General features: G+C 61.4%; 56 protein-coding genes and 1 pseudogene (1 of these 57 cut by a window edge). 20 read left to right on the top strand and 37 right to left on the bottom strand.

From position 1 onward, the window contains the following. Positions 1–1131: the 3' portion of a signal recognition particle-docking protein FtsY gene (gene ftsY / locus P7F28_RS32740; RefSeq protein WP_277189436.1), read on the top strand. The gene continues 78 nt to the left of window position 1, outside the view; only the last 1131 of its 1209 coding nucleotides appear in the window; its start codon lies beyond the left edge, outside the window; its stop codon occupies positions 1129–1131. Positions 1132–1249: 118 nt separating this feature from the next. Here ftsY and P7F28_RS32735 read toward each other — a convergent pair whose 3' ends face one another. The 5 genes from P7F28_RS32735 to P7F28_RS32715 all read right to left on the bottom strand — a co-directional run bounded on the left by P7F28_RS32735 (position 1250) and on the right by P7F28_RS32715 (position 7298). Continuing rightward, complete coding sequence (locus P7F28_RS32735) at positions 1250–3397, bottom strand: filamentous hemagglutinin N-terminal domain-containing protein (protein ID WP_277189435.1); 2148 nt, start codon at positions 3395–3397, stop codon at positions 1250–1252. Between the two features lie 54 nt (positions 3398–3451). Beyond that, the gene (locus P7F28_RS32730; protein ID WP_277189434.1) at positions 3452–5188 is read right to left on the bottom strand and encodes a ShlB/FhaC/HecB family hemolysin secretion/activation protein; all 1737 of its coding nucleotides are present in this window, start codon (positions 5186–5188) and stop codon (positions 3452–3454) included. A gap of 153 nt (positions 5189–5341) precedes the next feature. After that, on the bottom strand, positions 5342–5959 hold the full coding sequence (locus tag P7F28_RS32725; RefSeq protein ID WP_277189433.1) for a LysE/ArgO family amino acid transporter: 618 nt from the start codon (positions 5957–5959) through the stop codon (positions 5342–5344). Then, entirely contained in the window at positions 5956–6600 is a 645-nt protein-coding gene (maiA, locus tag P7F28_RS32720) for a maleylacetoacetate isomerase (protein ID WP_277189432.1), read from the bottom strand. The genes P7F28_RS32725 and maiA overlap by 4 nt, the downstream gene beginning before the upstream one ends. Then, positions 6600–7298: a fumarylacetoacetate hydrolase family protein gene (locus tag P7F28_RS32715; RefSeq protein ID WP_277189431.1), complete on the bottom strand. Its 699-nt coding sequence runs from the start codon at positions 7296–7298 to the stop codon at positions 6600–6602. The genes maiA and P7F28_RS32715 overlap by 1 nt, the downstream gene beginning before the upstream one ends. Before the next feature lie 276 nt (positions 7299–7574). Here P7F28_RS32715 and ybiB point away from each other — a divergent pair, with 276 nt between their 5' ends. Further along, positions 7575–8564: a DNA-binding protein YbiB gene (gene ybiB, locus P7F28_RS32710; RefSeq protein WP_277189430.1), complete on the top strand. Its 990-nt coding sequence runs from the start codon at positions 7575–7577 to the stop codon at positions 8562–8564. 412 nt (positions 8565–8976) lie between these two features. Beyond that, complete coding sequence (gene leuA, locus P7F28_RS32705) at positions 8977–10629, top strand: 2-isopropylmalate synthase (RefSeq protein WP_277189429.1); 1653 nt, start codon at positions 8977–8979, stop codon at positions 10627–10629. A 28-nt stretch (positions 10630–10657) separates the two neighbouring features. Here the strand turns inward: leuA and P7F28_RS32700 are convergent, their stop codons facing one another. Together P7F28_RS32700 and P7F28_RS32695 are read right to left on the bottom strand one after the other, a co-directional pair. Continuing rightward, the gene (locus P7F28_RS32700) at positions 10658–11044 is read right to left on the bottom strand and encodes a nuclear transport factor 2 family protein (protein WP_277189428.1); all 387 of its coding nucleotides are present in this window, start codon (positions 11042–11044) and stop codon (positions 10658–10660) included. 45 nt (positions 11045–11089) lie between these two features. Beyond that, the gene (locus P7F28_RS32695; protein WP_277189427.1) at positions 11090–11656 is read right to left on the bottom strand and encodes an acyloxyacyl hydrolase; all 567 of its coding nucleotides are present in this window, start codon (positions 11654–11656) and stop codon (positions 11090–11092) included. Positions 11657–12010: 354 nt separating this feature from the next. Between P7F28_RS32695 and rpoH the strand changes: the two genes are divergently transcribed. From rpoH to P7F28_RS32665, 6 genes are all read left to right on the top strand, one after another. Then, entirely contained in the window at positions 12011–12943 is a 933-nt protein-coding gene (gene rpoH, locus P7F28_RS32690; RefSeq protein WP_277189530.1) for an RNA polymerase sigma factor RpoH, read from the top strand. 201 nt (positions 12944–13144) lie between these two features. Beyond that, on the top strand, positions 13145–13981 hold the full coding sequence (locus tag P7F28_RS32685) for an AraC family transcriptional regulator (protein ID WP_277189426.1): 837 nt from the start codon (positions 13145–13147) through the stop codon (positions 13979–13981). A 385-nt stretch (positions 13982–14366) separates the two neighbouring features. Continuing rightward, positions 14367–15845, top strand: a complete 1479-nt coding sequence (locus tag P7F28_RS32680) for a radical SAM/SPASM domain-containing protein (RefSeq protein ID WP_277189425.1) — start codon at positions 14367–14369, stop codon at positions 15843–15845. A 21-nt stretch (positions 15846–15866) separates the two neighbouring features. Beyond that, positions 15867–16619, top strand: coding sequence for a 2OG-Fe dioxygenase family protein (locus P7F28_RS32675; RefSeq protein ID WP_277189424.1), 753 nt, complete (start codon positions 15867–15869; stop codon positions 16617–16619). Beyond that, positions 16616–17332: an AzlC family ABC transporter permease gene (locus P7F28_RS32670; RefSeq protein ID WP_277189423.1), complete on the top strand. Its 717-nt coding sequence runs from the start codon at positions 16616–16618 to the stop codon at positions 17330–17332. Before P7F28_RS32675 ends, P7F28_RS32670 begins: the two co-directional genes overlap by 4 nt. Beyond that, complete coding sequence (locus tag P7F28_RS32665) at positions 17329–17646, top strand: hypothetical protein (RefSeq protein WP_277189422.1); 318 nt, start codon at positions 17329–17331, stop codon at positions 17644–17646. Before P7F28_RS32670 ends, P7F28_RS32665 begins: the two co-directional genes overlap by 4 nt. 88 nt (positions 17647–17734) lie before the next feature. Here P7F28_RS32665 and nagE read toward each other — a convergent pair whose 3' ends face one another. From nagE to P7F28_RS32640, 5 genes are all read right to left on the bottom strand, one after another. Further along, complete coding sequence (gene nagE, locus P7F28_RS32660; protein WP_277189421.1) at positions 17735–19525, bottom strand: N-acetylglucosamine-specific PTS transporter subunit IIBC; 1791 nt, start codon at positions 19523–19525, stop codon at positions 17735–17737. A gap of 50 nt (positions 19526–19575) precedes the next feature. Further along, a complete protein-coding gene (gene ptsP / locus P7F28_RS32655) occupies positions 19576–22164 on the bottom strand; it encodes a phosphoenolpyruvate--protein phosphotransferase (RefSeq protein WP_277189420.1) in 2589 nt (862 codons plus the stop codon). 11 nt (positions 22165–22175) lie between these two features. Further along, positions 22176–23183 carry an SIS domain-containing protein gene (locus tag P7F28_RS32650; RefSeq protein WP_277189528.1) on the bottom strand — a complete coding sequence of 336 codons (1008 nt, stop codon included), beginning with the start codon at positions 23181–23183 and terminating at the stop codon, positions 22176–22178. Next, complete coding sequence (gene nagA, locus P7F28_RS32645) at positions 23176–24279, bottom strand: N-acetylglucosamine-6-phosphate deacetylase (protein ID WP_277189419.1); 1104 nt, start codon at positions 24277–24279, stop codon at positions 23176–23178. Before nagA ends, P7F28_RS32650 begins: the two co-directional genes overlap by 8 nt. Positions 24280–24470: 191 nt before the next feature. Further along, positions 24471–25205 carry a GntR family transcriptional regulator gene (locus tag P7F28_RS32640; protein WP_277189418.1) on the bottom strand — a complete coding sequence of 245 codons (735 nt, stop codon included), beginning with the start codon at positions 25203–25205 and terminating at the stop codon, positions 24471–24473. A gap of 325 nt (positions 25206–25530) precedes the next feature. On the opposite strand from P7F28_RS32640, the pseudogene P7F28_RS32635 reads away from it, so the two are divergent. Further along, positions 25531–25776, top strand: a pseudogene (locus tag P7F28_RS32635) (MarR family transcriptional regulator); the annotation flags it as partial. 84 nt (positions 25777–25860) lie between these two features. Continuing rightward, positions 25861–26466 carry a GNAT family N-acetyltransferase gene (locus P7F28_RS32630; RefSeq protein WP_277189527.1) on the top strand — a complete coding sequence of 202 codons (606 nt, stop codon included), beginning with the start codon at positions 25861–25863 and terminating at the stop codon, positions 26464–26466. A 78-nt stretch (positions 26467–26544) separates the two neighbouring features. On the opposite strand, the gene P7F28_RS32625 is transcribed toward P7F28_RS32630, so the two are convergent. Beyond that, entirely contained in the window at positions 26545–27354 is an 810-nt protein-coding gene (locus P7F28_RS32625) for a MetQ/NlpA family ABC transporter substrate-binding protein (protein WP_277189417.1), read from the bottom strand. Between the two features lie 158 nt (positions 27355–27512). On the opposite strand from P7F28_RS32625, the gene P7F28_RS32620 reads away from it, so the two are divergent. Further along, positions 27513–27803: a YciI family protein gene (locus P7F28_RS32620; RefSeq protein WP_277189416.1), complete on the top strand. Its 291-nt coding sequence runs from the start codon at positions 27513–27515 to the stop codon at positions 27801–27803. A gap of 34 nt (positions 27804–27837) precedes the next feature. Here P7F28_RS32620 and P7F28_RS32615 read toward each other — a convergent pair whose 3' ends face one another. The 5 genes from P7F28_RS32615 to P7F28_RS32595 are packed head-to-tail and all read right to left on the bottom strand — an operon-like array spanning position 27838 to position 31864. Further along, a complete protein-coding gene (locus P7F28_RS32615) occupies positions 27838–28428 on the bottom strand; it encodes an SCO family protein (RefSeq protein ID WP_277189415.1) in 591 nt (196 codons plus the stop codon). After that, positions 28425–29330, bottom strand: coding sequence for a heme o synthase (gene cyoE / locus P7F28_RS32610; protein WP_277189414.1), 906 nt, complete (start codon positions 29328–29330; stop codon positions 28425–28427). The genes P7F28_RS32615 and cyoE overlap by 4 nt, the downstream gene beginning before the upstream one ends. Before the next feature lie 12 nt (positions 29331–29342). Further along, positions 29343–30452: a heme A synthase gene (locus P7F28_RS32605; protein WP_277189413.1), complete on the bottom strand. Its 1110-nt coding sequence runs from the start codon at positions 30450–30452 to the stop codon at positions 29343–29345. Positions 30453–30477: 25 nt separating this feature from the next. Beyond that, positions 30478–31119, bottom strand: coding sequence for a cytochrome C oxidase subunit I (locus P7F28_RS32600; protein ID WP_277189412.1), 642 nt, complete (start codon positions 31117–31119; stop codon positions 30478–30480). Positions 31120–31144: 25 nt separating this feature from the next. Then, the gene (locus P7F28_RS32595) at positions 31145–31864 is read right to left on the bottom strand and encodes an SURF1 family protein (protein WP_277189411.1); all 720 of its coding nucleotides are present in this window, start codon (positions 31862–31864) and stop codon (positions 31145–31147) included. Positions 31865–31965: 101 nt separating this feature from the next. Between P7F28_RS32595 and P7F28_RS32590 the strand changes: the two genes are divergently transcribed. Next, on the top strand, positions 31966–32175 hold the full coding sequence (locus P7F28_RS32590; RefSeq protein ID WP_277189410.1) for a twin transmembrane helix small protein: 210 nt from the start codon (positions 31966–31968) through the stop codon (positions 32173–32175). Between the two features lie 144 nt (positions 32176–32319). On the opposite strand, the gene P7F28_RS32585 is transcribed toward P7F28_RS32590, so the two are convergent. The 8 genes from P7F28_RS32585 to P7F28_RS32550 all read right to left on the bottom strand — a co-directional run bounded on the left by P7F28_RS32585 (position 32320) and on the right by P7F28_RS32550 (position 39307). After that, a complete protein-coding gene (locus tag P7F28_RS32585) occupies positions 32320–33177 on the bottom strand; it encodes a cytochrome c oxidase subunit 3 (protein WP_277189409.1) in 858 nt (285 codons plus the stop codon). A gap of 74 nt (positions 33178–33251) precedes the next feature. After that, positions 33252–33455 (bottom strand): DUF2970 domain-containing protein, encoded by a 204-nt coding sequence (locus P7F28_RS32580; protein ID WP_277189525.1) that lies wholly within the window; start codon positions 33453–33455, stop codon positions 33252–33254. 23 nt (positions 33456–33478) lie between these two features. Beyond that, positions 33479–34051, bottom strand: coding sequence for a cytochrome c oxidase assembly protein (locus P7F28_RS32575; RefSeq protein ID WP_277189408.1), 573 nt, complete (start codon positions 34049–34051; stop codon positions 33479–33481). A gap of 2 nt (positions 34052–34053) precedes the next feature. Next, a complete protein-coding gene (locus P7F28_RS32570; protein ID WP_277189407.1) occupies positions 34054–34194 on the bottom strand; it encodes a cytochrome oxidase small assembly protein in 141 nt (46 codons plus the stop codon). 57 nt (positions 34195–34251) lie between these two features. Beyond that, positions 34252–35865 (bottom strand): cytochrome c oxidase subunit I, encoded by a 1614-nt coding sequence (ctaD, locus tag P7F28_RS32565; RefSeq protein ID WP_277189406.1) that lies wholly within the window; start codon positions 35863–35865, stop codon positions 34252–34254. 98 nt (positions 35866–35963) lie between these two features. Further along, positions 35964–37571, bottom strand: coding sequence for a cytochrome c oxidase subunit II (coxB, locus tag P7F28_RS32560; RefSeq protein WP_277189405.1), 1608 nt, complete (start codon positions 37569–37571; stop codon positions 35964–35966). A gap of 46 nt (positions 37572–37617) precedes the next feature. Further along, entirely contained in the window at positions 37618–38091 is a 474-nt protein-coding gene (locus tag P7F28_RS32555) for a DUF2244 domain-containing protein (protein WP_277189403.1), read from the bottom strand. A 235-nt stretch (positions 38092–38326) separates the two neighbouring features. Beyond that, positions 38327–39307, bottom strand: coding sequence for a methyltransferase domain-containing protein (locus P7F28_RS32550; RefSeq protein ID WP_277189402.1), 981 nt, complete (start codon positions 39305–39307; stop codon positions 38327–38329). 152 nt (positions 39308–39459) lie between these two features. Between P7F28_RS32550 and P7F28_RS32545 the strand changes: the two genes are divergently transcribed. Further along, entirely contained in the window at positions 39460–40233 is a 774-nt protein-coding gene (locus tag P7F28_RS32545; protein ID WP_370467453.1) for a phosphoribosyltransferase family protein, read from the top strand. A gap of 19 nt (positions 40234–40252) precedes the next feature. Next, entirely contained in the window at positions 40253–40723 is a 471-nt protein-coding gene (trmL, locus tag P7F28_RS32540) for a tRNA (uridine(34)/cytosine(34)/5-carboxymethylaminomethyluridine(34)-2'-O)-methyltransferase TrmL (protein ID WP_277189401.1), read from the top strand. A 4-nt stretch (positions 40724–40727) separates the two neighbouring features. Here the strand turns inward: trmL and P7F28_RS32535 are convergent, their stop codons facing one another. From P7F28_RS32535 to P7F28_RS32520, 4 genes are read right to left on the bottom strand one after another with little or no spacing between them, the layout of a single operon-like run. Then, positions 40728–41726: an NAD(P)H-dependent glycerol-3-phosphate dehydrogenase gene (locus P7F28_RS32535; protein WP_277189400.1), complete on the bottom strand. Its 999-nt coding sequence runs from the start codon at positions 41724–41726 to the stop codon at positions 40728–40730. Between the two features lie 40 nt (positions 41727–41766). Continuing rightward, positions 41767–42237, bottom strand: coding sequence for a protein-export chaperone SecB (secB, locus tag P7F28_RS32530; RefSeq protein WP_277189399.1), 471 nt, complete (start codon positions 42235–42237; stop codon positions 41767–41769). A gap of 60 nt (positions 42238–42297) precedes the next feature. Continuing rightward, entirely contained in the window at positions 42298–42558 is a 261-nt protein-coding gene (grxC, locus tag P7F28_RS32525) for a glutaredoxin 3 (protein WP_277189398.1), read from the bottom strand. Next, the gene (locus P7F28_RS32520; protein WP_277189397.1) at positions 42555–42983 is read right to left on the bottom strand and encodes a rhodanese-like domain-containing protein; all 429 of its coding nucleotides are present in this window, start codon (positions 42981–42983) and stop codon (positions 42555–42557) included. Before P7F28_RS32520 ends, grxC begins: the two co-directional genes overlap by 4 nt. Before the next feature lie 186 nt (positions 42984–43169). Here P7F28_RS32520 and gpmA point away from each other — a divergent pair, with 186 nt between their 5' ends. From gpmA to P7F28_RS32505, 3 genes are all read left to right on the top strand, one after another. Beyond that, the gene (gpmA, locus tag P7F28_RS32515) at positions 43170–43916 is read left to right on the top strand and encodes a 2,3-diphosphoglycerate-dependent phosphoglycerate mutase (protein ID WP_277189395.1); all 747 of its coding nucleotides are present in this window, start codon (positions 43170–43172) and stop codon (positions 43914–43916) included. A 219-nt stretch (positions 43917–44135) separates the two neighbouring features. After that, positions 44136–45716: a S41 family peptidase gene (locus tag P7F28_RS32510; RefSeq protein WP_277189394.1), complete on the top strand. Its 1581-nt coding sequence runs from the start codon at positions 44136–44138 to the stop codon at positions 45714–45716. Between the two features lie 80 nt (positions 45717–45796). After that, complete coding sequence (locus P7F28_RS32505; protein WP_277189393.1) at positions 45797–46552, top strand: molybdopterin-synthase adenylyltransferase MoeB; 756 nt, start codon at positions 45797–45799, stop codon at positions 46550–46552. On the opposite strand, the gene ptsP (P7F28_RS32500) is transcribed toward P7F28_RS32505, so the two are convergent. The 7 genes from ptsP (P7F28_RS32500) to P7F28_RS32470 form a co-directional block, all read right to left on the bottom strand. Then, positions 46538–48298 (bottom strand): phosphoenolpyruvate--protein phosphotransferase, encoded by a 1761-nt coding sequence (gene ptsP / locus P7F28_RS32500; RefSeq protein ID WP_277189392.1) that lies wholly within the window; start codon positions 48296–48298, stop codon positions 46538–46540. The genes P7F28_RS32505 and ptsP (P7F28_RS32500) overlap by 15 nt on opposite strands. A gap of 172 nt (positions 48299–48470) precedes the next feature. After that, positions 48471–48740: an HPr family phosphocarrier protein gene (locus P7F28_RS32495; RefSeq protein WP_277189390.1), complete on the bottom strand. Its 270-nt coding sequence runs from the start codon at positions 48738–48740 to the stop codon at positions 48471–48473. Positions 48741–48776: 36 nt separating this feature from the next. Continuing rightward, positions 48777–49271 (bottom strand): PTS sugar transporter subunit IIA, encoded by a 495-nt coding sequence (locus tag P7F28_RS32490; protein WP_277189389.1) that lies wholly within the window; start codon positions 49269–49271, stop codon positions 48777–48779. 258 nt (positions 49272–49529) lie between these two features. After that, positions 49530–50492, bottom strand: a complete 963-nt coding sequence (gshB, locus tag P7F28_RS32485; RefSeq protein WP_277189388.1) for a glutathione synthase — start codon at positions 50490–50492, stop codon at positions 49530–49532. A gap of 51 nt (positions 50493–50543) precedes the next feature. Continuing rightward, on the bottom strand, positions 50544–51833 hold the full coding sequence (gene gshA, locus P7F28_RS32480; protein WP_277189387.1) for a glutamate--cysteine ligase: 1290 nt from the start codon (positions 51831–51833) through the stop codon (positions 50544–50546). Positions 51834–52091: 258 nt separating this feature from the next. After that, positions 52092–53567, bottom strand: coding sequence for an ammonium transporter (locus P7F28_RS32475; RefSeq protein ID WP_277189386.1), 1476 nt, complete (start codon positions 53565–53567; stop codon positions 52092–52094). Between the two features lie 48 nt (positions 53568–53615). Then, positions 53616–53954: a P-II family nitrogen regulator gene (locus P7F28_RS32470; protein ID WP_014190273.1), complete on the bottom strand. Its 339-nt coding sequence runs from the start codon at positions 53952–53954 to the stop codon at positions 53616–53618. A 406-nt stretch (positions 53955–54360) separates the two neighbouring features. On the opposite strand from P7F28_RS32470, the gene P7F28_RS32465 reads away from it, so the two are divergent. After that, on the top strand, positions 54361–54633 hold the full coding sequence (locus P7F28_RS32465) for an accessory factor UbiK family protein (RefSeq protein ID WP_277189382.1): 273 nt from the start codon (positions 54361–54363) through the stop codon (positions 54631–54633). Positions 54634–54737: 104 nt separating this feature from the next. Then, the gene (locus tag P7F28_RS32460) at positions 54738–56282 is read left to right on the top strand and encodes a YifB family Mg chelatase-like AAA ATPase (RefSeq protein WP_277189381.1); all 1545 of its coding nucleotides are present in this window, start codon (positions 54738–54740) and stop codon (positions 56280–56282) included. The last annotated feature ends 256 nt before the right edge of the window (positions 56283–56538 follow it).

The raw sequence follows: 56538 nt of genomic DNA, 5'->3' as shown, positions 1-56538 counted from the left end.
GCCGAGGACGAAGAAGCGTCCGCTTTGTCCGATGAAATCGACGAGCCAGGACTCGAACGCGAGCCGGCTATCGATGCCGCGATTCCTCAGGAGCCTGAGTCTGAGCCTGCCCCGGTTCCCGATGCGCCAAAGCCTTATTGGCAAGGCCGCACGGCATCGCAATGGACGCGCGTGCCCGAAACCGATGAGGCCAGCGAAGAAGTGCTGCCGCCGCCGGAACCCGATCCTGTCGCGAAGAAATCGTGGTTGTCGCGGCTGCGGAATGGGTTATCGAAGACGAGTTCGAATCTGACGGGCATTTTCGTCAGCGCGAAGATCGACGAGGATCTTTATGAAGAACTCGAGACCGCGCTGCTGATGTCCGACGCCGGTGTCGATGCGACCGAATTCCTGCTCGAATCCTTGCGCGAGAAAGTGCGCGCGGAACGCCTGACGGAAGCATCGCAGGTAAAGGATGCGCTGCGCGAACTGCTGGTCGATCTGCTGCGTCCGCTCGAAAAAACGCTGATGCTCGGCCGCGCGCAGCCGCTGGTGATGATGATCGCGGGCGTGAACGGCGTCGGCAAGACGACGAGCATCGGCAAGCTGGCGAAGCATTTGCAGCGCTTCAACCAGTCGGTGCTGCTCGCAGCGGGCGACACCTTCCGCGCCGCCGCGCGCGAACAGCTCACGGTCTGGGGCGAGCGCAACAACGTGACGGTGATCGCGCAGGAAAGCGGCGACGCAGCCGCCGTGATTTTCGATGCCGTCGGCGCGGCGCGCGCACGCAAGATCGACGTGATGATGGCCGACACCGCCGGACGCCTGCCGACGCAATTGCATCTGATGGAAGAGTTGCGCAAGGTGCGCCGCGTGATCGCCAAAGCAATGCCCGATGCGCCGCACGAAGTGCTGCTGGTGATCGACGGCAACACCGGACAGAACGCGCTCGCGCAAGTCAAAGCGTTCGACGACGCGCTCGGTCTAACCGGCCTCATCATCACGAAACTGGATGGCACGGCGAAGGGCGGCATTATCGCGGCGATCGCGCGTCAGCGGCCGATTCCGGTGTATTTCATCGGCGTGGGCGAGAAGGTCGAAGATTTGCAGCCGTTCAGCGCCGAGGAATTTGCCGACGCGTTGCTCGGCTGAGTTCACGCACCGCACTGCATCGCTCTCACGCACCAAACGAAACAGCCTTCGGCCGAAACCGAAGGCTGTTTTTTTATCGACACTCAACGCCTGACTGCAACGTCAGGCGTTTTGCGTTTTAGCGCACCAACGGATTACCAGCCTGGTCAAGACCGACCAGACTCAGCAATGCGCGCGGCACGTAACGGTTGTCACCGACGTAGACCAGATCCGAGCCGGCGTACTGGCTCAGTTCGCCGCGGCGAATGAACGAGTCACCGGTCGGCGTGACCAGCGTTACGCGCTCGTCCATCGACGGATCGACCGGACGCTCGACCGGGTAGCCTGGCACGATCGGGTTGCCGTTCTGATCGCGGCCCATCGACGCCAGCAGCGCGCGCGGTGCGAACGTGTCGTTGCCGATATAGACCAGATCGCGGTCCGCCAGATGCTCCAGATCGCCACGCGGAACGGAGATGCTGGTGTTCGCGCCGGTCATCAAGGTAATGAAATCGACCGGAGCCGTGCCGTGATCGGGCGTGACCGGAGCCTGCCCCTGATCGGGCATGACCGGGCCGGCGTGAAGCGGCTTGCCGTTTTCGTCGAAGCCCATGCTTGCGAGCAGATTGCGCGGCACGTACGTGTCGTTGCCGATCGACACCAGATCGCGGCCGGCGAACTGATCCAGTTCACGACGGCGGAGCGTCACCGCGCCGCCATCGGACAACACCGTGACCATTTCCTCGCCGGCCGGATCGACCGGTTTCGGGTTCTGGCCTGCGTCGGTCTGGTCACCGCCCTGCTCCGGCGTGGTCGGTTCGACGCTCGCTGCGCCGTCCTTCGCGCCGTGGATCACGCCGCCTTCGTTAAGCACGGTCGCGGCGTTCACCGTGACGGTATCGTCCGATGTCATGCTGCCGTTGGTGTTGTCGACGCGGTTCGCATCGACATTCATCGTGCTGCCGGACTTCAGCGTGCCGCCACGGTTCGACAGCGTGCCGCCCGCCGATGCGTACAGCGCGCCGCCAGCAGTCGCGCTGCCGCCGTCGAGGTTCACGTCGCGCGCGCCGATCAGGAACAGGCCGTTGCTCGCGTTCAGCGTGCCGCTGCTGGTGATCGAGCCGTTCGAATTCACGATGACATTGCGGCCTTCCATCGCGCCGCTGTTCGTCGCCGAACGCGTGGCATCGACACGCACGGTGTCGGCTGCGAGCTTGCCATCGTTGACGACGTTCGCGCCGCTCAGCGTCACCGCGCTGTCGGCTGCGATCGAGGCAGGCGCGCCGATCGTGATATCGCCGTTCGACGACACCGCGACATCGCCCGTCAGCGAACTGATCTTGCCGTTGTCGCGCACGCCCACGCCCGCACCGGTCGAGACGAGGCGCACCGCGCCGTCACCGTACATGCTGCCGAGCGCCTGCACATCGATCGACACATCCGGTCCCGGCCCGACGTTCAGCACGGTCGCGGTCTTGCGCGCGTAATCGACGGTGTTCGAACCGCCGATCGCGTCGATCGTCTTGGCACGGACCGCGCCGTTGATCGTCATCACGCGGGAAATGAGATCGACGCCGCTATCCTTCGCGCTCAGCCCCTTGCCTTCGATCGCGATATCGCCGCCCTTCACCAGCAGCGCCGCCATCGCGCCGTTCTGGTCGAGCACCGACGTGCCGGTCGTCAGCGTGACGCGCGGCGCGTTCAGGAAATCGCAACCCGAACACGTGATGCCTGCCGGATTGGCGAGCACCAGATTCGCGCCCTTACCGGCGATTTCGGTCGCGCCGAGCAGTTGCGACGGCGAGCCACCGTTGACCTGCAAGAGGACCAGATTCGCCGGGCCTTGCGTCAGAGCCGCGTTGCCCTGAACCGTGCCGCCGATCGCGGTTTGCGCGGCCGTCTGGCTGTTGTTCAGAATCACGCCCGCCGTGCCGACGTTGTACTGATTGAACATATTGTTCGATACACCCGCCTGATTCGGCGCGGCGATATTGACCACCGAAGTGCCGTTCGACGATTTGCCGAGCGTGGTGCCCGCGCCTTGAGCCGAGATCGGCAGATTGGCCTGAGCGCTTGCGACCATCGGCTGCATGCCGAACGTGCAGAGCGACGCGAACGCCAGCGCGCGCGCCGCGAACCAAACGTGATTGGACGATGTCTGCGCTGCCGCAGGTTGCGAAGCGCTCGCTGTTTGCAAGCCACCCGCGCTCGAACGCGCGTGCTCATCGGCGACGACGCGTTCGCCCTGGCGAGCATTGAAGATCACTCGAAAAATACCTTTGTTCATGATTATTTTTAAGAAAGCTGCGGCTTGTGGCCGCAATTGAGAAAGTGGGGCCGCTCAGATGCGTATGCTCATCTGCACGAGCACAGTCGGCGACTTATTCGGATACGCCTTGGGCTTGTAAAGCGGCCAACCCAGCGATACGTCGAAATCGACGCCACCGACGAACCGGTTCGCCGGAGCCAAAGTGCCTCTGACACCGACCACTGCCCCCACCAGCGTGTCACCCGCCAGAAACGGCGCCGTCGGCCCACGCACGCGTCCAACGTCGGCGCCGACGTACACGGACTGCGTGCCGATGCGCGTAGGCGCGTACCAGTCGAGTTCGTTGGATACGGCCCAGCCGCTTTCGGCGGACAGCGTCGATTGCTGGTCGAAGCCGCGCACCGAATAACGTGTGCCGATCGTGAAGTAATCCTGAGCATTGACAGGCGTACGCGCGTTCTGGGCCGCCCATCCGAATCGATAAGAAAACGGCTGTTTGCCGATCCGAAATGGCGCGAGCACGCTCAGATTCGCCGTTTCGATTTGCTCGCGGCCGCTGAAGCCGGGTCCGACCGCATATCCCGGATTCCTCGACAGCCCCGGCAGCGTTTCCCGCCAGCCAAGCGACGCGTTGATCTGCGCGCGCCCGACATAGCGCCGGTGCGATGCGCCGAGTTCGTAGCCGTAGACATCGCGGTTCTGGATGTCGGTAGGCTGAGCGTTGATCGCGTTCGCGGCCATCGAGCGAAACGCGCGTACGCGCAGTTCCGTGCGTGAATGCGCGTTGCGCTGCACGACCGCGGACAACTTCGCGCCGAAGTTCTTTTGGTCGCCGGTGTATTGCACCGGGCCGACACTCGCGCGCACGGTTTGCTCATAACTTGCGCGGCTCGCGTCGAGGCTCAACATGCCGTAACCAAACGGCACGCTATAGCCGGCCGCCACCTGATCCGTGCCGTGTCCGGACGCGCCGCGATCGGCATTGGTCAGGCCGAAAAGCTGAAGCTGGTCGTAAAGATGAAACGGCGAATCGACGACGAGCGCGGCGAAAACTTCGTTCTTGCCCGTCGCCTTTTGGCCGGCGTTGTCGTAACCAACCACGCCTTGCCAGCGCTTGCCCGTGTCCGGCGTCAGCACGATGTCGGAATCACCCGCTTCGCTGCCGGGCATGATGGCGAACCGCGCACCGGACTGCGACGACAAGCGGCGGATATTCTCGAGCGCCTGATCCACATCGCGTTGATTGAGCAGCGCGCCTTGGTGACTGGGTAGCGCCGCGCCGAGCGTGCCGATGCCATCGCCTTCGGTGCGGATATCGGCAACTTTCCCCGGCGCGATATTCAGCGTCAACACGCCCGACGCAAGCGATTGCTCCGGCAGCGTCACGCGCGAGGTGATGTAGCCACGATCGATCAGCTCATTGCCCAACTCGCGCAAAACGAGCTTCAAACCTTGCGTGCCAATGCACTGGCCTGCGGCCTTTTGCGCTTTCGCATCGAGCCAGTCGAAGGGCGAATCGACAAGCCTGACTTCGCTGATCGGAAAGCACGGCGATTCCGCGGGCAAATGCCCGATATCGAAGGTTTGTTTGAGATCGCCGCCGGGCGTCAGCGTATTGGCGAGTTCGCCGGAATTTGTTTCGGCATCCAAACGTTGCTGTTGCAGTTGCTGCGTTTGGGACGCGCGCGCCAGATCGTTGATGGCTGGCGCTTCGGAGGCGATGGGCGCCGCGGCCTGTGCGTTGAGTGTGAGGCCGAAAAGCGCCAGCGAAGTGGCAGTCGCAGTCAGCGATGGAGTTCGATGAGACACGGGAAAGCCAATGATTAGCAACCCGAAATCTTAGATATGAACGACTGAAATGATAATGAAACTAATCCGAATTAAATCGTAATTATGATGTTAATTGTTGCAGTCGGTCGCTAATCGGTGATTTGCCAGTGAAGGCAAATCTATTCGTTATTTTTATCGCGCGAAGACTAACGACGCCGCAATCCACCACATCACGCAGCCGACGATCACATCGAGCACGCGCCACGACACGTCTTTCTCGAACCACGGTTCGAGCAGGCGCGCGCCGTAGCCAAGCGCCGTGAACCACACGATCGACGAGCACATCGCGCCGGCGGCGAACCACGCGTTGCCCGGATACGCATGCCGCGCGCCGATGCCGCCGAGCAGCACCACGGTATCGAGATAAACGTGCGGATTGAGCAGCGACAACGCGATCACCGTAGTCGCTGCGCTCATCGCGGTTTGCGATTCCTGCGCCGCCGCGTTCAGATGCCCCGGCCCGCGCCACGCCGCCAGAAACGCGCGCAAGCCGTAGAGAAACACGAAGGCCGCGCCGGCCCAGCGAATCACATCGAGCAAAACGGGCGCGCGTTGAATCAACGCGCCCATTCCGCCGATACCCAAGCCGATCAGCAGCACATCGATCAACGCGCAAATCGACACGACGATACCGACGTGCCTGCGCTTCAGCCCTTGCCGCAACACGAACGCGTTCTGCGCCCCGATCGCGACGATCAGACTCGCGCCCAGCCCCGCGCCCGAAAATAACGCCGCCCAATCGCCCGTCATTCGGCGTCCGGCTGCTGCGCGGGCGCGGCTTTGGCGAAGGCATCGAGTTGATTGGCGGCCTCGGCGATACGCGCAATCGTCGGATAAGGCGTCAGGTCGATATTGAAGCGCTGCGCATTGAACACCTGCGGCACGATGCACAAGTCCGCGATGGTCGGCGTATCGCCAAAAGTCAGCGAGCCGACGCGCTTGTCGCGCGCCAGGCGCTTTTCCAGCGCAGCGAAGCCCGAATCGATCCAATGCCTGTACCAGGCGTCCTTCACGTCATCGGCCACTTTCAGTTCGTGCTTCAGATACTTCAGCACGCGCAGATTGTCGACCGGATGAATCTCGCACGCGACCTGCAACGCCACCGAACGCACGAACGCGCGATCGATCGGATCGCGCGGCAACAGCGCCGGCTCGGGATGCGTCTCTTCCAGATACTCGATGATCGCAAGCGACTGCGTGAGCACGTCGTCACCATCGACGAGCGTCGGCACGATGCCGTCCGCATTCAGTTCGCGATACTCCGGCTTCAACTGCTGCCCGCCATCGCGCAACAGATGCACGGGCGCGTACTCGTAGTCGAGTCCCTTCAGATTCAGCGCAATCCGCACGCGATACGCCGCCGAGCTTCGAAAATAGCTATAGAGCTTCATCAGACCACGCGCACGGTAAATTCGCCGATACCTTCGACGCCGCCCTTCATCACATCGCCCTGCACGACTGCGCCGACGCCTTCCGGCGTGCCGGTGAAAATGAGATCGCCGGGGAAGAGTTCGAACAGCGTGGACAGATAAGCGATCGTCTCGCCGACCGACCAGATCAGTTGCGAGATATCAGAGCGCTGCTTTTCTTCACCGTTGACCGTCAGCCAGATCGCGCTTTTTTCCAGATGGCCGACTTTCGACACCGGATGAATCGGGCCGATGGGCGCGGAATGATCGAAGCCCTTCGCCGTATCCCACGGACGGCCGAGCTTTTTCGCATCGGCTTGCAGATCGCGGCGCGTCATGTCGAGGCCGAGCGCGTAGCCGTACACGTAGTCGAGCGCTGTATCGGCGGAAATGTTTTTGCCCTGCTTGCCGATGGCCGCGACCAGTTCCATCTCGTAGTGCAGGTTTTTCGTGAGCGTGGGATACGGAAACTCGCCCGTTGCGCCCGGCGCGACGTAAAGCACGGCATCGGCGGGTTTGCTGAAGAAGAACGGCGGCTCGCGGTCGGGATCGTGGCCCATTTCGCGCGCGTGCGCTTCGTAATTTCGTCCGACGCAATAAATGCGGCGCACCGGAAACTGTTGATCCGAACCATCGACGGGCACCGTTGCAGCCGGCGCCGGAGAAAACACGTAACTCATCCCGCTCTCCTGGTTTTTGATATGCAGCACGATCGAGGAGTGTAACGCGCACGCGGAAATCGTGACGGCGCTTGTCCGGCGCGGCTTTCAGGAGCTTTCGACTCGCCTTCGGCAACGTCATGAAATCGCCATGAGCGAGTCGTATCGATTGGAACGCAATCGGAACGCACCTTGTCAGCGCCTGCTAAATGCGATACTGAATATCTTCCTGCACACCAACTTCGCGACGGCATCGCTCAGACCACGAATTGAGCGCCCGATCCGCCCACGCAACCAATGACCGATACCGACTCCGCTTTCGCCTGCGCACGCTACATCAAGGAAATCGGCCGTGGGCCGAACGGCGCGCGCGCCCTCTCCCGCGACGAAACCTACGCGCTCTACGAAGCCATGCTCGACAACCGCGTCTCCGATCTCGAACTCGGCGCGGTGCTGCTGGCGTATCGCGTGAAGGGTGAAACGTCCGCCGAACTCGCGGCGATGCTTGCCGCCGCGCATCGATCGTTCGAGCCGCTGCATGTGCAGGAAGGACGCGAGCACGCGCGGCCCGTATCGATTCCGAGCTACAACGGCGCGCGTAAACAGCCGAATCTGACGCCGCTGCTCGCGCTGATGCTGGCGCGCGAAGGCGTGCCGGTGCTCGTGCATGGCGTTGTCGATGATCCCGGCCGCGTGACCAGTGCGGAAATTTTCGCGGAATTGGGCATTCCGCACGCGGCATCGCACGATGAAATCGAGGATTCGCTGGCGTCGCGCCGGCTCGCGTTCGCGCCGATCGGCGTGCTCGCGCCGAAGCTGGCGCGCTTGCTATCGATTCGCCGCATCATGGGCGTGCGCAATTCGACGCACACGCTGGTCAAGATTCTTCAGCCGTTTGCAGAGCCGGGACTGCGGCTCGTGAACTACACGCATCCGGAGTATCGGGAAAGTCTGACGGGCCTGTTCACCGAACATCCCGATACCGCGATCGGCGGCGCATTGCTCGCGCGCGGCACGGAAGGCGAAGCGGTTGCGGACACGCGTCGCACGGTGCAGGTCGATTGGTTCCACGACGGCCACGCCGAAACGCTGATCGCGCCGGAGCACTCACAGCCGCACGCGCCGCACGTCGAGATGCCCGAATCGCTCGATGCGGCGACCACCGCGCGCTGGATCGAAAGCGTGATGCGCGGCGATGTGCCGGTGCCGCCCGCCGTCACGCGCCAGGTCGATGTGATTGCGCAAGTCGTCCGCAAACCGCTCGAAGCCCAGAAAAATCCGATTTGACAGATTCTTCTGCATCGGTTTAAAGTCGCAACATGCGCTTCACCCAATTCTCCTCCCTCCGAATTATTTCGGGCCGCCTAGCGCGGCCTCTATCGCTACGTCTAGCGTAAGTCGCCAGATGTAGCGCCGTGCGTCGCAAGGCGTCCGGTCCTCCAGCAGTCTCCCGCAGTACCTCCTTACCACTTGTAGTCGTCAGCTTTTCGTTCGCGCATCCCGCGATACGGAAACGCGAGGGTCAAATGCACGCTGCTTCGCGCACGTTCACCTTGGTCGCAGGCGTTACCCACGTCGGGACGCATCGTGATCGTGCGCGCGGCAAAGCAACATGTGCATTCAGCCGATGCCGGCCAGCCGCCGGCTGCGGAATCTCTCGCAGGCGCTACGCAAACCGTCCGAAGAGAGATCGACGATCATGATGCCGAACCCCGCCGAGAAATACCGCCCGTTTCCGCAAGTCCGTCTGAATGGCCGCCGCTGGCCAAATCGCACGATCGAAAAGGCTCCTATCTGGATGAGCACCGATCTGCGCGACGGCAACCAGTCGCTGATCGAGCCGATGGGCATCGAAGCGAAACTCGAATTCTTCGAGATGCTGGTGGGAATCGGATTCAAGGAAATCGAGGTGGGGTTTCCGTCGGCATCGCAGACCGACTTCGACTTCGTGCGCAAGTTGATCGACGAAAAGCGCATTCCCGACGATGTCACCATCGAAGTGCTGGTGCAGTCGCGGCGCGATTTGATCGAACGCACGTTCGAGGCCGTCGAAGGCGCGAGCAAGGTAATCGTGCATCTCTACAATGCGATCGCGCCGTCGTTCCGCAAGATCGTGTTCAATCAGTCGAAGGACGAGGTGAAGGCGCTCGCCGTGGAAGGCACGCGCATGATCAAGGAATGCGCGATGTCGCGGCCGGATACGCACTGGACGTATCAGTATTCGCCCGAGACTTTCAGCATGACCGAACTCTCGTTCGCGCGCGAAGTCTGCGACGCGGTCGCGCAAATGTGGCGTCCGACGCAGGATCACAAGATGATCGTCAATCTCCCGGCGACCGTCGAAGCCGCGATGCCCAACGTGTTCGCCGATCAGATCGAATGGATGGATCGGAATATGGGTTATCGCGATTCGATCGTGTTGTCGGTGCATCCGCATAACGATCGCGGCACGGCGGTGGCGGCGGCGGAAATGGCGCTGCTCGCGGGCGCGGACCGGATCGAAGGATGTTTGTTCGGCAACGGCGAGCGCACCGGCAACGTCGATCTCGTCACGCTGGCGATGAATCTCTATACGCAAGGTATCGATCCGGGACTCGATTTCTCGGATATCGATGCGGTGCGCCGCGTCGTCGAGCGTTGCAATCAGATTCCGGTGCATCCGCGCCATCCGTACGCGGGCGATCTCGTCTTCACCGCGTTCTCCGGCTCGCATCAGGACGCAATCCGCAAGGGCTTTGCGCAGCGCGTGCCCGGCACGGTCTGGGAAATGCCCTATTTGCCGATCGATCCAGCCGATCTCGGCCGCAGCTACGACGCCGTGATCCGCGTGAACAGCCAGTCCGGCAAGGGCGGCGCGACGTTCCTGCTCGAACGCGGTCTCGGCTTCGCGCCGCCGCGACGCGTGCAGATCGAGTTCAGCCACGCGGTTCAGAAGCTCGCGGATTCTTCAGGTGAGGAAATCAGCGGCGAAGCGGTTTGCGCGCTCTTCAAACGCGAATATTTCGATGCAGGCGGCGCGGTCTCGCGCGTCGATGCATCGACGGTTTCGGTGTTTGGGCGGCGCGTTTCCGTGGTCTCGGCGTTGAGCGCGGCGAGCGGCGAGGAATGCGCGAACGCGGTGGCTTCGGCGCTGGAAGTGGGCGCGAGCGTCGTGTCGTTCGAAACCGTGTTGACGTCGAAGGGCGAGACGGCGGCCTTCGTCGGCTGCCGCGTCGGCGATCAGCCGATGCGCTTCGGCGTCGCGGTGCACGCGAATCCCGCGGTCGCGGTGGTGGATGCGGTCGTGAGCGCGGTGAATCGATCGAAGGGAATCGTGGAAAGCGTGCCTCAGGACGAGGCGGTCGAGGCGTAACGCCCGACGCGTGGCGGAAACGTGGCGCTTATTCGAGCGCCACGCGCGTCGCCTGAAGCGCGAGCAATTGCCACTGCCCCGCGTCGGCCTGAACATGCACGGCGGTATAGGCGATCGGAAACAGCAGCGCGCCATTCTTCGATTCCATCTCGATCAGCGCGCGCCCCGACACGATGCACGTATCCTTGCCCGCAGGAACCACGTCCTGCGACTGAATCTCGATCTGCCGATAACGACGCCGGCCCGCGGTGATCGCATCGATAAACTGACGCTTGGTCTCGCGCTTGCCGTTGGTGTGGACATAACTGACGTTTTCGGCGAGCAGCGTATCGAGCGCTGCGCCGTCGCCTTCCACCATCGCTCGGAAGCGGTCTCGTTCGAGGCCGCGTATCGCCTCAATGGTTGTTGCCGGCATCGATCAACTCCACGTAGGTCGCGGAACCGATTCCCCGGCGCCGCGTCAGAAGTTGTATTGCAGATAAACCTGCGAGAAATTTATACCAGGATTCGGCTCTTTGATACTCGCGTTCGACAGATGCTGGAAGCGGAAGCCCGCCTGATAGTTCTGTTTGTCGCCGAAGATCGCGCCGACGCCGACCATATCGGCGAACTGGAACGCGGTGGAAATGGAGAAGTCGTCCGTGATCCGCGTATGCGACAGCAACCGGACGCCCACGCCCGCTTCGATGAACGGCCGGAACCAGCCGCCGCTTTTGACGAAGCGCAGCACCGGCGTCACGCCGACTTCCCATATGTTCGGATGAACCGAGTTGCTCTCGCTCGTATGCCAGTAACCGACGTGGCCTTCACCAAGCAGCGTGAAGTGAAATCCGCCGATTTCCCACCACGTAAGGTCCGGGTCCCACACGACGCCGACGTCCGCCTTCTTGAAATCGTGATTCGCGACACCGCCGGCAACCTGCAATCCCCAGCGATCAGCGTGTGCCGCAGCGGACGCCAGTCCGAGTGTCAGGGCAATCGCGCCCTGGGCAAGTTTGTTGCGCCAGAGACCTTTATTTTTCTGCATGAGCACCCCAGATATGGGTTGACGTTTCGCTTGCCGAATCAAACCCGGCGATTGTAGTGCGGGTTTCACATATTTGCACAAAGCCCTGCATGTCGTTCATTTATTTGAATAATTCAGGTCTGCGCCGCACAAATGCGGTAACGGATTCGACTGTTAATTAGAGAGCGGCAAAAACGACCGCTTAATTCGTCGAAACCGTCTCTATGACTCCCGCAAAGTCGATAGCTTTGTGGGAACTCTCACATTCCCTTCCCCTCTAACACTTAGCACTCGCTGAATGGGAGTGCTAATATCGTGACTGGCTCGCTGGCGTTGTTAAGCGGCGGGCGAATTGTTGATAAGGAGCTTATGAGCGTGACCAATGCGATGACCCTTCCGAATGTGTTGAGCTCGGCACCTGCCAAGGCTTCGGCAGGCGCGCTGACGTACGCACAGTCGTCGATGCTGACCGGACAGATCGGCAACATCGATTCCTACATACAAGCAGTGAACCGTATTCCTATGCTGTCGCAGGCAGAGGAACGTCAGTACGCCACCGAGTTCCGCCAAAACGGCAACCTCGACGCCGCACGGCAACTGGTGCTGTCGCACTTGCGCCTGGTCGTGTCGATCGCCCGTAACTATCTAGGCTACGGGCTGCCGCACGCGGACCTGATTCAGGAAGGCAATATCGGCCTGATGAAAGCCGTGAAGCGCTTCGACCCGGAGCAAAACGTGCGCCTGGTGTCGTATGCCATGCACTGGATCAAGGCCGAGATTCACGAGTACATCCTGCGCAACTGGCGCATGGTGAAAGTCGCGACCACGAAGGCGCAGCGCAAGCTGTTCTTCAACCTGCGCAGCCACAAGACCGGCACGGCATCGTTTACGCCTGAGGAAATCGAAGGCCTGGCGAGCGAGCTGAATGTGAAGCGCGAGGAAGTCGCGGAGATGGAAACGCGTCTGTCGGGCGGCGATATCGCGCTCGAAGGACAAGTCGAAGACGGCGAAGAAGCGTTCGCGCCGATCGCCTATCTGGCGGATTCGCATAGCGAGCCGACCAACGTGATCGCGGCGCGTCAGTTCGACAAGCTGCAAAGCGACGGTCTGTCGTCGGCGCTGGAATCGCTGGATCCGCGCAGCCGTCGCATTGTCGAAGCGCGCTGGCTGGATGTGCAGGACGATGGATCGGGCGGCATGACGCTGCACGAACTGGCCGATGAATTCGGTGTATCGGCGGAGCGTATTCGTCAGATCGAGGCAAGCGCGATGAAGAAGATGCGCACTGCGCTGGCTGAATTTGCTTGATAAGTTTGCTCGACGTGTAGCTGAGTCGAATCTCTGAAAGTTAAAAACCCACTGCCGCTTGGCAGTGGGTTTTTTTATGCTTTTCGCTTGTGCGTCTGCTTTGGATCGACGCATCGGTAATCGTTTTATTTTTTTACCGATGCATCTTTCACCCGGCTATAGCATCTTCAGGAGAGGAATGCCAAGGGTCAGGGAAACATCGTGGAGAATCAGAATGAATGCATCACCGCGCCGGCTCGGGACTGGATTCGCCGCTCGGGCGACGAGCCGGGACTAGAGCGCCTCGAAGCGTTCTTCACCGGTCGGGGTTATGAGCCGCACCGGCACGACTCGTATGCAATCGGCATAACATTGTCGGGCGTCCAGTCGTTCAACTATCGGCGCGAAACCCGCCACAGCTTGCCCGGCCACACGATGGTGATTCATCCGGACGAACTTCACGATGGTGAAGCCGGCACGTCAGAAGGATTTTTGTATCGGATCGCTTATATCGAGCCGCGCCTGCTGCAGCAGGCGCTGGGGCATGCCCCTTTGCCTTTCGTCGATGGCGGCATCTGCGCCGATCCGCGTCTGCACGCCACCGTGCACGCATTATTGTCCGACATCGCGCTGCCGCGCAGCGAACTCGAACGCGACGACCAGCTGGTGAATCTGGCGATCGCGCTGCAGACCGTGTCCGGTCAGGATCAACGACGCCATCGCGGCGACTTTCGCGCGGCTCAACTGGCACGCGAATACATCGACGACAACCTGAGCCGCATCGTCACGCTCGACGATCTCGCGCATATCAGCGGACGTGATCGCTGGAGTCTCTCGCGTGACTTCCGGTCGTTCTTCGGCACCAGTCCGTATCGCTATCTGACGTTGCGCCGCCTCGATCTGGTGAAGCGATCGATCCTGGCCGGCGGATCGCTTGCACGAAGTTCCCTGGCAGCCGGATTCGCCGATCAGAGCCACATGACTCGTCAGTTCGCCAAGGCGTTCGGCATCTCGCCGGCCCGATGGCTGAAGATGCTCGGACGAATCGACGCAGTCTGAATCTGCCTTCGCGCCATGCCATTTCGATTCGCACAATCGTTCAAGACGGATCGAAACACCGAAACGTAATCTCGTGGGGCATCGGAACATCGATGCGTCGTTTAACTACGGAAAGGTAACCACGATGAACACGAAGGTAGTCAGTAGCACGATGAGTGGCACAGTGGGTGGAACTGTTGGCGGCACAGTCGGCGGCACGGTGGGCGGTACCGTCGGAGGAACAGTTGGTGGCACGGTGGGTGGAACCGTTGGCGGCACGCTATCCGGCGCTCAACGCAGCGTTCTCAAAACGCGCCTGACGAAGTAAAAGCAAGCGGGCGGCCGCCCCTCGCCCGGCGTCGCCCGCACATTCGCTTTTTCACTACGCGTGCGGAGTCCACATCCAATGCAGTACAAACGATACGTCCTGTCCGCTGACGCCATCGAAGTTCCGGCGAACAAGCACACGGCCGTCTACCACCGCGAGCGAGGCGGCCTGTGCTTGCTCGACGATCCAGCGCGTCGCGTGCTGCACGGGTTTCGCGAAGGCCGCACCATTCCTGTGACATGGCTTGAAAGTGAGGCCGCGGATCGGGAAATCGAGCTGATCCAGCAGCTGGCGGCGCGCGGCCTTCTCGTTTCCAACGAAGCGCCGATTCAGCCGGCCGTGAGCGGAAACAAGATCAACGTCATTCAGCTCATCCTCGCCAACGCCTGCAACTTCGGCTGTACTTACTGTTTCGAAGGCATCCAGGGAAAGGAGATGTCCGTCGAAGCGGAGGTGACCAAAATCGATCTGAGCCGGCTGCACGCACCAGATGAAATCAAGATCGACCTCCATGATTCGATGTACGCGTCGAAGGAGCGCTTCGAACACCAGTACGATCCGGCCAATCGCCACATGAAGCCGCAGGACGCCGTGCGCTACGTCGAAAATGCCCTCGCTATCTCGCGCGCGTCGGACGTGAACAGCGTGATGATCCAATTCTTTGGCGGCGAGCCGTTGCTGAACTGGAAAGCCATCCAGGCCGTTCTGGAGCGATTCGGCAACGGGGAACGCGACCGCATGCAGATTGCCTGGTCAACCGTGACCAATGGCTCGCTGATAACCGAAGAGATCGCAGAAGCATTTGCGCGGTATGAGGTCGCGGTATGCGTGAGTTTCGACTCGCCGACCAGCCCGAGCCGACCGCTCAAACACGGCGGCGACAGTACGCCACTGGTGATGGAAGGCCTGCGCCGCCTGCAGGCGAAGGGCTGTCGCGTGGCGATCAATGCAGCGCTCACATCATCGACCTGGAACGAGTTCGATGAATCTATCGTCGATCTCGCTGTGGACGTCGGCGCGGGCGAAATCGGCGTGGTCGTCGATTTCGATCCCGGTTTCTACGCACGTTTCGGCGGACAGCAAATCGTCGAACGGCTATGGCGGGTCGTCGAATACGGAAGGTATCGGGGAGTCGTTCTGACCGGATACTGGCACCAGATTTTCCAACTCCTGACTGGCCACGACGCCGTGCCGGAACGCGGCTTCAAGAATTGTTCGGCAAAGGGCGCGCAACTGAGTATCGAGCCGAACGGCTCGGTCTTCGCGTGCAAGGCGGGATCGACTTTACTGGGTTCGATCAGCCAAGGAACGGCCTTGCTCGATGCGCAACCGTACCAGGCTCATGCAAGCCTGCGTCACGAAAACCCCGCGCCCTGCCGGGGATGCGAAATCGAGGGCTTCTGTGCCGGCCTGTGTCTGGGTCCGCTGGAAAAGAAATACGCGGCAATCGATGCAGTCGAGACATCCGCCTGCGATTTTTATCGCGGCATCACGCGCAAACATATTGAGTCGCTGAGGCCGTTCGAGGTGGCGACCTTCGATCTGCAGACGCACTGACACACACTGAGAACTGATCCGATGAATCCCCTCTCCTACGAGCGCGCCACCATTACGCAACCCGGCCACTTCAAGTCACACGGCTACGCGATCATCAATACGCCGCCCCTGTCCGGCGGCGTTGCGGCGTCGTTCGACAACATGCCGCGTGATACGCACAGTCCGGGTCGCTTCCGTCAGATTCGTCTTTCGCAATACTTCGGCTATCACGAGGAAGGACAGTGGATATTCGCACTGCTGCCAAAGCGCAAGTACATTCAGTCAGCGGCCTATATCCGGCTCGCGGAAGCGGGCGGCGTCATGCGCCATCGCGAGCAGCTCGAATGCGATCCGTCGCCGGTGATCTCGGCGGTCCTCGAAGCACTCGGTGTCGATCAGACCGTGCACTATCAGATCAACGTCAATCAGATACGCGTGATCGCGAACGGCGAGTTCAAAGGCGTGACGGTCCCCGAAGGCCCGCATCGGGACGGGCATGAATTCAGCGTCATCGTCGTGGCTAAAAGGCACAACGTCACGGGCGGGGAAACGCAGGTGATCGACCCTGCATCGCGTGACATCGTGTATCGACAGGTTCTGGGAGAGAACCAGGCCGTCCTGATCGATGACGAGCGATACATTCACTACGCGACCGACGTGAAGCCGGCACACGGCACGACGGGCTACCGGGATATCTGGGTCATCGAAATCAACAGATGGGACAAGCGCGCTTACGGTCCTGCTCATGAGCGCCTTGCGAGCGAGACGAAACTGCCCGCCGAGCTCGCGCTATGACGGAGAGCGCCTATTCCGGCAGCGGCTTGCAGAATCGAGTCTGGGTGGCGTTCGTCCGCGCTTTTCCTACCGCGATGACGCTCGTGCCGGTAGCAATGCTATGCGGCGTGCTCGCCGCCCAGTCCGGCTGGAGTGTGGAAGAGGTTCTGCTGTTCAGCACGCTCGGTTTCTCCGGAAGCGGCCAGTTCGCACTCATACCGCTGTCAGGTCAAGGTCTGGGCGTATTGACCATGTTGTTCATGGCGGTATCGATCAACAGCCGCTATATCCCGATTGCGTTCGCCACCGCATCACGCCTGCCGGCCTCGCGCACGGCCCGCGCAATGGCAGCACACATGCTCGGCGACGAAGCCTACGCGGTGGAAAGCGAGCGAGACTCGGTCGCATCCGTGGTCACGATCCGCGCGACCATCTACTCGGTCTGGATTCTTTCCAATGTCGCCGGCGTGCTTGCGCTCGGACTGATGCCGCCCGGTCTGATTGGCAAAGGCATCAATCTAGGCTTTCCGGCGAGTGTCGTGCTGCTCGTGCTATCGCTTGGTCAGCTCAAGGTGCGCGTGCCGCGCATTGGTGCGGCCAACTCACGGCGTATTGCCGAGACCGCGCTGTGCGTCATCGTTGCGATGGCGCTGTTCGGAATGCTCGGCAAGGTGTGGTTCTGGCTGCCCAGCATCGCTTTTTCGACGTGGCGTATGTGGAGGGCCGGCGCATGATTGAATCGTCACACGCGCTGGCCATTCTCGCGCTGTTTCTGACGAGCCTCACCGTGCGCGTGCTCCCCGCGCTGGTGCCGCTTCGTCTGTCGCAAACAAGCCGTGGACTGCTGGAACGCGTGCTGCCGCTCGCGGTATTCATCAACTTCACGGTCTACATTGTCTGGACCGAAATTCAGGCAGCGCCTGTGGCTGCGATAGCGGCCATTATCGTGACCGCAATTGCAACACTATCGACACGTCTGGGGCTGGTGCTTATTACGCTCGCTTCCACCGCGGTCTATGTCGTGATACAGCTCGCGATTCATTCCTGACAGCGCTTCGGCGTGAATGGACAAGGCATCGCACAAAAAATAATCGGCGCACGAGGCGCCGATTATTCTTCATAAGCTCAACGCTGCATCAAGCCGGCATCGGCGATGCGCCGCCGCCGTTGTTCGGCAGACGCGTCGCCATTGTCGCGGCGTAACGCGGTGCGGCCGCGCCGACAACAATGTGGAACGTATCCGCCGATACCCACGCCACATCCAGCGAAGACAGGCGCTGACGATCCACCGAAGCCGGATCGCGCACGACGACGCGCAGACGCGTCGCCGCGACGGCATCGAGCGAAACGACGTTGGTTGCGCCGCCGAATACCGCGAGCCAGCGCAGCGGGTCCGGATCGAGCGGGCCAGCGGACTGATCCGCCGAAGCCGCCGCCGAAGCAACCGGAACAGCCGGACCCGACGAAGCCGGCGTCGCGCCACGCGTCGACGAATGCTCCAGTTCACCGCGAATTTCATCGGCGATCAAATCCGCTTCCGGTCCGATGATCACCTGCACGCTCGTCGCGCCGCGCTTCAACACGCCACGCGCGCCGATGCTCTTCAACTGCGCTTCCGATACCTTCGCCGTGTCCGCCACCGACAAACGCAGACGCGTCGTACAAGCATCCACCAGCGTCAGGTTCGATGCGCCGCCCAAAGCCGCGATATAACGCGAAGCACGCGAGTTGGCAGCCGAAGCTGCGCCCGGCAGCGGCGGAATCAGACCTCCATCGACGGTTGCGGTTGCATCAGTTTCGGCGTCGGTCGTTGCGGGTTCGCGGCCCGGCGTCGCCATGTTGGACTTGCGGATAAAGAAGCGGAACAGCCCGTAATACACGATGCCATACACCAGTCCCAGCGGAATCGCCATCCAGCCGCGCTGCGACAGGCCGTAGTTCAGCACATAGTCGATCGCGCCCGCCGAGAACGTGAAGCCCAGATGAATGCCGAGCGCCGAACAGATCGCCAGCGACAGACCCGTGAGCACCGCGTGGATCGCGTAGAGCAGCGGAGCCAGGAACATGAAGCTGTATTCGATCGGCTCGGTCACGCCCGTCAGGAACGCGGTCAGCGCCATCGAGAACAGCAGACCGCCGACGACCGCGCGGCGCTCTTTCGGCGCTTCGTGGAACATCGCCAGACACGCGGCCGGGAGGCCGAACATCATGATCGGGAAGAAACCGGTCATGAAGCCGCCAGCGGTTTTATCGCCCGCGAAGAAACGGTGCAGATCGCCGTGCACGACCGCGCCACCATCGGGCGGCGTGAACGAGCCGAACACGAACCACGCCAGCGAATTGATGATGTGGTGCAGACCCGTGACCAGCAGAATGCGGTTCAGCACGCCGAACACGAAGGTGCCGATTGCGCCTGCGGTCGTCAGCCAGTTACCGGCTGCGTCGATGGCGGACTGCACCGGCTGCCAGATATAGCCGAACACAATGCCGAGCACCAGACACGCCAACCCCGTGACAATCGGCACGAAACGTTTCCCGCCGAAGAACGCGAGGTACTCGGGCAGTTTGATGTCCTTGTACCGGTTGTACAGATAGCCCGCCACCATACCGGCGACGATGCCCGACAACACGCCCATATTGAGCTTGTCGTTGATGTCCTTCATCACGGCCACTTCGATGAGATAGCCGATCGCACCGGCCAGACCCGCCGTGCCGTTGTTGTCCTTCGCAAACCCGACCGCCACGCCAATGGCGAACAACAGCGGCAGATTCGTGAAGATTGCATCGCCTGCGTCGGCGATCATCTTGATGTTGAAGACATCGGGCTGGCCGAGACGCAATAGCAGGCCGGCCACCGGTAGTACGGCGATCGGCAGCATCAGCGCGCGGCCTAGTCGCTGCATCTTTGCAAACGGGTTAGCGTCCATCGGGTTCTCCAAAAATATAAGTCTTGTTGTTGCTGCTTCGGGGACTGCGTTTAATCCTGCGGCCAGATTTCGCGGCTTGCCGCTCTTACTGCCTGCGCCGATTCGAGCGCGAGGCAATCCTCGGCGCGCTGGCGGCACAGTTGGTAATCGAGATTGCGCACACGCGCCTTGATGCCCGGCACGGATACCGGATCGACCGACAACTCGGTCACGCCGAGGCCGACCAGCAGCGGTGCCGCGACCGGATCGCCGCCGAGCGCGCCGCACACGCCGACCCACTTGCCGTGCTTTTCCGCGCCCTGCACTGCCGCCTTGATGAGACGCAGCACGGCCGGATGCAGACCATCGGATTGCGCGGCGAGATCGGGCTGGCAACGGTCCATCGCCAGCGTGTATTGCGTCAGATCGTTGGTGCCGATCGAGAGGAAATCCGCGTGTTTCGCGAGTTGATCCGCGAGCAACGCCGCCGACGGCACTTCGATCATCACGCCGACTTCGATCGGTTCCGTGCGGCCCGCTTCACGCGCCAGTTCGTCGATACGCGTGCGCAGCCGTTGCAGCTCGCCCGAGTCGGTGACCATCGGCAGAAGAATGCGCACCGCGCCGAGCGGCTTCACGGCCAGCAGACCGCGCAACTGATCGTCGAGCAGATCGGGACGCACTTGCGCGAGGCGAATACCGCGCAAACCGAGCGCCGGATTTTCTTCGGGCGGCAGCGTCAGATAATCGACTTCCTTGTCCGCGCCGACGTCGAGCGTGCGGATGATCGCGGTGCGTCCTTGCAGCGCATCGACGATGCCTTGATAGCTCTCCGAATGTTCAGCAACCGTCGGCGCTTGTTTGCGGTGGATAAACAGCAGTTCCGTGCGCAGCAAACCGACCGCATCCGCGCCGTTTTCGACGGCGGCTTTCGCGTCGTCGAGCGTAGCGATATTCGCGGCGACTTCGATATGACGGCCATCTTTGGTCGATGCCGCTTCCTGCGACATCTTGCGATTCGCTTCACGCACGCCGATCAGTCGATCGCGTTCGCTGCGCGCGCGTTCGACATCGAGCGCGGTCGGCGCATGTTCCAGCCGTCCCGCCGATGCGTTCACCACGACTTGCGTGCCATCGGGAATAGCATGCAGCGCGTCGCCGATCGCGACCATCGCCGGAATGCCGATCTGACGCGCGATGATCGCCGCGTGCGACGTCGCGCCGCCGCGTGACATGACGAGCGCCGTCACGCGCGAGCGATCCAGCGAAGACAAATCGGACGGCGTGAATTCGACGGCGGCCAGCACCGCTTCCTGCGGCAACTCGCGCGCGGTCGCGCTCTTCAAACCGAGCGCACGCAACACACGCTTTTCGATATCGCGCAGATCGGCGGCGCGTTCGGCGAGCAGTTCATCGTTGACGTTATTCAGCAGCGCGATTTGCGCGCCGATCGCTTCGCGCCACGCGAAGCCCGCGCTCTTGCCGAGGCTGATCAGATCGCGCGCGGCATCGACGAGCGTCGGGTCTTCGAGCAACACGCGATGCACCGCGAAAATTCCCGCTTCGCCCACCGCGCCGCGTTGCGATGCGGTGCGCACGGTTTCTTCGAGTTCAGCATCGACCTGAGCGATGGCTTTATCGAGCGCACGGCTTTCCGCCGCGGACGAACCCGTGGCCTGTTCAGGCGGCACGATCGGCTGATCGTCCCAACGCACCAGCGAACCCACCGCGATACCCGGCGCAGCGCACACGCCCGCGAGCGTGTTCGGCGGCAACGGTTCGCCCGACGGGCGCGGCACCGCAACCGGCGCAGGCGATTTGGCACGCGCCGGCGACTCTTCCACTTCGCCATGCGCCGCACGCAGCAATTCATTCGCGACCGCTTCGACCGCTTGCTGCGCCTGTGCGCCGATCCCCACCAATTCGATCGTCGCGCCGTCACCCGCGCCGAGGCCGAGCAGACCGACCACGCTTTCCACCGGCGCTTTCTTGCCTTCGTAACGCACTTCGACCTTGGCGTCGAAACCGCGCGCCGCTTCACGCGCCCGCGCTGCCGGGCGCGCATGCAGACCACCCGCATGCGCCAGCGTCAACGTGCGACGTGCTTCATCCAACACCACCGCGCCTGAACGCGCGCTTTCGGCTTTCTCGCCCGTTTTCGCGCGCAGCACCAGCAAGCGCTCGCCTGCTTTCAATACACCGCGCCCCGCGCGATCGAGCACATCGAACGCATCGCCGTTTGCGACGGCGATGACGGATACGAGACTCGGCGCATGACGCGCGACGAAGTCGGCATCGAACTCGATCAGCGGCTGACCGGCGCGCACGGTCGCGCCTTGTTCGACCATCGGCGCGAAGCCTTTGCCGCCCAACTCGACCGTATCGATACCGATATGCACGAGAATTTCCGCGCCCTGCGGCGAGCGCAGCGTGACGGCGTGATGCGTCCGCGCCAGATGCGTGACGACGCCATCGCACGGCGACACCAGCACGTTGTCCAGCGGATCGATACCGATGCCGTCGCCGAACATGCCTTCGGCGAACACGGGGTCCGGCACGTCCTTGAGCGGCACGACCGGACCGGTGAACGGCGAGAGCAGCACGACGTCGTTGGGGTTATCGGTGGAATGGTTCAACAGGGACTCCTCGGCACGGCGCATCGTCGTCTCGCTCAATGGGTTTCGGTGACCTTGTTCAGGTGGCGCGGCGCGTCGGGATTGCGCCCGCGCGCGGCGGCCAGACCTGCGGCCATCACGTAGAAGGAAAGGATCGCGGCGATCGGATCGAGCGCCGGATGATCGGTGGCGACGAGCGGCAGTTCGGCATCCGCGACATCGCCCGGTGCGGCCAGCAGCACGCGTGCGCCGCGTGCGCGCATATCGGCTGCCAGTTGAATCAGACCCGCCTGCTCCGGTCCGCGCGGCGCGAACACCAGCAGCGGATAGTCTTTGTCGATGATTTCCATCGGACCATGACGCACTTCCGCGCTCGAAAACGCTTCGGCCTGAATGCCCGAGGTTTCCTTGAGCTTGAGCGCCGCTTCCTGCGCGATGGCAAGTCCGAGGCCGCGCCCGACCACAATCATGCGATCGACGTCCTTCAACTCATTGACCGCGCGCGTCCAGTCGAGCTTGCCTGCGGCGCGCAGCGAGTCCGACAGCGTCTTCAATGCGTTGAGCAATTCGGCATCGCGCTGAACATGGGCAATCACGATGGCCGAAAGCGACAGCATCGCGATATAACTCTTGGTTGCGGCAACCGAAAGCTCCGGTCCCGCGAGCAGCGGCAGATAGAACTCGCACGCGTTTTCGAGCGGCGAACCGGCGACGTTGACCGCCGCGACCGTGAACGCGCCTGCTTCGCGCAGCGCCTGCATGGTGCCGACGAGATCAGGACTCTTGCCCGATTGCGAGAAGGCAACGGCAAGCTGACCGGAGACGCGCAACGGCGCTTGCTGCAAAGTGGCAACCGACATCGGCAACGACGCCACCGGAATGCCGATGCGGCTCATCGTCAGGCTTGCGAAGTAACTGGCAGCGTGATCCGAACTGCCGCGTGCGACCGTCAGTGCAACGTTTCGTGGCTGCTCGGCGAGCCTGACAGCGAGTGCCTCGATCTGCGAGGTATCGGCGAGTTGGGCCGCGACGACATCGGCGGACTCCAGCGCCTCATTAAGCATATTCGACAATTGATTCTCCTTCGACATACGTTGCCGTCAGCATGTGATCCCGGTCGAGCACGACCATATCGGCCCACGCGCCGCGCGCGATACGGCCGCGGTCTTCGAGCCCGAGATAGTCGGCGGCATAACGCGACAGGCGATTCGATACATCCGCGAGCGGAATGCCCAGCGAAACGAGGTTGCGCAGCGCCTGATCCATGGTCAGGGTGCTGCCGGCGAGCGTGCCGTCCGCGAGACGGACGCCGCCCATACATTTGGTGACGTGCTGGCTGCCGAGCATATAGTTGCCATCCGGCATGCCGGCGGCAGACGTGCTGTCCGTGACGACATAGAGACGCGGAATCGCGCGCATCGCGGCGCGGATGGCGCCCGGATGCACATGCAGCAGATCGGGAATCAGTTCGGCGTACTCCGCATGCGCGAGCGCCGCGCCGACCATGCCGGGATCGCGATGATGCAGCGGCGACATGGCGTTGAACAGATGCGTGAAACCGCGCGCGCCGTGCTTGAGCGCATTGACGGCGTCGTCGTACGTGCCGAGCGAATGGCCGAGTTGCACGCGCACGCCGCGCGATGCCATTTCCGAAATGATGTCGAGATGCCCGGAGATTTCCGGCGCAATGGTCACGACGCGAATGGGCGCGAGTTCGAGATATTTCAGCACTTCGTCGCGCACAGCGACGGCGGCGGCGTCCGGCTGCGCGCCGAGCTTGCCGGGGTTGATATACGGGCCTTCAAGATGCACGCCGAGCACGCGCGCGCCGCCGGACGCACGGCGCTTCGCCTGTTCGCCCAGACCTTTGACGACTTCCATGAGTTCGTCGCGCGGCGCGGTCATGGTGGTGGCAAGCAAACTGGTGGTGCCGTGCTGCGCATGTTGACGCGCGACAGTATCGGAGGCGTCGCCGCCTTCCATGATGTCGCGTCCGCCGCCGCCATGAACGTGCAGATCGATGAAACCGGGCAGGATATACGGCGCGTCGTTCGCGAGCGGATCGGCGATATGGCCTTCGAGGCCAGTCACGCGGCCGTTTTCGAAGCGGACCGTGCCGTGAATCCAGCCGTCCGTAGTGAGTATGTTTCCTTTCAGCATGAAGTTCTCTGGAAGTACGCGATGCGTGATGAGGTTCAGCGCCGTCCGCGCCATGCTGCGAGCAGGCGTGCCGCGCGTCCAAACAGACGCGGCGTGCGAATGGCTTTCTTTGGTCCTCTGGTTCTTGTAGCTGCTCTCGTGATGCTTCTTTCAGTCATGCACGCCGGATAAGTCGATGAACATCCCGGCGTTTATCGATGCAGTTCCGCGACGAAGTCGTAGTAGTCGTCACGGCAATACGTGTCCGTCAGTTCAATGGCGCGCTGATCCGCCGAATAGCCGATGCGCGTAATGACGAGCAACGCGGCGCGCGGTGCAACGCCCATCAGCCTGGCGATTTCCGCGCTCGCGTTGACCGCGCGAAAGTGCTGCAACGCCCGCACCACCGACTGCCCGCGCTCCTCGAGATACCGATAAAGCGATGCCCCGATCGCCAGCGGCTCCGGCACCACGCAAACCGGCAGCGCAGAATGCTCGACCGCCATCACGATGCCGTCCGCGCGGCGCAATCGCTGCAAGCTCGCAACGGAAGCGCCGGGTGCCAGGCCAAAGTGCATAGTTTCGCTCCGACTCGCTGCACGCACGCTGCGCTGAAGCCAGACCGAGTCGGATTTAAAGCCACGCTGTTCAAGCATTTCGGTGCAACCAATCAAGCCAGAGAGTGGATCACTTGCGCGCGGCGTAATAAAACTCCCCGCACCACGCACGCGCCGAATCAATCCCTGCTCGACCAGCCGCGCCAACGCCTTGCGCGCAGTAATACGCGATACACCCACGCCTTCAGACAAGTTTCGTTCCGACGGCAACGCTTCACCCGCTGTCCAGCTACCTGCATGAATTGCGGTGGCCAGGCGTGCTGCGAGTTGCAAATAAAGCGGCGTGCAGTTGCTCTCGTCAGGCATCAAATCCTGCCAGCGATTTTCCATCGAAAAGGCTCTTGAACGTCTGGAACGGAGCCCATTATATAACCAACATAATACCAGTCAAAGCTGAACCAACGCTTCATGACAAATGGCAGTTTTTCAATCAAATCAATTGCTTAAAAGATGTTTAGCAGACCGTATGCAACACTTTAGGCATCAGGACTTACCCCAATCATCGATCCATCGCATCGGAATGGTTCTGCGATAGAACGATTGTTCATTTTTCAGGCATTTAGCGTTAGCACGACCGTTCTTTCTTTGGCACAATGTTTTTGTTAGTTCGGAATCGCAACTAATCAAATCTAATTACAAACATGATGAGAGAGTAATGCAGATGGGCTGTTCAGATCCGATCCGGGCCGTGGAAGCCGTGCGGCGATTCAACAGGTTTTACGCGCGTCATGCCGGCGCGCTTCATGAGCGGCTTCACAAGAGCCATTTTTCCCTGACTGAAGTCCGCATCCTGCACGAGCTGGCGCACGACCGAGCGCATACGGCGGCGGACTTGTCGCGCAATCTCGGGCTGGATACCGGCTATCTGAGCCGGTTGATCACGAACTTCCAGAAACTCGGGCTGGTAATACGCACCAAGAACGAAGCAGACGGCCGCGCCCATCTGCTGATGATGACCGAGGACGCCAGAGCCAAAGTCGATGAAATGGATCTTCATATCTCTACCGAAACGGCCAATTTGCTCGGCCGTCTGTCGCCGGGAGAAGTCGATCAGTTGACCATCGGCATGGCAGATATCGAGCGCATCTTGTCGCCGGCCGGCAGCAGTCTAGGAGATGCACGTCTTCGCAGTCCGCGCTGCGGCGACTTCGGCTGGATGGTCGAGCGTCACGCGCATCTGCAGACGTCCGAGCGGGCAAAGCTCGTCAACGAGGCGCACGCGGCGTCCGTGATCGCACGGTTTCTCGCGGCAATGCAAACGAACACACCGCGCATCGCGTGCTGGGTGGCAGAACAGGAAGGCGAAGCGCGCGTCGGGGCCGCGCTGCTGACAGCCGATTCCGACTCACAGGCGCGCATCGAATTGTTGTTTGTCGAACCGAGTGCGCGCCGTCGGGGTCTCGGCGCGCAACTCGTCGCGGCATGTACGAACTTCGCGCACGGTGCGGGTTATGACAACGTGATCTGTCGCATGAATATGGCGCACGAAGATTTGTGCGGGCTCTTCATGCGAACCGGTTTCACGCCGTCGCAGGACGAATCGACGGGTGTCACGTGGCGGCGCGAGTTGCGCAAGGTCTACGCGGATTGAAGCGCGCCATGCAAAAGGGCGTCCCTGAGGACGCCCTTTTTTGCTACCGCGTTCTATGCGCTCGAAGCGCTTAAGCCATTAAAACGACGGCACGACCGAGCCTTTGAACTCGCTCTTCAGAAACTGGCGCACGTCTTCCGACTGATACGCCGCCACGAGCTTCTTCACCCACGGCTGATCCTTATCCTTGATCCGCACCGCGATCAGGTTCGCGTACGGACTACGCACGTCTTCCAGCGCGATGGCGTCCTTCGTCGGCTGCAGACCGGCTGCGAGCGCGAAATTCGTGTTGATGGCGGCGGCATCGACATCGGCGAGTGTGCGCGGGAGTTGCGCGGCATCGAGTTCGATCAGTTTGATCTTTTTCGGATTTTCGGCTACGTCGAGCGGCGTGGCGTTGTTGCCATTCACGCCCGCGCCAGCCTTCAGTTTGATCACGCCCTGCGCCTGCAACAGCAGCAGCGCGCGGTTCTCATTCGACGGATCGTTCGGCACAGCGATCTTCGCGCCTTGCGGCACATCCTTCAGCGACTTCAGCTTCTTCGAATACACGCCAAGCGGCGAGATATACGTTAGTCCTGCATTGACGATCTTGTAGCCGCGCTGCTTGATCTGACTGTCGAGATACGGCTGATGCTGGAAGCTGTTGGCATCGAGATCGCCTGCGTCGAGCGCGGCGTTCGGCTGCACGTAGTCATTGAATTCGATGACCTTAACATTCAGCCCTTCGCGCTTCGCAACCTTCTGCACGACTTGCCAAATCTGCGCGTCCGGACCGGCGATGGTGCCGACCTTGATAACCTTGTCGTCAGCATGCGCCAAGCCGACTCCAAACGCGGCCGATGCCGCCACTGCGATCACTGCCTTAAGCCAATTTCTGCGCTGCATGGTATTTCCTGTTTCGATGATGCGGATTGCTACGGGATTTGGATATTCGCACAACGTTGGTGCGATCGGAAATACAGAATGCTCATGTGAATATCACGCGCGGCAAGGTGCCGATAAAATCGCTGTACACGGTCAACATCAGACAGAGGCACGCAAACATGTACGTGATCAACCTGCGATACACCGGCGCACTCGCCGAAATCGACGATGCGCTCGATGCACACCGCGACTTCCTGATCCGCTATTTCGAAGCGGGCGTGTTCGTGATGGCCGGACCGAAGATTCCGCGCGAAGGCGGCGTGATTATCGCGTCGGGAATCGAGCGGGACAGGCTGGACGCGATCATCGCGGAAGATCCGTTCGCGCAGCAGCAGCTCGCGCATTACGACATCACGGAATTCAAGGCGACGCGGTTAGCGCCAGGGTTGAATCTGCCGGAACCTTCGTAAAAGAAAAGCGGCCTGAAAAGGCCGCCTTTGAACATCAATCCGTCAGAATCTTGAGGTCGTGAACCCACGGTTCCACGCCCTGCCCGTCGCGTGCGAACAGTCGCAGCTTGCCGTCTTTATCGAAGACATAGCTCGCGGCGGTGTGGTCCATCGTGTAGTCGTCGGCGCTCTTGCCTGCGGACTTGGCGTAATAGACGCGGAAGTCTTTTGCCACTTGCGCCAATTGCGCGTCGTTCGCGGGACGCAATCCGACATACGACGGATTGAACGCTTGCACATATTGACCAAGCAATTGCGGCGTGTCGCGCGTCGGATCGACGGTGACCATCAGCACTTGAACGTCCTTCGACTTGTCGCCGAGCTTTTGCATGGCCTGGGACAGTTCGGCGAGCGTGGTCGGACATACATCCGGGCAATGCGTATACCCGAAGAACAAGACGACGGCCTTGCCCTTGTAGTCCGCGAGCGTGCGCGTCTTGCCGTTTGTATCCGGCAACGAAAAATCGCTGCCGAATTGCTTGTTGCCGGTGATGTCGAGATTCTTGAAGTCGGGCGCTTTATCGCAGGCGGCGAGGAGCATCGCGCAGGCGAACAACGCGAGCATGCGGCGAAGAACAATGGTCATGCGCCAATCACCGTACGCACGTAATGATCGACCAGCAGCGCGACGAACAGCAGCGACAGATACACGATCGAATAACGGAAAGCACTGCGCGCAAGCTCATCCGAGTAATTGCGATACAGCTTCCACGCGTAGCCGATAAACACGCCGCCCAACGCAATCGCGCTCACCAGATACACGATGCCGCTCATGCCCGAGATATACGGCATCAACGTGACCGCGAACAGCGCGATGGTGTACAGGAAGATGTTCAGCAGCGTGTACTTTTCGCCGTGCGTGACAGGCAGCATCGGCAGACCGGCGTTTTCGTAATCCTTGCGGCGATACAGCGCCAGCGCCCAGAAATGCGGCGGCGTCCACACGAAGATGATGAGCACGAGAATCCAGGCATCGCCGGGAACTGCGCCGGTGACGGCGGCCCAGCCGAGCGCAGGCGGCATCGCACCTGAAGCACCGCCGATCACGATGTTCTGCGGCGTGTAAGGCTTGAGCAGCAGTGTATAGATCACCGCGTAGCCAACGAAGGTGGCGATGGTCAGCCACATCGTCAGCGCGTTCGTGAACGTGTAAAGCGTCCACATGCCGATCCCGCCGAGCACGGCCGAGAAGATCAGAATCTGCGTCGGCGTAATCTGGCCGCGCGCGGACGGACGCCACGCGGTGCGGCGCATTTTGGCATCGACTTTCTGTTCGACCAGACAGTTGATGGCGAACGCCGCGCCCGCCAGCAACCAGATGCCGACCGCGCCGCCGATGAGTTTGTCCCACGGCACCATGCCGGGCGTGGACAGGAACATGCCGATAACGGCGCAGAACACGGCGAGTTGCGTGACGCGCGGCTTGGTCAGCGCCCAGTACTGAGCGGCGCGGCTTCCGAGAGGGGAATTGAGTGTCGTGCTATCCATGAGAGATTGGAGTCACGCTGAAACGACGTCGCGCGAAGGAACTGCGGCGCGGCCGGGACGGCTGGAGGAGATTCGAAAGTTTAGCATAACGAGTAGCAGCAACAGGATCGCGGCCCCGCCATTGTGCGCCACCGCGATCGGCAGCGGCCATTGCAGGACGATGTTGGAAAGACCTGTCAAAAATTGAATCACAATGACGAAGAGTACGCCGTTCGCGGGCTTGCGCAGCGAGTCGAAGCGCCGCAGCATGGCCGCGAGCCACAGCATGTAAAGCACCACCACGACCGCGAACGTGCGATGCGTCCAGTGGATCGCGACCAGCGCGTCTTGCGAAATCACATCGCCGTCGCCGGTCATGCCGAGCGCGCGCCACAAGTGGAAGCCGTGCTCGAAGTTCATCGGCGGAATCCACTGGCCATTGCAGAGCGGGAAGTCCGTGCAGGCAAGCACCGCGTAATTCGTGCTGACCCAGCCGCCGAGCGCAATCTGCACGACCAGCAGCACGAGGCCGAACACGGCGGCGGGCATCCAGCGCGCAGCGGCGGAATCGAGCGAGGGAATCGGCGTCATGCGGGCCGCGAGCCAGCCGAGTGCGCCGAGCAGCGCGAGTCCGAGCAAAAGATGCGTCGTGACGATGACCGGTTGCAGCTTGAGCGTGACGGTCCACGCGCCGAACGCGCCTTGCAGCACGATCAGCGCGAGAATGCCCGTCGGCCACCACGGCGAGACGTGCAGCGGACGCTTCTTGAAGCGCGCCGTCCACGCGATGATCACCTGCGCGATGATCAGCACGCCAATCGCCATCGCGAAATAGCGATGCAGCATTTCGATCCACGCTTTCGCCACGCTCACCGGGCCGGTCGGCATCGCCTGATACGCGGCGGCGATCTGCGCATGCGCGATAAACGGCGACGACGTGCCGTAACAGCCCGGCCAGTCGGGACAGCCGAGGCCGGAATCCGTCAGGCGCGTGAAGCCGCCGAACATAATGAGGTCGAGCGTGAGAAAGGTCGTCAGCCAGACGAGCTTGCGGAATTTGCCGTCATCGGCTTTCGCCCAGACGTAGGAGAGCGGCAGCAGCGCAATGCAAATGCCGATCAGCCCGAGTTGAATCAAAAACATGTTTCTTCTACCTTGAACCTGGATTTCAGCCGATGCGCGACCACTTCAGCAGCTTCGCCACATCCGCGTTGATCTTTTTGGGATCGGGATTCTTAGGGAAGCGCATCATCAAATTGCCATTCGGATCGACGAGAAAGATGTGATCCGTGAGTTTCGTGCCGTCATCGACCGGAAGCCACGACGCGATGGCTTTCGGATCCGCGACGAGCTTGCGCGTGTCCGGCTGCGGATACGCTTTCTCGATCACGTCCGACACGGGTTTATCGTCCGTACGCAGCCAGACGTTGACCACGCGCTCACGCTCGCCCGATTGCAGCACGCGCACCTGGCGCATGAAGTACAGGCGCGTCACGCATTGCTCGTCGCAGTCGCTGCCGTTGACGGTGACCATCAGCCATTTGCCTTCGAGCGACTTGAGCGGAATGCTCTGCCCTTTCTCATCCGTGACGACGAGTTGCGCGGGAATCGGCCGTTGCGGGTCGATCAGCGTGCCATAGCTGGACGTGCCGCCCGCGGGCTTGAACACGTAATACATCAAATACGATGCAATCACCGGCGCTGCACACACGAGCGCGAGCAGCACGAGCATCCAGCGTCCGCTGGTCCACGAGCCGGGTTTCGAATTACGTCGATTGCCGCGCGGCGCGGCGGGTTGCTGAGTTTGCATGAATTCGTTCTCTGGGCGTCGTTTTCTAGGCATGTGACGCGGCTTCGCCTTTCTTCGCGGCGCGGCGCGCAGCATACAGGCCGAAGCCGATCGCCGCCGCAGCCATGCCCCACCACTGAAACATGTAGCCGTAATTACGTTCGACGCCGAGCGTCGGCGCGGGCCAGTCGCGCACAAGTTTGTCGCCGGTATCGTTGGTCTGCTGAATCACGAAAGGCTGGAACGCGAGGCCGGTTTCGCGCGCGTAAGCCGCGACGTCGAGGTTCTGCCGAATTTCCTGATGCGCCGCCGATCCCCCGTGCCCCAATTCGAACGCCTGCGACGGATTGGCACGCGCGATGCCCTGCACATCGACGATACCTTTCGGCGTTGCATAAGGCTCGATGCCCGTGCGATCCGCGAGATTGCGCGGCAGCCATCCGCGATTCACCAGCACATAACCGCCGCCTTCGAGTTTAAGCGGCATCACGACATAAAAGCCCGGCTGATCGTTATACGGACGATTATCGAGATACACCACGCGTTCCGGCATAAGCTCGCCTCGCGCCTCCACGCGATGGAATTCGATCGACTTAAGCGGCAGCGGGTTCGCGCTCACACGCTGCGCGGGCGCGTTCTCGAAAGCCGTGATCTGCGCGTTCAGCGCTTCTTTCTGATGCGCTCGGTCGCGCTGCCAGAAGCCCAAGCGCACCGTCACCGCGACGACGATCAGAATCAGCAGCGTCGGCAGAAGGCGGATCTTCACGACGGCCGCTCCGTACGGGCGGTTGCATCGAGTGAGATAATGAGATGACTCAATTCAAAACTGCTCACGGTCATTCCTGAGCGAACACGCTGGCTGGTTTCATGCACATCTTCGTTGCTATCGCTTTCATCCTCATCCTCAGCAGTCTTGCGTCGGCGCTGTATTTCATGATGACCGACAAAGGCAAGACCAAGCGGATGGTCTGGTCGCTCGCCATGCGCGTCGGACTATCGATCTCGCTGTTCCTGTTCATCCTGTTCGCGCACTGGATGGGCTGGATTCAGACCAGCGGCATTCCCATTGGTCGATAAGCCCCGATTACGACGATAACGCGGAACAAAGGTTCGGCCCCGCCGCCTATTGTCGCGGCAGTTCTTACCGCCGCCGATTCTGCAAAAGCAAACGCCGCCCGGGCAACATCAGGGCGGCGTTTTTGCGCTCAGCGCGCGTATGACTTACAGCCAGTAGACGACGACGTACAGCCCGAGCCACACGACGTCGACAAAGTGCCAGTACCAGGCCGCGCCTTCGAACGCGAAGTGATGGTCCGCCGTGAAGTGACCGCGAATCATCCGGACCAGCACGACGGTCAGCATCGTGCCGCCGAGGAACACGTGGAAACCGTGGAAGCCGGTCAGCAGGAAGAACGTCGAGCCGTACACGCCCGACGACAGCGTGAGGTTCAGTTCGTTGTAGGCGTGGAAGTACTCGTACCCTTGGCAGAACAAGAAGATCAGACCGAGCAGCACGGTAGCCGCCAGCCAGATGATCGCTTTGTGACGATGGTTTTCACGCAGCGCATGGTGCGAAATCGTCAGCGTTACGCCCGAGGACAGCAGCAGCGCCGTATTGATAGTCGGCAGAGGCCACGGCACCATCGCGCGGAAATGCGGGACCAGCGCGGCGGGACCGTTGTTCGGCCACACGGCGGAGAAGTCCGGCCAAATCAGCTTGTAATCGAGGCTGCCGAGTTCGTGCAGCGCGATCTGACGCGCATAGAACAGCGCGCCGAAGAATGCCGCGAAGAACATCACTTCGGAGAAGATGAACCAGCTCATGCTCCACCGATACGACACGTCCACGCGCTTGCCATACATGCCGCCTTCGGACTCGGAAATCGCGTCGCCGAACCAGTGCCACAGCACGAACAGCAGGAACAGCACGCCGATCAGCGTACCGAACGGCCCCCACGTATGTCCGTTCACCCACGACGCCAGCGACGCCATCGCCAGCAGCAGGCCGGCCGCAGCCATGACCGGATGCCGCGACGGATGCGGCACGAAGTAATACGGGCTCTCGTTTTGACCGCTCATTGTTGATTCTCCACTTCGATCCAGTTACTTGAGTTTTCTTATCTCGCCGTTCAGTGAACGTCACGGCGATCCGTCTATCCCACCACCGCGCGCACGATCAACAGCAGCACGGCGATAAACAGCACCGCGCCGATCACGCCGGCCGCGATCAAATGCAGCGGCTTCAGTTGCGCGGCATCGCTTTCGAGATCTGCACGCCGCCGCACGCCGAAGAACGACCAGAAGACCGCCTTCACCAGTTTCAGGAAACCGCCCTTGTTCGGTGTTTCCGCGTTCATGGCGCTCATGTCCCTCTCTAACCTCACGATCCCTTGGCCACCGACTTCGGCGCATCCAGTTCGAAGAACGTGTACGACAGCGTGATCGTCTTCACATCCTTGGGCAGCTTCGGATCGACGACGAACACCACCGGCATGCGCTTCGTTTCGCCCGGCAACAGCGTCTGCTGCGTAAAGCAAAAGCATTCGATCTTCTTGAAGTACTCGGTGGCCTGCTTCGGCGCGTAACTCGGGATGGCCTGCGCCTTCACCGTGCGGTTCTGATCGTTGGTCACCTGGTACATCACCGTCATCACTTCACCGGGGTGAAGATCGAGATTCGACTGCTCCGGCTTGAACTCCAGCGCACCGCGCGCGTTTGCATCGAATTCGACGGAAATCGTGCGGCTCATGTCCACTTGCGTGTTCTTCGCCTCTTTCGCGCCGATATCCTTCTGCACCAGATTGTTGACGCCGGTAATCGAACAGATCGCGCGATACATCGGCACCAGTGCAAAGCCGAAGCCGAACATCATCAGCGCGACGACGAAGAGCTTCATGAGCATCGACCGGTTGAAGCTGCGGTCGATATGTGTTTCTTCCTGCTGAGTCGACACGTTTAACCTCTCGACAACAGGTATTGCCTGACGACGATACCCACAAAGAAAACGGCGGCAATCAACATCATGACGATTCCGAGCCGCTTGTTGCCCGCGCGGATTTCGTCGGGCGTGCGTCTTTTTGGTGGATTCGGGGCCATTCTTTCTGCTTTTCATTCGCGGGGCATTTCGAGTGAAACGCCCCGCGATATCAACAATTACTCAACCGTCGGCGGATTTTCGAAGGTATGGAACGGCGCCGGGCTCGGCACGGTCCATTCGAGACCTTCTGCGCCATCCCACGGCTTGTCGCTCGCCTTCTCAAGCTCGCCGCCACCGCGATACGTCGGCAGCGCCACCGCGAACAGGAAGTACACCTGCGCCAGACCAAAACCGAACGCGCCGATGGTCGCGATCTGGTTGAAGTCCGTGAACTGCGCCGGGTAGTCCGCATAACGACGCGGCATGCCTGCGAGACCCAGGAAGTGCATCGGGAAGAACGTGATGTTGAAGAAGATCATCGACGCCCAGAAGTGAATCTTCCCGCGCATTTCGTTGTACATCCAGCCGGTCCACTTCGGCGCCCAGTAGTACCACCCGGAGAACAGCGCGAACAGCGAACCCGCCACCAGCACGTAGTGGAAGTGCGCCACCACGTAATAAGTGCCGTGCATCTGGATATCGAGCGGGGCCATCGAAAGGATCAGGCCGGTGAAGCCGCCCATCGTAAACACGAACAGGAAGCCGATGGCGAACAGCATCGGCGTTTCGAAGCTGATCGCGCCGCGCCACATCGTGGCCACCCAGTTGAACACCTTCACGCCCGTCGGCACCGCGATCAGCATGGTCGCGTACATGAAGAACAGCTGGCCCGTCACCGGCATGCCGGTCGCGAACATGTGGTGCGCCCACACCATGAACGAGAGAATCGCGATCGATGCGGTTGCGTACACCATCGAGCTATAGCCGAACAGCGGCTTGCGCGAGAACGCCGGAATCACCTGCGACACGATCCCGAACGCCGGCAAGATCATGATGTACACCTCGGGGTGACCGAAGAACCAGAAGATATGCTGGTACATGACCGGATCGCCGCCGCCCGCTGCGTTGAAGAACGACGTGCCGAAGTGGCGATCGAACAGCACCATGGTGATCGCGCCTGCCAGAACCGGCATCACGGCGATCAGCAGGTACGCGGTGATTAGCCACGTCCACGCGAACATCGGCATCTTCATCAGCGTCATGCCGGGCGCGCGCATGTTCAGAATCGTCACGACGATATTGATACCGCCCATGATCGACGATGCACCCATCAAGTGGACCGCGAAAATCGCGAAGTCCATGCCCGGGCCCATCTGCGTGGAAAGCGGTGCGTAGAGCGTCCAGCCCGCAGCCGTCGCGCCGCCCGGCACGAAGAACGAGCCGACCAGCAGACACGCCGCCACCGGCAGCAGCCAGAAGCTGAAGTTGTTCATGCGCGCGAACGCCATGTCCGATGCGCCGACCTGCAGCGGCACCATCCAGTTCGCGAAGCCGACGAAGGCCGGCATGATCGCGCCGAACACCATGATCAGGCCGTGCATGGTGGTGAGCTGATTAAAGAACTCGGGGCGCATGATCTGCAGACCCGGCTCGAACAACTCGGCGCGAATGCCCAGCGCCATGACGCCGCCGGACAGGAACATGATGAACGAGAACAACAGGTACAGCGTACCGATGTCCTTGTGGTTGGTGGCGAACAGCCACCGGCGCCAACCTGTCGGCAACTCGTGCGCGTGGTCGTCGTGCGCGTGGTCGTGACCCGCGTGTACATCGTGTCCGATGCTAGACATGACAATGATCTCCTAAAGCAATACTCGAGGCACTTGGCTTTCCCACCCTGCTCTTCAGTTGCCCGATATCAGCGAATGAAGAGCGCGGGTGAGTCATGTCAAGCAGCCGGACTGATTTCGACGCGGCGTGCTTCCTTCGCATCCGTGCCGCCCGTGACGGACTCGGGCTTCTTCAGCACGATATGGTCTTCCGGAACGCCTGCTGCCTTCAGCGCGTCGCGCACGGCTTGCGCGCGGCGCTTGGCGAGATCGGCGTTCAGGTCGGCGTTGCCGGTCGCATCTGTGAAGCCCGACAGCGCGAGTTTCGCGTCCGGGTGGGCTTTCACATATGCGGCTGCGGCTTGAACTGCGGTGTTGGCATCGGCGGGCATGGCGTCTTTGCCTGTTTCGAAGTAGACGCTGGCGGGCAGCGTTGCTTCGGCCGCTGCCGGAGCCGATGCTGCCGCTGCCGGCGCACTGGCTTCGGCAGCCGGAGCCGATGCAGGCGCTTCCGCCGCCGCGCCCGCAGGCGCGCCGCCTGCCGGCATCTTTCCGGCGCGAGCATCGATGACTTGCTTCGGCTGAAGCATGTCGCCCGTGTGGTTGCTCCAGTGATTGCGCTCGAACGTCACGACAGACGCGATCTCGACATCGTTCAGCACGCCTTGCCACGCGGGCATTGCGCCCTTGCCGTGCAGCACGAGGCTCAGGTGATCGGCGATGGAACCGCTCGCGATCTTCGAACCGTCGATAGCCGGGAACGGGCCACCGCCCTTGCCGGTCGGCTGGTGGCAGACCGCGCAATTCGAGTTGTAGACCTTCTCGCCGCGCGCCATCAGTTCGGGCATGGTGTAAGTCTTGAGCGGATCGTCCGTCGATGCCGCCATTTTCTGCTTCTGGGCATCGACCCACTTCGCGTAGTCATCGGCGGACAAGACTTCGACGACGACCGGCATGTACGCGTGCTCCTTGCCGCACAGTTCCGTACAGAAGCCGCGATACGTCCCGACCTTCTCCGCCTTGAACCACGTGTCGCGCACGAAGCCGGGAATCGCATCCTGCTTCACGCCGAACGCGGGCACGTACCACGAGTGCACGACGTCGTTCGCGGTGGTTATGATGCGAACCTTCTTGTCGACCGGCACGACCAGCGGGTTGTCCACTTCCTGCAGATACAACTCGGAGATCGGCTTCTGGCCGTTGGTTTCGCTACGCGGCGTGGTCAGCGTCGAGAGAAAGTTGATGCCTTCGCCCGGACCCTTCACGTAGTCGTAGCCCCACTTCCACTGATAACCCGTGACCTTCACGGTGAGATCGGCGTTGCTGGTGTCCTTCATGGCGACCACGGCGCGCGTGGCCGGCAGCGCCATCAGAATGACGATGATGAACGGCACGATCGTCCAGATGATTTCGACCGTGGTGCTCTCATGGAAATTGGCGGGCTTGAAACCCTTCGACTTGCGATGCTTGACCAGCGAATAGAACATCACCCCGAACACGCCCAGGAAAATGACGGTACAGATGATGAGCATGAAGATATGGAGGCCGTAGAGCTCCTCGGCGATCTTCGTCACGGGCGGCTGGAAGTTGATCTCGTTGACAGCGGGACCGCCAGGAACGTCACTGGCCGCAAGGGCGACACCGGCGTTGAGCATTGCGCCCGCCGCCAGCACGCCCGAGAGGGCTCGCTTGATTGTTTTCATAGCATCCTTACCCAAAATTTCCATTCAATCCCTCGACCCCCGTGGACATCGTGCAGGCTGCCGGCTCCTCTCAAAGGCGTCTGAGCGACGCCTGCAACTCGGCAGCAAACTGTTTGCGACGATGCTGTGCAAGGTGTTGTCCGATTTTCACCGATTGCCCGCGCGATACGATCGTGAGCGGTTCTCTCGGTGTCGCGCCCGTTTCGACCCGCACCCAGCGCGGATTGAACTCGAACTGCGTCAATTCTTCGGCGTTCATCTGCTCGATCAACAACCGGTTTTGATACAGCCGGATTCGCTCGAAGTCGACGGCATGCCGCGCGTAGATCACGAACGCGACGCCGACCACGGTCAGCTCGATTCCGGTGAACGGCAGCACCAGCCAGGCGCCGTTCAGAAACAGCAAAGTTGCGATCACAGCCGAAACCAGCGCCAACGACAGATAAAACCCCACGAATTGCCGTGGCGAGACCGAGCAATTCCGCTTCATCAACCAGTCTTTGATGAGCGGCTCAGAATCTGTCAGCGTCTGGCTCACTTGCATCACAGCCTCCACCAATCCTCACAATTTCGCTCGGATTTTGCCCAAATTTGTGTCAGTTCGGGCGACAAACTGACGCATTATAGGCGGGATGGTTTGCATCCACAAGCAAGGGGCATAACAGCGCAAACCCATATGCCACAAGCTTCTGCGCCGATTTGACGCACCTTTTCGGGCGACTTTTAAGCGGAAATCTCTGACATAACAATCGCCCTCTTTCGGCCTTGCACGAAACCTTTCAGCGATTCCGTTTCGGGCCCCGGCCAATATCCTCCAGCCGGACGATGCCGTGCCCTTCGGCCGTCATGCGCGGCACCGCTTTCCATGCGTGGCCGTAAATCACTTCGAACGTCAGCGGGATAGTGCCGTCTTCACGACGCAGCGCGTCGAGCTTCTCGTGAACCGCGCCACGCAAGGCTTGCGCGTCGGCGGCGTGCGCGGGCGTCGCGCGCTCGAACGGGTACGCGCCCCAGCGCGTGACGTCCTTCAACAAAGATTCGGGAGACTTATACGTGATGGTGATGACTTCCTGATCCATCACCGGAATTTCGAAGCCGCTTTCCACCAGCATGTCACCGAGATCATGCATATCGACGAAGTCGATCGTGTGGGGATGCGGCGCGAGACCGAGCGTGCGTTCGGCTTCGCGGTACGCGGCGGCGAGTTCACGCAGCGTATCGGGACCGAAGGTGCTGAACATCAGCAGGCCGTTTACTTTGAGCACGCGCTGCCATTCGGGGAACACTGCGTCGGGGCTGGCGTGCCAGTGCAGCGCGAGATTCGACCACAGCAATTCGAACGCTTCCGATGCAAACGGCAGCGCCGAGAAATCCGCCTGCGCGAGTTGCGGGCCGCGCGCGCCGAAGGCTTTCGCGAGCGTCGATGGGAGGAAGCGTTTCCAGCCTGTGGTGCTTTCGGCATCGGCCGAATCGGCTAGGCTCGCGCGCTTGAGCATGGCGGACGAAATATCGACGCCGAGCACGGATGCTTCGGTGAATCGCTCGCGCAGACCGCTGAGATCGGAGCCTGCGCCGCATGCTGCATCGAGCACGCGCGTGGGCGCGACCTTGATGTACTCCAGCCGCTCCCGCATCCGCGACGCGATTTCGCGCGGCAGAAACGCGACCTCGTTGAAGTCGGCCGCACGACGGTCGAAGATCTCGCGCAGGCGGCGCGGATCATAGGCCGGTCGGCTAGTTTTGGGGGACGTGGAAGACATGGCGGTTTTTCGCGGAGAGTGCGAAGTATACTCGGTCGTCTCGAAATAAGCCTCTGTAACCGGCCGATACGACGCGAAAACAGCTTTATTCACGGCGTAAAGGTGCGGATTCGAGGCCTGGCATCATCACTTCAGCGGGACTCTCGAAGCACATGAAAGGCGTGAGCATCTCTTTACCGTTCGGCGCGCGCGGACGCGATCTCGCGGCGATGCTGAAGCGCGCCTTCGACATCGCGCTGCCTGGTCAGTGTGCGTTGTGCGGCAATGTGTCGCATGGTGTGTTGTGCGCTGGCTGCGATGCGCAGTACTGGAACGAGCCGCGTCTGCGCTGCGCGACGTGTGCGTTGCCGCTGCGCACGGAATACACGCGGCGCGATCGCGACGATGTGCGCTTGCACTGCACCGCGTGTCTCGAGAATCCGCCCGCATTCAACGACACGCTCGCGCTCGCCGACTATCGCGCGCCGCTCGATTTGCTGGCGGTGGAGTTGAAATTTCGCGGACGACTGGCAGCGGGCGCGGAGTTCGCGCGGCATCTGCACACCTTGTTCGAAGACAGCAATTTGCCGATGCCCGATGTCATCGCGCCCGTACCGTTATCGTCCAAACGGCTGATTGCGCGCGGATACAACCAGGCGTGGACAATTGCGCGTCCGCTTGCGCGTTTGCTCGGCACGCGCGCAAATGCGACGCTGGTCAAACGCGTGACGCATACCGCGCCGCAATCGAAGCTCGATATCGATACGCGCCGCCGCAACGTCGCCAACGCGTTTCAAGTGACTGAGGATGTGCGCGGCAAACACATCGGCATCGTCGATGATGTGATGACGTCAGGCGCTACACTCGATGCCCTTGCGCGCACGCTCAAGCTCGCGGGCGCGCGACGCGTCACGAATTTCGTGGCGCTGCGTACGCCTCAGGATTAACCGTCACAACGTCCTAATTATGTTCAACGTCGTACTCGTCGAGCCCGAAATTCCGCCGAACACCGGCAACGTCATTCGCCTGTGTGCGAACACCGGCGCGCGTCTGCATCTGATCGAACCGCTCGGCTTTCCGCTCGACGACGCCAAGTTGCGCCGCGCCGGACTCGATTACCACGAGTACGCCGAAATGAACGTGCATGCAGACTGGGACGCGTTTCTTGCCAGGGAAGCGCCGGACGCGAGCCGCATGTTCGCGTTCACCACGCGCGGGTCGTCGCCCTTCTTCGATCACGCGTTCAAGCCCGGCGACTGGTTCGTGTTCGGCGCGGAAACGCGCGGTTTATCGACAGAACTGCTCGATCGCTTTCCGAATGAGCAGCGCGTGCGATTGCCCATGCGTCCGGGCAATCGCAGTCTGAATCTGTCGAATACGGTGGCGATCGTGACGTTCGAAGCGTGGCGTCAGGCGGGCTTCGACGGCGGCGCTTAAAGGCTCACTCGGCTTTTGCGTCGCGGCTGAGCAGCGCCTGCACGGCATCGCGCGGTGCGACTTGGTCGAATAGCACGCGGCAAACGGCCTGCGTGATCGGCATTTCGATACCGCGCGATTGCGCGAGACCAAGCACGGCGCGCGCGCATCGCACGCCTTCCGCGACGTGGCCGAGCGCGGCGAGAATTTCATCGAGTGTGCGGCCGCTGGCGAGCTGAACGCCAACCGTGCGATTGCGCGAGAGATCGCCCGTCGCGGTGAGAATCAGATCGCCTAAACCGGTCAAGCCGGTGAACGTCTCCGCGCGTCCACCGAGCGCCACGCCGAGGCGCGACATTTCCGCGAGACCCCGCGTGATAAGCGCGGCGCGTGCGTTGAGACCGAGGCCGAGGCCATCGGAAATGCCGGTGGCAATCGCGAGCACGTTCTTCACCGCGCCGCCCACTTCCACGCCGATAACGTCATCGCCGGTATAGATACGCATTGCGCCGTGATGGAACGCGGCGACGGTCCGCACACCCAGTTCCGCCGATGCACTCGCCACCGTCAACGCCACCGGCAAACCCTGCCCCACTTCGCGTGCGAAGCTCGGACCCGACAACGTGCCGTTGCTGCGATGCATCGGCAATTCGGCGGCGACAACTTCGTTCGGCAAGCATTGCGTATCGGCTTCGAAGCCTTTGCACAACCAGACGATATGCGCGGGAACGATGCCCGCATCGCGCATGGTGCGGCACAGCGCGCGCAAGCCCGCGACCGGCGTGGCAACGACGCAGAGGGCATCGTCAGCAGCGGCGTGGCTCAAAGCGTGCGAGAGATCCGCATCGAACGAAAGCGCGCGCGGCAGCGCAACGCCCGGCAAATAGCGCGTGTTTTCGTGCGTACGGGAAAGAGATTCGATGAGCGCGCCATCGCGCGCCCAGAGCAACGTGTCGTGCCGCGTCGCGAGGTGCCCCGCCAAAGCGGTGCCCCACGCGCCGGCGCCGAGAACGGCTACTTTCATGCTCGGCTCCGGATTGGCAGAGTCAGACGGTTATCGACGCTCAGTGCGTCGCGCCGTTCGCCGCGCCTTCCTGCGCGCCCGACAACTGCGCGAGACGCTGTTCGTACAGCGCCTGGAAGTTGATTTCGGCGAGGTGGATCGGCGGGAAGCCGGCGCGCGTGATCGCATCGGCAATATTCGAACGGAGATACGGGAACAGAATGGTCGGGCATGCAATGCCGACGAGCGGGTCGATCTGTTCAGCCGGGATATTGCGGATGTCGAAAATGCCTGCTTGCTTGGCTTCGATCAGGAAAGCGACCTTGTCGTTGACCTTCGCCGTGACCGTGCCCGTGACCAGCACTTCGAAGACGCTCTCAGCCAGACGCTCGGCCTTCACATCGACTTCGACTTCGACCGACGGCATTTCCTGTTCGAGGAAGATGGCCGGCGAGTTCGGCTGCTCGAGCGACATATCCTTCAGGTAAATGCGCTGAATATTGAAAAACGGCTGGTTGTTCTCGTCGGACATAATGATTTCCTAGGTGATTCGGTTCTGCCGCCCGGTTTCCGGCCGGGCAGCCATTGCATTTCAGGCCGACTCGAGCAGCGGCACGAGACCGCCCTGGCGGTCGAGAGCCGAAAGATCGTCATAACCGCCCACATGCGTCTCGCCGATATAAACCTGCGGCACGGTGCGGCGGCCGGTGCGCGACATCATTTCCTCGCGACGCCCCGGTTCACGGTCGATCAAGACCTTTTCGATCGATTCGACCCCGCGCGACTTTAGTAGACGTTCGGCCATCTGGCAATACGGGCACACTTGCGTGCTGTACATCAAAACCTTTTTCACTTGACTGCTCCTTGTTTCACGACCGGCATACCTGCCTTTTGCCAGGCATCGACTCCGCCCTGCAAAACGTGAACCTCGGCGTAGCCCGCTTCGGTCACGGTGCGGCTGGCGCGCTGCGACTGTTGACCGGTCTGGCATACGAGCACGACCGGATTGCCCTTATTCTTGGCGATCTGGCCGATTTTTGCTTGAAGCTCCGCCGGCTCGATATTGCGCGCCTGCGGCAAGTGACCCGTCGCGAATTCCGCGGCGGGACGAAGGTCGATCACCACGGCATTGCGGCGATTGATGAGCGTCGTGGCCTCGGCAGCGGTGACGCCGCCGCGCCCGCCGCGCCGCGTAATGGCCGGCCACAGGAGCAGAAAGCCGGAAACGAGCGCAATGACGATGAGCGCGATATTCGTGTATTCAGTGAAAAACTTCACGTCGAGAGCCGCCGAAATGTAGAGGGAAGGGAGAAAAGGGAAATGAGAACAATCGCAACATTATAAAATAACCGTTTCCCGCGATGGCCTAGGCCATTCGGCCGATTGCGACGCTCCGCAGATATTGGCAGGATTCCAGGGCGTCTTTCGGCGTGCAATGCTTTCCAACTGACCGACCTATCAATCATGTACAAGCTCGTGCTCATCCGCCACGGCGAATCGACGTGGAACAAGGAAAACCGGTTCACCGGCTGGGTCGATGTCGACCTCACCGAGCAAGGCAACCGCGAAGCGCGCCAGGCAGGCGTGCTGCTGAAGGAAGCCGGCTACGCATTCGACATCGCCTACACGTCCGTGCTCAAGCGCGCCATCCGCACGCTCTGGCACGTTCAGGACGAAATGGACCAGATGTACATTCCGGTCGTGCATTCGTGGCGTCTGAACGAACGCCATTACGGCGCGCTCGCCGGTCTCAACAAGGCCGAAACCGCCAAGAAGTACGGCGACGATCAGGTTCTCGTCTGGCGCCGCAGCTACGACACGCCGCCGCCCTCGCTCGACCCGTCGGACGAACGCGCGTCCTTCAACGACCCGCGTTACGCCAAGGTGCCGCGCGAGCAGTTGCCGCTGACCGAATGCCTGAAAGACACGGTCGCGCGCGTGCTGCCCATCTGGAACGAATCGATCGCGCCGGCCATCAAGGCGGGCAAACAGGTCGTGATTTCGGCGCATGGCAACTCCATCCGCGCGCTGGTCAAGTATCTCGACGATATTTCGGACGCCGATATCGTCGGTCTGAATATCCCGAACGGCGTGCCGCTCGTCTATGAACTGGACGAGAACCTCAAGCCCATCAAGCACTACTATCTGGGCGATGCCGATGCAATCGCGGCTGCGCAAGCCGCCGTCGCCAAGCAAGGCAAAGCAGGCTGATCTCGCTGCTGAATGATTGCCCGCAGTCGGGCAATGCGTCAGGCGATTGCGCCAAGTGGCGCTCGCCTGACGCCATGCCGTCGATATCGACAGAAACGGACATTGCCGGGCGTGAATTGCTCAGGCATTTAAGTTGCGTTTAAGTCGCCAATTAAGGTGAACGGTTATACTGGCCCGTCACCTACGATGCCGTCCATTCGATTCCGACCGCACCACTCTATGCGAAAGAACCTGAAAAACTTCGGCCTGGTCGCCGCAGGCGTTGCTGCCGGCGCACTCGCTACCTTGCAGATTTCCGCATCCGCACAGCAAGCCGCCTCAACGCCGTTGCCGCTAGACCAGCTACGGCTGTTCGCTGAAGTCTTCGGGCAAATCAAACACGAATACGTCGAACCGGTCGATGATAAAAAGCTCCTCACCGCCGCCATCAAAGGCATGGTGTCGAGCCTCGATCCGCACTCGTCGTATCTCGACAAGACCGATTACGAAGAACTGCAAGAGCAAACCAAGGGCCGCTTTGCGGGTCTCGGTATTGAAATTTCTTCCGAAGACGGCCTGATCAAAGTCATTTCGCCGATTGAAGACACGCCCGCGTTCCGCGCCGGTATCCGTCCGGGCGATCTGATCACGCGCATCAACGACAAGCCGGTTCGCGGCATGACGCTCGACAAGGCCGTCAAGCAGATGCGCGGCGAGCCGGGCACCAAGGTCACGCTGACCATCTTCCGCAAGAGCGACGACCGCACCTTCCCGCTGACCGTCACGCGCGCCGTGATCAAGGTTCAGTCGGTGAAGATGAAGGTGCCGGAGCCAGGTTACGGCTATATCCGCATCACCAGCTTCCAGGAGCGCACGGTGCCGGATCTCGCGTCGAAGCTGCAAGACCTCGCGCGCCAGCAACCGAATCTGAAGGGCCTCGTGCTCGACCTGCGTAACAACGGCGGCGGTCTGCTGCAAAGCGCGGTCGGTGTGGCGGGCGCGTTCCTGCCGGATAACTCGGTGGTGGTATCGACGAACGGCCAGATTGCGGACGCGAAGCAGACGTTCCGCGACACCTACGACAACTATCGCCTGCCGTCTTTCGACTCCGATCCGCTCAAGGGCGTGCCGGAAATCTTCAAGAAGGTGCCGATGGTCGTGCTGACCAACGCTTACTCGGCGTCGGCATCGGAGATTGTGGCGGGTGCATTGCAGGATCATCATCGCGCGTTGATCGTCGGCAAGACGACGTTCGGCAAGGGCTCGGTGCAGACCGTCCGTCCGATGACCGCGGATTCCGCGCTGCGTCTGACCACGGCGTACTACTACACGCCGAGCGGCAAGTCGATTCAGAACCAGGGCGTGCGCCCCGACGTGCCGGTCGATCAATACGCCGACGGCGATCCGGACGACGCACTCGTCACGCGCGAAGTGGATTACTCCAACCACCTCGCCAACACGCAGGATCCGAACGAGAAGAAGGAACAGGAACAGCGCGAAGCCGATCGCCTGGAACAGTTGCGGATTCTCGAAGAGCAGAACGACAAGAAGACGCCCGAGCAGCGCCGCAAGGATCGCGAGCGCAAGCCGGTCGAGTTCGGCACCAACGACGACTTCATGCTCCAGCAGGCTTTGAACAAGCTGGAAGGCAAGCCGGTCGTCGAGTCGAAGTCGTACGCGGAGCGCAAGCTGGCGCAGAACAAGCCGGCGCGTTCGGCATCGGCACCGGTGGTTGCGGCGCCTGCGCTGCCTGCCACGCCGGGTTCGGCTCCGGCTTCGGGCGCGGAACCGGCTTCATCGCCGACTGCGCAGACGAAGTAAGGCGTTTTCGCTGCTTCGCGGTAGTATCGGAAGGCTTCGCGGATTGATCGTCGCGGAGCCTTTTTCTTTGGCATCACGATATGAACGACGACCAACTTCTCCGCTATTCCCGCCACATTCTCGTCGATGAAATCGGTATCGAAGCGCAGCAGCGCTTTCTCGATGCCCACGCGATCATCATCGGCGCGGGCGGTCTGGGCGCGCCTGCCGCGATGTATCTTGCGGCGGCGGGCATCGGAAAGATCACGCTGGTCGATGCGGATGTGGTCGATCTCACCAATCTGCAACGACAGATCGTGCATGCGACTTCATCGGTCGGTCAGCCGAAAGTGGAATCGGCACGGACGACGTTGAACGCGTTGAATCCGGATGTTGTGGTCGAAGCCGTCAACAGGCGCGCCGACGCGAAATGGCTCGATGAAAACGTCCCGCAAGCCTCGGTCGTGCTCGATTGCAGCGATAACTTCGCCACGCGTCATGCCATCAACGCCGCGTGCGTCGCGCATAAAATGCCGTTGGTTTCCGGCGCTGCGCTGCGTTTCGACGGCCAAATCAGCACCTTCGATTTCCGCAGCGCCGAATCGCCGTGCTACGCGTGCGTGTTCCCGCCCGATCAGGAATTCGAAGAAATCGCCTGCTCGACGATGGGCGTGTTTGCGCCGACCGTCGGCATCATCGGTGCGATGCAGGCGGCCGAAGCGCTGCGCGTGATCGGCGGCTTCGGCGAAACGCTCGCGGGCCGCCTGATGATGCTCGACTCGCTGCGCATGGAATGGAACACGATGAAGATCGCGCGGCAGAAAGACTGCGCGATCTGCGCTTCACACCTTCTGTAACGCAGCCAGCGCGGCCTGCAACTCGTTCGGCTCGTAAGCCGCGAGCACATCCGCGACGGGCTTTTCGAACGCCTTCAGATTCGAGCGCAGAATCTCCTGCTTCACGACCAGCAACTGGCTCGGGTGCATCGAAAATTCGGTCAGACCGAGGCCGAGCAACAAGCGCGTGACGGTCGGATCGCCGGCCATTTCGCCGCATACGGAAACCGGCACGCCCGCGCGCTTCGCCTCGCGCAACGTGTACGCGATCAGGTTCAACACCGCGGGATGCAGCGGATCGTAGAGATGCGCGACGGCGTTGTCCGCGCGATCGATCGCCAGCGTGTACTGGATCAAATCGTTCGTGCCGATCGACAGAAAATCCAGACGCGACAGGAATAGCCGCACGGCAATCGCCGCTGCCGGAATCTCGATCATCGCGCCGACCTGCACCTTCGGATCGTAGGCGATACCGGCATCGTCCAATTGGCGCTTGGCTTCCTGAATCAAGTCGAGCGTCTGATCGATTTCCTGCGCGTGCGCGAGCATCGGAATCAGAATCTTGGTCGGACCGAACGCCGATGCGCGCAGAATCGCGCGCAGTTGCGTCATGAACATCTGCGGTTCGGACAGGCTCCAGCGGATCGCGCGCAGACCGAGCGCGGGGTTCGGCGCGGTTTCGTAACCATCGGCGGCGGTCATGGAATCGAGCGGCTTGTCCGCACCGACATCGATCGTGCGGATGGTCACCGGCTTGCCGTTCATCAGCTCGATCGCGCGCTTATATGCTTCGAACTGCTCCTCTTCTTCGGGCAACTGATCTTTGTGGTTCATGAAGAGGAATTCCGTGCGGAACAGGCCGACGCCCATCGCGCCCGCTTCCACGGCGACTTGCGCATCTTCCGGCAATTCGATATTCGCGCACAGTTCGATCTTCGTGCCGCACAGCGTTTGCGTGGGCGAGAACTTGAGGCGTTGCAGCTTGCGCTGTTCCAGCAGCTTTTCGCTCTGCCGATACGAATACTCTTCGAGCACGATCGGCGCGGGATCGACGATCACGATCCCGTGGTCGCCATCGACGATGATCAGATCGTTCTGCCGGATCAGCACGCTCGCCTGCTGCACGCCGACCGTGGCCGGAATGCCGAGACTGCGCGCGACGATCGCCGTATGCGACGTGCGACCGCCGAGGTCCGTCACAAAGCCCTTGAACGCCTGCGTCTTGAACTGAAGCATGTCGGCCGGCGCGATATCGTGCGCGACGACAATCATCTCGTTATGGCCGTTGCTCGCGGCCGTATGCGCCACCAAGGACGCGGTCGTCGGCGCGCCCGCCAGCGCCTTCAGCAAACGCTCGACGACCTGCTCCACGTCCGCTTTGCGCTCGCGCAGATATTCGTCTTCGATTTCATCGAAATAGCCGCCGAGAATTTCGAGCTGCTCGGTCAGCGCCCATTCCACGTTGTAGCGCCGCGTACGAATCAGATCGATGGTTTCCTGCACGAGCATGGCGTCGTTCAGGATCATCGTATGAACGTTAATGAACGCGCTCATTTCGCTGGGCGCGTCGGCGGAGAGGTCTTCGCGCAGCGTTTCGAGTTCGGCGAGCACGGTTGCCTGCGCAGCGTGGAAACGCGCGATTTCAGCGTCGATCTGATCCGGTTCGATCAGATAATGCGCGACATCGAGCGCCGCCGGCGCGATCAGATACGCGCGCCCGATGGCGATGCCGCGTGAGACGGGAATTCCGTGCAGCGTGAAGGACACGCGCTTCTCCTTATTCGATTTCTACGCGGCCGGCGTTGGCCCCGAAAGCCGCGCGATCATTATAAGTTCGAACGTTTGCGGAGTCGCGGAAGGCGGGGTCGGATTTGCTCCGGACATGAAAAAGCCGCGTAGAAACGCGGCTTTCCAGGAAACTGACGATACACCGAAGCGCTTACTGCCCTTCTCCGAACTTGTCGGCGATCAGCGCGAGAATGGCCTGCATGGCCTCGGCTTCATCGGAACCTTCGGTCTCAATCGTCACCGTGCTGCCGATACCCGCCGCCAGCATCATCACGCCCATGATGCTTTTCGCGTTGATCCGGCGGCCGTTGCGGCTCATCCAGATTTCGCATTGATAGTTGCCTGCCAGTTGCGTGAGCTTCGCGGATGCGCGTGCGTGAAGCCCCAGCTTATTAACGATCGTTGTTTCCTGTTGCAGCATGATGCTCCGGTCAGGCAAGTTGAGAATTGAGCGACGTCAGTGGCTGGCGGCCTTGGCAGTGGCCAGTTCCGGCGTCACCGGACAGGCGGCGACCGCATCGGGCGAACTGGCCGCCTTGTTGGCCAACGCGCATGGATTGAGCGGCGTCGATGAATCGAGTTCCTGGATGCCCTTGGTGCCGCCTTGCAGGATTTTTTCGGTGAGCGTGTCGAGCGGCGTGGTGCGGTAACACACGGCGCGCACGAGCATCGGAAGATTGCAGCCGGCGAGTACGCGCACGTTGGCGTCGTACAGGCTCGCGGCAATATTGCCGGGCGTGGCGCCGAACACGTCGGTCAGCACGATTGCGCCGTTCTCTTCCCTCAGACGATCGATTTCGGAGCGCGCAAACGCACGCACCTCGACCGGATCGCAGTCCGGCGTCACGTCGATAACACCAATACGCGCGGGCAAGCCGCCGTAAATATGTGCGATGCAGTCGCGAAGCGCGGTTGCGAGCGGTGCATGCGCAATGATCAGAATGCCAGCCATGTCAGGATTGCTGCCTCTCTAGCGACAGAAATGTCGAAGATCGCTCGAAAGCGCGCGAGCGGCGCGGGACGATATCCTTATGAGTCTCAGATGGTTCTCAACCCGAGACTTTCAACCGACCTGAATTCAGCTTGCGCCCGGATTCTTAATCACGGATGAAAGCGAAAGCAGGTGTTCGCGCCCTGTTATTTGTTGCAGCGCGAGACCGATTGTAACAGTCCCTGCCACGACCGTTTTGTGCGCGCGCTTCAGTTTCCGTCAGTGCTTGCCGGCAGCTTGTTCCAGCGCATCGACGAACATACCGGCGACATCGAAACCGGTCTGATCCATGATTTCACGGAAGCACGTCGGGCTGGTCACGTTCACTTCGGTGAGATAGTCGCCGATCGCGTCCAGTCCCGCGAGCAGCAGACCGCGCGACTGAAGCACCGGCCCGAGCGTCTCGGCGATTTCGCGATCATGCGCCGACAGCGGCTGCGCTCGCCCAAGACCGCCCGCCGCGAGATTGCCGCGCACTTCGCTGCCTTGCGGAATCCGCGCGAGCGAATACGGCACCGGACGGCCGCCGATCACCAGAATGCGCTTGTCGCCATCGACGATTTCGGGGATGAAGCGCTGGGCCATCACCGAACGCGCGCCATTCTCCGACAACATTTCGACGATCGAACCGAGGTTCATGCCGTCCGCCTTGACGCGGAACACGCCCATGCCGCCCATGCCGTCGAGCGGCTTCAGGATCACATCGCCGTGTTCGGCGTGGAAGGCTCGCAGACGCGCTGCATCGCGCGTGACGAGCGTCGGCACGACGTATTGCGGCCATTCGGCGATGGCGAGCTTTTCGGAGTGATCGCGGATTGCCTGCGGCTTGTTGAAGACTTTCGCGCCCGCGCGTTCGGCCATTTCGAGCAGCCACGTCGAATTGACGTATTCCATGTCGAAGGGCGGGTCCTTGCGCATCAGAATGGCGTCGAAATCGGTGAGTTTCTTGTACTCGGCTTGCTCGGCCGCGTACCACGGCGAGCGATCGCTGTTGGCCAGATCCCCGACGATCGTGATGCGCCGCGCGCTCGCCTCCACGCCGCCGCCCGTCCACGCGAGATGATGCGGCTCGCAGGCGTAGAGCGTGTGGCCGCGCCGGAAGGCTTCGGCCATCATCGTGTAGGTGGTGTCCTTGTAGATCTTGAAATGATCCAGAGGATCGGCGATGAAGAGGATGTCCATGTGCGTTTGCTAGTTGATGCGCGGGTTGCGAGCTTACCGCAGACCGCGCGATCACACCTGAATGGCTTCCGGATCGGTCCGTTCCAGTTCCACCGATGCCGCCAGCAGCCCCAGCCGCGCCACCACGCCGTACATGTAGAAGCGATTCGGCGGCGCCGCGCCGGGTTTGGCGTGCGTGTCCGGCAACGCGGTATGTTCGAAGCCCAGCGGCACGAAGTGCATGCCGGGCGCGTTGAGGTTCTGATCGCGTTCGCGCGAGTCGTGCACGCGATAGAAACCGCCGACGACGTATCGATCGATCATGTACACGACTGGCTCGGCCGTCGCGTTCTCCACGCGCTCGAAGGTATGCACGCCTTCCTGCACGATCACATCGTGCACTTCCAGCCCTTCCTTCGCGTCGTTCATCTTCGTGCGTTCGCGCTTGGTGAGCGCGGCGACTTCGCTGGCATCGTGCACGGTCATGACGCCCTTGCCATACGTGCCCGCATCCGCCTTGATGACGACATACGGCTTCTCGCTGATTCCATACTCGCGATACTTCTTCGCGATCTTCTTCAGCACGCCATCGATGGCATCGGTCAATTCCTGCTCGCCGGTGCGCGCTTCGTAATCCACGCCTTCGACATGCGCGAAGTACGGATTCACCATCCACGGATCGATCTCGACCAGCTTGGCGAACTTCTTGGCGATCTCGTCATAGCAGGAGAAATGCGTGGACTTGCGACGCACGGCCCAACCCGCGTGCAGCGGCGGAAGAATGTATTGCTCGTGCAGGTTCTCGAGCACGGGCGGAATGCCCGCCGACAAATCGTTGTTCAGCAGGATCGAGCACGGATCGAAATTCTTCAATCCGAGCCGCCGATGCGAACGCTCCAGCGGTTCCAGCACGATCTTCTGGCCGTCCGCGAGCGGAATGGTCACCGGTCCATGGATGTTTTCATCGAGCGTGCCGAAACGGACGTTCAAGCCCGCCTGACGCATGATCAGCGCGAGGCGCGCGACGTTTTCCAGATAGAACGCGTTGCGCGTATGCCGTTCGGGAATGACCAGCAGGTTCTTCGCGTCCGGACAAATCTTTTCGATCGATGCCATCGCCGCCTGCACGGCCAGCGGCAGCACTTCCTGCGGCAGATTGTTGAAGCCGCCGGGGAACAGGTTCGTATCGACGGGCGCGAGTTTGGACCCCGCGTTACGCAGATCGACGGAACAGTAGAACGGCGGCGTGTGCTCCTGCCATTCGAGCCGGAACCACCGCTCGATGGCGGGCGTGGCTTCGAGAATTTTCCGCTCGAGATCGAGCAGCGGGCCACTCAACGCCGTAACTAAATGCGGGACCATTGATTACTCGCGATCGGGGGAGAAAAGATTGTAGAGCAATTGCTTTGCCTAATTGGGTATGAACCGGTGATTACCAAGGGTTTCCGGGCCTGGCTTCCGCACACGTTGGACGAAACCACGACGCACGCGCTACGGACGAAAAAAAACCCGCCATTGAGGCGGGCCAAGTCGCTGCGCTCGTTCCGTGAACAGCGGACCTGTGCCGGTCCGCGTGCTGCAACTTGCTCGCCGCGCCGATCGATCGACGCGGCAGTTTCATCATTCGACGTGCTCGCCGTGCAGCGTGACGTCCAGACCTTCGCGCTCCTCTTCTTCCGTGACGCGCAGACCCATGACCATGTCGATGACCTTCAGCAGCACGAAGCTGACGACGCCCGAGTACACCAGCGTCACGAGCACGCCCTTCGCCTGCACCAGCACGCTGCCGTCGAAGCCACCGATATCCTTCACCGCGAACACGCCCGTCAGCAGCGCGCCGAGGATACCGCCCACGCCGTGCACGCCGAACGCGTCGAGCGAATCGTCGTAGCCGAACTTGTGCTTGAGCCACGTGGCCGACCAGAAGCAGACCACGCCCGCCACGATGCCGATCACGATCGCGCCCGTCACGCCGACGAAGCCCGAAGCCGGCGTCACTGCCACCAGACCGGCCACCGCGCCCGAGATGATGCCGAGCACCGAAGGCTTGCCCTTCGAAATCCACTCCGCGAACATCCAGCCGAAAGCGGCGAAGGCGGTTGCGATCTGCGTGGTAAGCATCGCGAAGCCGGCGCGGCCGTCTGCTGCGACTGCCGAACCCGCGTTGAAACCGAACCAGCCCACCCACAGCATCGATGCACCGATCAGCGAGAGCACGAGATTGTGCGGGGCCATCACTTCACGGCCATAGCCGACGCGCTTGCCGAGCACCAGACAGCACATCAGACCCGCGATACCCGCGTTGATGTGAACCACCGTGCCGCCTGCGAAGTCGAGCACGCCAGCAGAAGCCAGCCAGCCGGTCGGTTCCCAGACCATGTGCGCGATCGGCGAGTAGACGATCAGCGACCACAGCGCCATGAACACCAGCATCGCCGAGAACTTCATGCGGTCAGCGAACGCGCCGGTGATAAGCGCCGGAGTGATGATCGCGAACGTGAGCTGGAAGGCGAAGTAGACCGACTCGGGAATCGTCGTGGCCAGATGGCTGACGGTGAGCGTGGTCGCCTTGTCGCCCTTGATATAGGCCATGCCGTGCAGGAACACACGCGAGAAGCCGCCGATAAACGACCCGCCCGGCGTGAACGCGATGCTGTAGCCCACCACGGTCCAGAGGATCGTCACCAGACAGCAGATCGCGAAGCTCTGCATGACGGTGGCGAGCACGTTCTTCTTGCGGACCATGCCGGCGTAGAACAGCGCCAGACCGGGGATGGTCATGAACAGCACGAGTGCGACGGAGGTCAGCATCCAGGCGGTATCGCCCGAGCTGATCTTGGACGAATCGACCATGACCGGCTCGGTCGGTGCGGCGGGTGCGGCATCGGATGCGCCCGAAGCGGCGGCCGCCGCCGAAGCTGCATCAGCCGATGAAGCCATCGCCGTATTGGCGCTGGCCGGTGCACTTGCGGCGGAATCGGAGGCCGCGGGTGCCGAGGCGGCGGCCGGAGCGGACGCGTCCTGGGCGAGAGCGGTGCCGACATTCGCGCCGACCAGCGCGCCCGCCACCAACAGTGACATCAAAAAGTTGCGCATTCTTCTGGTTCCTCTTGTCGCTTGTTTCTTACGTCGAAATTGATGTTGTTAGAGTGCGTCGGCGCCGGTCTCGCCGGTGCGGATGCGAATGACCTGCTCGATAGCGGTGACGAAAATCTTGCCGTCGCCGATCTTGCCCGTGCGTGCGGCACGTTCCACGGCCTCGATCGCCTGATCGACGATATCGTCCGAAACGGCTGCTTCGATCTTCACTTTCGGCAGGAAATCGACGACGTATTCCGCGCCGCGATAAAGCTCCGTGTGACCTTTCTGGCGGCCGAAGCCTTTCACCTCGGTCACCGTGATGCCCGACACGCCGATCGCCGATAAGGCTTCGCGCGCTTCGTCGAGCTTGAACGGCTTGATGATTGCGGTAATGAGCTTCATGTATCCCTCGCTGTGGGTGTCTCAGATCCTTCGTCCGTTCTGCGGGGCCGCTCGGAGAAGCGTGCAGATTTGGTCCGCGCCTCTTATGCAACTCGTATGCCATGCTAATGTTTTCGCGGGTTTGCGGGATTTCGTGAAACTCGGCTGCAAAGGGTCGGCCGAATGGCTAATGCCCGGTCCGCCCGCTGGCGCGGCTTGGGCTTCGTTGCTAGAGTGGTCGCCGAGTCCCGCAAAAAGGGGCAAGGGCGGAAATCGCCAGGGCGGCGCGAGCTTAAAATCGCGACGCCTGAAAGGTGCTTCGAAGTGCGCAGACAGTCTTTCGTTACGCACCAAAATCGATCATTCGATAATTCGGGGCACTGACCTAACAATGAACGCACTAAATTTGTGCAAGAAGGGAGCAACGATGAAACAGCCCAACGACGTTTTCAACGATCTGCAGCAGAAAATGAGCGAGTTTTTCCAGAATTCGCCGGCTAAAGACGTCGAAAAGAATATGAAGGCGATGCTCGCGCAGGGCTTTTCCAAGCTCGATCTGGTCACGCGCGAAGAATTCGATACGCAGACGCAAGTCCTCGTACGCACGCGTGCGCGGCTGGAAGAGCTGGAAAAGCGCGTTGCGCAGCTCGAGCAGAAGCTGGGCGCGTCCGGCTCGGGTTCGTCGCAGTCGCAAGACTGAGCGTTCCGCTTCTTGCGTAGAAACCTCGGCGAGCGAGCCGTGACGTTCTAGTTCTATTACCGGCGCGTGGCTAGTTTGGCCGTCGCGCCGATTCGGGTGAAATCATGTCGCTTGCCGTGGTGCGCAGCCGCGCGCCCGCCCCTGGGCGCGCGCCGGAAGTTGTCGTCGAAGTTCATCTCTCAAACGGGTTGCCGTCGTTTTCCATCGTCGGATTGCCCGATCTCGAAGTCCGCGAAAGCCGTGAGCGCGTGCGCGCCGCGTTGCAGAACTGCGGCTTCGATTTTCCCGTCAGTCGTATCACCGTCAATCTCGCGCCTGCCGATCTGCCCAAAGAAACTGGCCGATTCGACTTGCCGATTGCGCTCGGCATTCTGGCGGCGAGCGGCCAGATTCCGGCTGAATCGCTGGAGCATCGGGAGTTTGCGGGCGAGTTGTCGCTGACGGGCGCGCTGCGTCCCATGCGCGGCGCGTTCGCAATGGTCTGCGGTGCAGCCCGCCAGTTCTTGTCGATGCCCGACGCGCGTGTGCCCGAGGTCTACGTGCCGCTGGCGAGTGCAGCGGAAGCGGCGCTGGTGCCGGGCATCGATGTGTTCGGCGCGGCGGATTTGCCATCGCTTTGCGCGCATCTGAACGGCGTGCCCGATGCGCGCCTCAGACCGGTGCAAGCCGTCGAAACGCTGGACGTTGCGACGAGCGCGCCATCGCCCGATTTATCCGATGTGATCGGTCAGGCGGCGGCGCGTCGCGCACTCGAAGTCGCGGCGGCGGGCGGTCATCACTTGCTGATGATGGGTCCGCCCGGCGCGGGAAAGTCCATGCTCGCATCGCGCTTGCCCGGACTTTTGCCGCCGATGACCGACGACGAAGCGCTTTCCTCCGCCGCGATTCTTTCGGCCAGCGCGATCGGCTTTACGCCTGCGCAGTGGCGTCGAAGGCCGTTCCGCGCGCCGCATCATTCGTCGAGTTCGGCGGCGCTGGTCGGCGGGCGCAATCCGCCGCAACCGGGCGAAATCACCTTGGCGCATCTGGGCGTTTTGTTTCTCGATGAGCTTCCCGAGTTCGATCGAAAAGTGCTCGAAACGCTGCGCGAGCCGCTCGAAGCGGGCCGCATCACGATCTCGCGCGCCGCGCAGCAAGCCGATTTCCCCGCGTCTTGCCAGTTGATCGCGGCGATGAACCCATGCCCGTGCGGCTGGCACGGCGATCCGAGTGGCCGATGCCGCTGCTCACCGGACATCGCCACGCGATATCTGCGCAAGCTCTCTGGTCCGCTAATGGATCGCATCGATATGCAGATCGAACTGCCTGCGCTCTCGCCCGCCGAGTTATCCGCCCGCGATGCACCGCGCGGCGAATCGAGCGCGATGGTCGCAGAACGCGTGGCCGTGGCGCGCGACATCCAACTGCGTCGCCAAGGCAAAACCAATCGCGAACTCGATGGCCGCGAAGCCGACGATGTCTGCAGTCTCGACTCGCACGGCGAAGCATTCCTGCGCGCCGCCGGCGAACGATTCGGCTGGTCGGCGCGCGCGCACTATCGCGTGCTGAAGGTCATCCGCACGATCGCGGATTTGGCGGGCACAGACGCGCCGAGCGCTGCTCACGTGGCAGAGGGCATCCAATATCGGCGCGCGTTATCGATTGCTTGAGAAAGCGAAATCAATTGGGTCTGCGCAATGCTCTGGTGAAAAATTGCCTGTCAAGTCTTGACTTATGCACACCAACGCGATCCGGATCGGATTTTCGTCGTAACTAACCAATCGTTTGCGCCTTTTTTACAGACCATTGATTTTATTGAACTATTTAACTTGCCACGAAGAAAGGCAATTTAAGGTAAACCGCATGGATCGGGCTTTTGAGGGTCGGCGCACACTCTTTTCCACACAGTTATCCACAGACATTGTG

The organism is Caballeronia sp. BR00000012568055 (genome assembly GCF_029439455.1).
In the GTDB taxonomy this organism is placed as follows: Bacteria; Pseudomonadota; Gammaproteobacteria; order Burkholderiales; family Burkholderiaceae; genus Caballeronia.
This window is presented reverse-complemented; position numbering and strand designations above follow the sequence as displayed.

Bases quoted from the DNA above. Each gene is read 5' to 3' on its own strand.
- P7F28_RS32735 (WP_277189435.1), bottom strand. From the start codon at position 3,397: ATGAACAAAGGTATTTTTCGAGTGATCTTCAATGCTCGCCAGGGCGAA.
- P7F28_RS32725 (WP_277189433.1), bottom strand. From the start codon at position 5,959: ATGACGGGCGATTGGGCGGCGTTATTTTCGGGCGCGGGGCTGGGCGCG.
- maiA (WP_277189432.1), bottom strand. From the start codon at position 6,600: ATGAAGCTCTATAGCTATTTTCGAAGCTCGGCGGCGTATCGCGTGCGG.
- P7F28_RS32715 (WP_277189431.1), bottom strand. From the start codon at position 7,298: ATGAGTTACGTGTTTTCTCCGGCGCCGGCTGCAACGGTGCCCGTCGAT.
- ybiB (WP_277189430.1), top strand. From the start codon at position 7,575: ATGACCGATACCGACTCCGCTTTCGCCTGCGCACGCTACATCAAGGAA.
- leuA (WP_277189429.1), top strand. From the start codon at position 8,977: ATGATGCCGAACCCCGCCGAGAAATACCGCCCGTTTCCGCAAGTCCGT.
- P7F28_RS32700 (WP_277189428.1), bottom strand. From the start codon at position 11,044: ATGCCGGCAACAACCATTGAGGCGATACGCGGCCTCGAACGAGACCGC.
- P7F28_RS32695 (WP_277189427.1), bottom strand. From the start codon at position 11,656: ATGCAGAAAAATAAAGGTCTCTGGCGCAACAAACTTGCCCAGGGCGCG.
- P7F28_RS32680 (WP_277189425.1), top strand. From the start codon at position 14,367: ATGCAGTACAAACGATACGTCCTGTCCGCTGACGCCATCGAAGTTCCG.
- P7F28_RS32675 (WP_277189424.1), top strand. From the start codon at position 15,867: ATGAATCCCCTCTCCTACGAGCGCGCCACCATTACGCAACCCGGCCAC.
- P7F28_RS32670 (WP_277189423.1), top strand. From the start codon at position 16,616: ATGACGGAGAGCGCCTATTCCGGCAGCGGCTTGCAGAATCGAGTCTGG.
- P7F28_RS32665 (WP_277189422.1), top strand. From the start codon at position 17,329: ATGATTGAATCGTCACACGCGCTGGCCATTCTCGCGCTGTTTCTGACG.
- nagE (WP_277189421.1), bottom strand. From the start codon at position 19,525: ATGGACGCTAACCCGTTTGCAAAGATGCAGCGACTAGGCCGCGCGCTG.
- ptsP (WP_277189420.1), bottom strand. From the start codon at position 22,164: ATGCGCCGTGCCGAGGAGTCCCTGTTGAACCATTCCACCGATAACCCC.
- P7F28_RS32650 (WP_277189528.1), bottom strand. From the start codon at position 23,183: ATGCTTAATGAGGCGCTGGAGTCCGCCGATGTCGTCGCGGCCCAACTC.
- nagA (WP_277189419.1), bottom strand. From the start codon at position 24,279: ATGCTGAAAGGAAACATACTCACTACGGACGGCTGGATTCACGGCACG.
- P7F28_RS32640 (WP_277189418.1), bottom strand. From the start codon at position 25,205: ATGGAAAATCGCTGGCAGGATTTGATGCCTGACGAGAGCAACTGCACG.
- P7F28_RS32630 (WP_277189527.1), top strand. From the start codon at position 25,861: ATGGATCTTCATATCTCTACCGAAACGGCCAATTTGCTCGGCCGTCTG.
- P7F28_RS32625 (WP_277189417.1), bottom strand. From the start codon at position 27,354: ATGCAGCGCAGAAATTGGCTTAAGGCAGTGATCGCAGTGGCGGCATCG.
- P7F28_RS32620 (WP_277189416.1), top strand. From the start codon at position 27,513: ATGTACGTGATCAACCTGCGATACACCGGCGCACTCGCCGAAATCGAC.
- P7F28_RS32615 (WP_277189415.1), bottom strand. From the start codon at position 28,428: ATGACCATTGTTCTTCGCCGCATGCTCGCGTTGTTCGCCTGCGCGATG.
- cyoE (WP_277189414.1), bottom strand. From the start codon at position 29,330: ATGGATAGCACGACACTCAATTCCCCTCTCGGAAGCCGCGCCGCTCAG.
- P7F28_RS32605 (WP_277189413.1), bottom strand. From the start codon at position 30,452: ATGTTTTTGATTCAACTCGGGCTGATCGGCATTTGCATTGCGCTGCTG.
- P7F28_RS32600 (WP_277189412.1), bottom strand. From the start codon at position 31,119: ATGCAAACTCAGCAACCCGCCGCGCCGCGCGGCAATCGACGTAATTCG.
- P7F28_RS32590 (WP_277189410.1), top strand. From the start codon at position 31,966: ATGCACATCTTCGTTGCTATCGCTTTCATCCTCATCCTCAGCAGTCTT.
- P7F28_RS32585 (WP_277189409.1), bottom strand. From the start codon at position 33,177: ATGAGCGGTCAAAACGAGAGCCCGTATTACTTCGTGCCGCATCCGTCG.
- P7F28_RS32580 (WP_277189525.1), bottom strand. From the start codon at position 33,455: ATGAACGCGGAAACACCGAACAAGGGCGGTTTCCTGAAACTGGTGAAG.
- P7F28_RS32570 (WP_277189407.1), bottom strand. From the start codon at position 34,194: ATGGCCCCGAATCCACCAAAAAGACGCACGCCCGACGAAATCCGCGCG.
- ctaD (WP_277189406.1), bottom strand. From the start codon at position 35,865: ATGTCTAGCATCGGACACGATGTACACGCGGGTCACGACCACGCGCAC.
- coxB (WP_277189405.1), bottom strand. From the start codon at position 37,571: ATGGAAATTTTGGGTAAGGATGCTATGAAAACAATCAAGCGAGCCCTC.
- P7F28_RS32555 (WP_277189403.1), bottom strand. From the start codon at position 38,091: ATGCAAGTGAGCCAGACGCTGACAGATTCTGAGCCGCTCATCAAAGAC.
- P7F28_RS32550 (WP_277189402.1), bottom strand. From the start codon at position 39,307: ATGTCTTCCACGTCCCCCAAAACTAGCCGACCGGCCTATGATCCGCGC.
- P7F28_RS32545 (WP_370467453.1), top strand. From the start codon at position 39,460: ATGAAAGGCGTGAGCATCTCTTTACCGTTCGGCGCGCGCGGACGCGAT.
- trmL (WP_277189401.1), top strand. From the start codon at position 40,253: ATGTTCAACGTCGTACTCGTCGAGCCCGAAATTCCGCCGAACACCGGC.
- P7F28_RS32535 (WP_277189400.1), bottom strand. From the start codon at position 41,726: ATGAAAGTAGCCGTTCTCGGCGCCGGCGCGTGGGGCACCGCTTTGGCG.
- secB (WP_277189399.1), bottom strand. From the start codon at position 42,237: ATGTCCGACGAGAACAACCAGCCGTTTTTCAATATTCAGCGCATTTAC.
- gpmA (WP_277189395.1), top strand. From the start codon at position 43,170: ATGTACAAGCTCGTGCTCATCCGCCACGGCGAATCGACGTGGAACAAG.
- P7F28_RS32510 (WP_277189394.1), top strand. From the start codon at position 44,136: ATGCGAAAGAACCTGAAAAACTTCGGCCTGGTCGCCGCAGGCGTTGCT.
- P7F28_RS32505 (WP_277189393.1), top strand. From the start codon at position 45,797: ATGAACGACGACCAACTTCTCCGCTATTCCCGCCACATTCTCGTCGAT.
- P7F28_RS32495 (WP_277189390.1), bottom strand. From the start codon at position 48,740: ATGCTGCAACAGGAAACAACGATCGTTAATAAGCTGGGGCTTCACGCA.
- P7F28_RS32490 (WP_277189389.1), bottom strand. From the start codon at position 49,271: ATGGCTGGCATTCTGATCATTGCGCATGCACCGCTCGCAACCGCGCTT.
- gshB (WP_277189388.1), bottom strand. From the start codon at position 50,492: ATGGACATCCTCTTCATCGCCGATCCTCTGGATCATTTCAAGATCTAC.
- gshA (WP_277189387.1), bottom strand. From the start codon at position 51,833: ATGGTCCCGCATTTAGTTACGGCGTTGAGTGGCCCGCTGCTCGATCTC.
- P7F28_RS32475 (WP_277189386.1), bottom strand. From the start codon at position 53,567: ATGCGCAACTTTTTGATGTCACTGTTGGTGGCGGGCGCGCTGGTCGGC.
- P7F28_RS32470 (WP_014190273.1), bottom strand. From the start codon at position 53,954: ATGAAGCTCATTACCGCAATCATCAAGCCGTTCAAGCTCGACGAAGCG.
- P7F28_RS32465 (WP_277189382.1), top strand. From the start codon at position 54,361: ATGAAACAGCCCAACGACGTTTTCAACGATCTGCAGCAGAAAATGAGC.
- P7F28_RS32460 (WP_277189381.1), top strand. From the start codon at position 54,738: ATGTCGCTTGCCGTGGTGCGCAGCCGCGCGCCCGCCCCTGGGCGCGCG.